Annotated in this window: 21 protein-coding genes (2 of these 21 running past the window's edge); 11 read left to right on the top strand and 10 right to left on the bottom strand. The window is 72.2% G+C overall.

Features of this window, described 5'->3' with window-relative positions; all coding sequences use genetic code 11:
• The 5 genes from ACH4S7_RS29995 to ACH4S7_RS29975 all read right to left on the bottom strand — a co-directional run.
• Window positions 1-531 carry the beginning of a type I polyketide synthase gene (locus ACH4S7_RS29995; RefSeq protein WP_398524483.1) on the bottom strand. 13,653 nt of this gene lie to the left of the window's left edge, so 531 of the gene's 14,184 nt are visible here — the first part of the coding sequence; its start codon is at window positions 529-531; its stop codon lies beyond the left edge, outside the window.
• A gap of 93 nt (window positions 532-624) precedes the next feature.
• Complete coding sequence (locus tag ACH4S7_RS29990) at window positions 625-11,028, bottom strand: SDR family NAD(P)-dependent oxidoreductase (protein WP_398524474.1); 10,404 nt, start codon at window positions 11,026-11,028, stop codon at window positions 625-627.
• A 68-nt stretch (window positions 11,029-11,096) separates the two neighbouring features.
• Window positions 11,097-26,384 (bottom strand): type I polyketide synthase, encoded by a 15,288-nt coding sequence (locus tag ACH4S7_RS29985; protein WP_398524473.1) that lies wholly within the window; start codon window positions 26,382-26,384, stop codon window positions 11,097-11,099.
• On the bottom strand, window positions 26,384-38,752 hold the full coding sequence (locus ACH4S7_RS29980) for an SDR family NAD(P)-dependent oxidoreductase (RefSeq protein ID WP_398524472.1): 12,369 nt from the start codon (window positions 38,750-38,752) through the stop codon (window positions 26,384-26,386). Before ACH4S7_RS29980 ends, ACH4S7_RS29985 begins: the two co-directional genes overlap by 1 nt.
• Before the next feature lie 374 nt (window positions 38,753-39,126).
• A complete protein-coding gene (locus tag ACH4S7_RS29975; protein ID WP_398524471.1) occupies window positions 39,127-40,521 on the bottom strand; it encodes an NDP-hexose 2,3-dehydratase family protein in 1,395 nt (464 codons plus the stop codon).
• 298 nt (window positions 40,522-40,819) lie between these two features.
• Between ACH4S7_RS29975 and ACH4S7_RS29970 the strand changes: the two genes are divergently transcribed.
• The 4 genes from ACH4S7_RS29970 (at window position 40,820) to ACH4S7_RS29955 (ending at window position 44,729) form a co-directional block, all read left to right on the top strand.
• Complete coding sequence (locus ACH4S7_RS29970) at window positions 40,820-41,575, top strand: thioesterase II family protein (protein WP_398524470.1); 756 nt, start codon at window positions 40,820-40,822, stop codon at window positions 41,573-41,575.
• A 79-nt stretch (window positions 41,576-41,654) separates the two neighbouring features.
• Entirely contained in the window at window positions 41,655-42,899 is a 1,245-nt protein-coding gene (locus tag ACH4S7_RS29965; RefSeq protein ID WP_398524469.1) for a macrolide family glycosyltransferase, read from the top strand.
• A gap of 4 nt (window positions 42,900-42,903) precedes the next feature.
• Window positions 42,904-43,905 carry an ATP-binding cassette domain-containing protein gene (locus ACH4S7_RS29960; RefSeq protein ID WP_398524468.1) on the top strand — a complete coding sequence of 334 codons (1,002 nt, stop codon included), beginning with the start codon at window positions 42,904-42,906 and terminating at the stop codon, window positions 43,903-43,905.
• Entirely contained in the window at window positions 43,902-44,729 is an 828-nt protein-coding gene (locus ACH4S7_RS29955; protein WP_398524467.1) for an ABC transporter permease, read from the top strand. The genes ACH4S7_RS29960 and ACH4S7_RS29955 overlap by 4 nt, the downstream gene beginning before the upstream one ends.
• 123 nt (window positions 44,730-44,852) lie before the next feature.
• Here ACH4S7_RS29955 and ACH4S7_RS29950 read toward each other — a convergent pair whose 3' ends face one another.
• Complete coding sequence (locus ACH4S7_RS29950; protein WP_398524466.1) at window positions 44,853-46,511, bottom strand: beta-N-acetylhexosaminidase; 1,659 nt, start codon at window positions 46,509-46,511, stop codon at window positions 44,853-44,855.
• Between the two features lie 138 nt (window positions 46,512-46,649).
• On the opposite strand from ACH4S7_RS29950, the gene ACH4S7_RS29945 reads away from it, so the two are divergent.
• Genes ACH4S7_RS29945 through ACH4S7_RS29925 form a run of 5 tightly spaced genes read left to right on the top strand, consistent with a single transcriptional unit; the run spans window position 46,650 to window position 52,623 of the window.
• On the top strand, window positions 46,650-47,942 hold the full coding sequence (locus ACH4S7_RS29945) for a macrolide family glycosyltransferase (protein ID WP_398524465.1): 1,293 nt from the start codon (window positions 46,650-46,652) through the stop codon (window positions 47,940-47,942).
• Window positions 47,943-47,949: 7 nt separating this feature from the next.
• Window positions 47,950-48,831 carry a glucose-1-phosphate thymidylyltransferase RfbA gene (gene rfbA / locus ACH4S7_RS29940; RefSeq protein ID WP_398524464.1) on the top strand — a complete coding sequence of 294 codons (882 nt, stop codon included), beginning with the start codon at window positions 47,950-47,952 and terminating at the stop codon, window positions 48,829-48,831.
• Window positions 48,828-50,048: a macrolide family glycosyltransferase gene (locus tag ACH4S7_RS29935; RefSeq protein ID WP_398524463.1), complete on the top strand. Its 1,221-nt coding sequence runs from the start codon at window positions 48,828-48,830 to the stop codon at window positions 50,046-50,048. Before rfbA ends, ACH4S7_RS29935 begins: the two co-directional genes overlap by 4 nt.
• Entirely contained in the window at window positions 50,045-51,265 is a 1,221-nt protein-coding gene (locus ACH4S7_RS29930) for a macrolide family glycosyltransferase (protein ID WP_398524462.1), read from the top strand. Before ACH4S7_RS29935 ends, ACH4S7_RS29930 begins: the two co-directional genes overlap by 4 nt.
• The gene (locus ACH4S7_RS29925; protein WP_398524461.1) at window positions 51,262-52,623 is read left to right on the top strand and encodes a cytochrome P450; all 1,362 of its coding nucleotides are present in this window, start codon (window positions 51,262-51,264) and stop codon (window positions 52,621-52,623) included. Before ACH4S7_RS29930 ends, ACH4S7_RS29925 begins: the two co-directional genes overlap by 4 nt.
• Window positions 52,624-52,647: 24 nt before the next feature.
• Here the strand turns inward: ACH4S7_RS29925 and rfbB are convergent, their stop codons facing one another.
• The 3 genes from rfbB to ACH4S7_RS29910 all read right to left on the bottom strand — a co-directional run bounded on the left by rfbB (window position 52,648) and on the right by ACH4S7_RS29910 (window position 55,286).
• Window positions 52,648-53,610 (bottom strand): dTDP-glucose 4,6-dehydratase, encoded by a 963-nt coding sequence (gene rfbB / locus ACH4S7_RS29920; protein ID WP_398524460.1) that lies wholly within the window; start codon window positions 53,608-53,610, stop codon window positions 52,648-52,650.
• 94 nt (window positions 53,611-53,704) lie between these two features.
• Complete coding sequence (locus tag ACH4S7_RS29915) at window positions 53,705-54,442, bottom strand: 4'-phosphopantetheinyl transferase (protein ID WP_398524459.1); 738 nt, start codon at window positions 54,440-54,442, stop codon at window positions 53,705-53,707.
• A 13-nt stretch (window positions 54,443-54,455) separates the two neighbouring features.
• The gene (locus ACH4S7_RS29910) at window positions 54,456-55,286 is read right to left on the bottom strand and encodes a metallophosphoesterase family protein (RefSeq protein WP_398524458.1); all 831 of its coding nucleotides are present in this window, start codon (window positions 55,284-55,286) and stop codon (window positions 54,456-54,458) included.
• A 530-nt stretch (window positions 55,287-55,816) separates the two neighbouring features.
• Here ACH4S7_RS29910 and ACH4S7_RS29905 point away from each other — a divergent pair.
• Together ACH4S7_RS29905 and ACH4S7_RS29900 are read left to right on the top strand one after the other, a co-directional pair.
• Entirely contained in the window at window positions 55,817-56,026 is a 210-nt protein-coding gene (locus ACH4S7_RS29905; RefSeq protein ID WP_398524457.1) for a DUF5988 family protein, read from the top strand.
• A 670-nt stretch (window positions 56,027-56,696) separates the two neighbouring features.
• Complete coding sequence (locus tag ACH4S7_RS29900) at window positions 56,697-57,386, top strand: HAD family hydrolase (RefSeq protein WP_398524456.1); 690 nt, start codon at window positions 56,697-56,699, stop codon at window positions 57,384-57,386.
• A gap of 280 nt (window positions 57,387-57,666) precedes the next feature.
• On the opposite strand, the gene ACH4S7_RS29895 is transcribed toward ACH4S7_RS29900, so the two are convergent.
• Window positions 57,667-57,671, bottom strand: the end of a protein-coding gene (locus ACH4S7_RS29895) for a DEAD/DEAH box helicase (RefSeq protein ID WP_398524455.1). 1,552 nt of this gene lie beyond the right edge of the window; the window shows 5 of its 1,557 coding nt (coding positions 1,553-1,557); its start codon lies beyond the right edge, outside the window; it ends in the stop codon at window positions 57,667-57,669.

Here is a 57,671-nt window from a genome sequence, read left to right as displayed (position 1 = left end):
GCCGGACGCGACGCTCGCATGGGTGCCGGTCGCGAGATACCCCTCCGTCTCGACGCCGGACTGGTGCACCAGCGGGCCGTAATCCTGGCCGGTGGCGCCGACGAACACACCGGTCGCCGTGGAGCGGAGCGAGGTCGCGGAGATCCGGGCCCGCTCGAAGGTCTCCCAGGCGACTTCGAGGAGCAGCCGCTGCTGGGGCTCCATTGCCAGCGCCTCACGCGGCGAGATCCCGAAGAAGCCCGCGTCGAACCGGTCGGCGTCGTGGAGGAAGCCACCCTGGCTGACGTAGGTGGTGCCGCGCCGGTCGGGATCGGGGTCGACCAGGGTGTCGACGTCCCAGCCGGGCCGGTCGGGGAAGTCGGTGATGCCGTCCTCGCCGTCGGTGAGGAGTCGCCACAGTTGGTCGGGGGTGTCGACGCCACCGGGGAGCCGGCAGGCCATACCGACGATCGCGATGGGTTCGTGCGCGGTCTCTTCGAGCCGCTGGTTGTGCTGCTTGAGCCGCTCGTTGTCCCGGAGCGCCGCACGCAGCGCGTCGACGATTTTGTCGGAAGGTGCCGTCATCTCAGCTTTCCCGTGAGTGTTGGTCGGTGCCGAGTGCCAGCTCGACGAGGTCGGCCACGTTCATGTCCTCGAACCGGTCGACGCCGTCGCTCTCCTCGGTGGTCCGTTCCGGCGCGGTGGCCAGTTCGAGGAGTGCGTCGAGGAGTCCGGTCTCGCGCATCCGGCTGAGCGGGATGGTGCGCAGGGTGGCCCAGGTGGCGGCTTCCTCCGCGCTCTGCGGCGGGGGCTCGGCGCCCGCGCCGAAGAGCCGGGTCGCCAGATAGCGGGCGAGTGCGGCGAAGTGGGATGGTCGAAGACGAGGGTGGTCGGGAGCTTGAGGCCGGTGAGGGCGGAGAGGCGGTTGCGCAGGGTGATCACGGTGAGGGAGTCGAAGCCGAGGTCCTTGAACGGCCGGTCCAGGTGCATCTCGGCGGCCGATCCATGGCCGAGTGCCACGGCGGCCTCGCGCTGCACCCGGTCGACGAGGAGCCGCTGCCGCTCGGTGTCGTCGGCGGCGCCGAGCCGTCGTACGAGTTCGGTGTCGGCGCCGTCGTCGGCCGCCTTGTCCGAACCGGCCAGCGCCTGGCGGGCCTCGGCGACGCCGAGGATGAGCGGCCGTTCCCGCAGGGCGGTGTAGGCCGGGGCGAACGCCTGCCAGCCGATATCGGCGACGATCAGATCGCCGTCCTGGCGGGTGACCGTGTCGGCGAGCGCGCCGATGGCGATCTCGGGGTCCATCCGGTGGAATCCGAGCTGTCGCAGGACCGCGCCGGAGTTCTCGTCCACCATGCCGCCACCGCCCCAGGAACCCCAGGCGATCGACATCACGGGCACGCCGGCGGCGCGCCGTTCGGCGGCGAAGGAGTCGAGGAAGGCATTGGCCGCGGCGTAGGGGACCCGGCCGGTGTCGCCGAGGGTGCCGGTGATCGAGGAGAAGAGGACGAACGCGTCGAGTGCCGGCCGCCGGTCCTCGACCAGCGCGGCGAGATGGCGCGCGCCGTCGACCTTGGATCCGAGGACGGCGGCGAGTTCATCGGCGGTCAGCTCTTCGCAGGAGACCTCCCGGCCGTTGGTGCCGGCCGCGTGCAGGATGGCGCGGACCGGGGGGCCATCGGCGGTGATCTTCGCGTAGAGGGTGGTGAGCGCCTCCCGGTCGGTGAGGTCGCAGGCGGCGATGACGGCCTCGGCGCCGAGGTCGAAGAGTTCGTCGCGGAGTTCGGCCATGCCGTCGGCGGCGTCACCGCGCCTGCTGATCAGCACGATCCGTTCGGCGCCGGACCGGGCGGCCCAGCGGGCGAGATGGCCGCCGAGTGCTCCGGTGCCCCCGGTGATCATCACGGTGTCCCGGGGCTGCCAGGGGGTCGCCGGGCCGTCCGCGGGAGCGCGAACCAGTCGCCGGGCCGCCATCCCGCTCGGCCTGATGGCGATCTGTTCCTCGCCGGTCGTGCCGGTGAGAGCAGCGCAGAGCAGTTCGGCTCCCTGTCGGTCGAGTTCGGCGGGCAGGTCGATCAGCCCGCCGCGCCCGCTGGGCTGTTCCAGTCCGAGGACCGCTCCCGCGCCCCAGATCAGTGCCTGTGTGGGGTGGCGCGGCGGGTCATCGGGCCCGGTGCCGACCGCGCCCGATGTGACGACCCAGAGCGGGGCCTCGCTCCGTAGCCCGGTCAGTGCCCGGACGGTGTCCAGCCACTGTCCGAGTCCGGTGGCTATCACCCCGTGTACGGGGTCGGGGGTCTCATCGAGGCCGGTGAGGCAGACCACGCCCGCCAGTGGTTCCGCGCCCACGGCGGCCCGGAGGAGTTCGGCCAGCGGGGTGGAGCCGGGGCCGCCGACCGGCAGGTCGACCACGGCGGCACCGGCCGCCGTCAGGGCCCGTGCCGTATCGGCGATCAGGCCGTGGCCGTGGGACTCGGGGCGCACCAGCAGCCATCTGCCGTCGAGTGCGGGGGTGTTCGCGGGGCGCAGCGGTACCCAGTCGGTGCGGTACCGCCAGCCGTCGAGGGTGGAGCGGGCCTGGCGTTCGCCGTGCCAGCGGGAGAGCGCGGGCAGCACCGGTGCCAGTTCCTGGCGGTCAAGACCGATCCTGGTGGCGAGGGCGTCGATGTCCTGCCGCTGGACCGCGTTCCAGAACTCGGTCTCCTGGGGATCGGCCACCGCCGTCCTCGCCAGTTCGTCCAGTTCGGGCCAGAACCGCTGGCGCTGGAAGGCGTACGAAGGGAGTTCGACGGGGCGCGCCGTGGTGCCGTCGAAGGCGCGCGGCCAGTCGACGGCGGCACCGGCCGCGTACGCCTCGCCGACGGAGCGGAGGAAGCGGCCGAGCCCGCCGTCGCCTCGGCGCAGGGAGCCGACGGCGACGACGTCGTCCCGGTCGGCGAGGGTCTCCTCGATCGCTCCGGTGAGCACCGGGTGCGCGCTGACCTCGATCATCGGTCCGAAGCCCTGTTCCGCGAGGGCTTGGACGGAGTCGGCGAACCGGACCGGTCGGCGCAGGTTCTGGAACCAGTACCCGGCGTCGAGCGGGAGGGTGTCGTCGGCCCAGTCGGCGGTGACGGTGGAGAGGAACGGCACGGCGGGCGCGGTGGGGACGATCGGTCCGAGGACGTCGGCCAGCCGGTCTTCCAGTTCGTCGGCGTGTGGGGAGTGCGAGGCGTAGTTGATCGGCACCCATTTGGTACGGATGCCCTGGGCGCGGCACTCGCTGATCAGCTCTTCCAGCGCGTCCCGGTCGCCGGAGACCACGACGGCCCGGGGGCTGTTCACGGCGCCGGTGTGGAGGCGGCCCGGATAGCGGCGGAGCATCTCCTCGATGTTTTCGGGCGAGGATTCGACGGAGACCAGTCCGCCGCGTCCGGCCAGTGCGGTGACCTCCCGGCCGCGCAGGCAGACGACACGGGCGGCGTCGCGGAGCGAGAGTGCGCCCGCGAAGCAGGCCGCGGCCATCTCGCCCTGCGAGTGGCCGACGACGGCGGCCGGTTCGACTCCGTACGACCGCCAGAGCGCGGCGAGCGAGAGGGTGACGGCGAAGGTGGCGGGCTGGACGACATCGTCGCCTTCGAGGCCGGGTGCGCCGGGTGCGCGGCGCAGCACATCGGTGATCGACCAGTCGACGAACTCGGCGAGTGCGGTTTCGCAGCGGGCGATCTCGGCGGCGAAGACCGGTGCGGAGTCGATGAGTTCGGCCGCCATGCCGGCCCACTGGGAGCCTTGGCCGGGGAAGACGAACACGCTCTTGCTCACTGGCTGGGCGACGCCTTCGACCAGGTTGCCGGCCGGTTCGCCGGTGGCGAGGGCGCGGAGTCCGGCGAGCAGTTCGGCCCGGTCGGAGCCGACGGTGACCGCGCGGTGGTCGAAGGTGGACCGGGTGGTGACGAGGGAGAGACCGATATCGGCCGGGTCGTGGGTCTCCGCGGTCGGGAGGAGGCGCGCGGCCTGGGCGCGGAGGGCGGGGACGGTCGGGGCGGACAGGGCCCAGGCGAGCGTGGTGGTGGGCGTGGCGGTGGCGGTGGCGGGGGTGGCCGGCTCGGGAGTGGCGGGCGTGGCGGCCTCGGTCTCGGTCTCGGTCTCGGTCTCGGTCGGGACTTCAACGGCTGTCGACGCGGGCGGGACGGCCGGTGTGCCGGAGGTGGCCGGTGTGCCGGAGGTCGCGGGCGCGTCGGGGCCGGTCGGCGCCTCGGGGGTCGTGGGCGCGTCGGGGCCGGTCGGCTGTTCCAGCACCACATGCGCGTTGGTGCCGCTGATGCCGAACGACGATACGGCCGCCCGGCGTGGCCGCCCGGTGGCCGGCCACTCCTGGTTCTCCGCGAGCAGCCGGACCGCGCCCGCCTCCCAGTCCACCCGGGACGAGGGGGCGTCCAGATGCAGGATGCCCGGCAGTACGCCGTGGCGCATCGCCATGACGGTCTTGATGACGCCGGCGACACCGGCCGCCGCCTGGGTGTGGCCGATGTTCGACTTGAGCGCGCCGACCAGCAGCGGTACGTCGTCCCGGCGGTTCTGCCCGTAGGTCTCGATCAGCGCCTGTGCCTCGATCGGGTCGCCCAGCGGTGTGCCCGTGCCGTGGGCCTCCACCGTGTCGACCTCGGCGGCGTCGAGTCCGGCGCTCGCCAGGGCCTGGCGGATCACCCGCTGCTGCGAAGGACCGTTGGGCGCGGTCAGACCGTTGGACGCGCCGTCGGAGTTGACCGCCGATCCTCGGATGACACCCAGCACCCGGTGCCCGTTGCGCCGGGCGTCCGACAACCGCTCCAGGAGCAGCAGGCCGACCCCCTCGCCCCAACCGGTGCCGTCGGCAGCCTCCGCGAACGGCTTGCAGCGGCCGTCGGCCGCGAGCCCGCGCTGACGGCTGAACTCCTGGAAGACGGTGGGGGTGGACATCACGGTCGCACCGCCGGCGACGGCCAGGGTGCACTCGCCGGAGCGGAGCGCGTTGGTCGCCCAGTGCACGGCCACGAGGGAGGAGGAGCAGGCGGTGTCGACGGTGACGGCCGGGCCCTCAAGTCCGTAGGTGTAGGCGATCCGGCCGGACGCGATGCTGGCGGCCGTGCCGTTGCCGAGATGGCCTTCGAGGTCGTGCTCCCGGCCTTGCAGCAGGATCGGGTAGTCGGTGTACATCAGACCGACGAACACACCGGTCCTGCTGCCCTTCAGCGAGCGCGCGGGGATACCGGCGCGCTCGAACAGCTCCCAGGACGACTCCAGGAGCAGCCGCTGCTGGGGGTCCATGGCGAGCGCCTCGCGCGGCGAGACGCCGAAGAGGGTGGGGTCGAAGAGATCGGCGCCGTCGAGGAAGCCGCCCTCGTCGACATAGCTGGTGCCGGGGCGTTCCGGGTCCGGGTGGAGGAGCGCGCCGAGGTCCCAGCCCCGGTCGTGGGGCATCGGCACGACGGCGTCGTCGCCACGGGTCACCAGGTCCCAGAGCTGTTCCGGCGATTCGACACCACCGGGCAGCCGGCAGGCCATGCCGACGATCGCGATCGGCTCGTCGGACGCGGCGGGGGCGGCCGGTACGAGGGCGTTCCGGGCGCCGCGTAAGGCCGAGGTCCCGTCGGTGGAGAGCGACTCCAGATGGCGGGCGAGCGCGGCGGGGGTGGGATGGTCGAAGATCACTGAGGCGGGCAGCCGTACCGCGGTCTCCTCGCTGAGCCGGTTGCGCAGTTCGACCGCCATCAGCGAGTCGAAGCCCAGTTCGGAGAACGCCTTGTCGGCGTCGACCGCGTTGCCCGACGCGTACCGCAGGACGGCCGCGACCCGGGCGCGGACCAGGTCGATCATCGTGCCCCGCCGGGCGGTGGCCGGCGGCCGGGACGACCGCTTCCGGACGAGTCCGCGCAGCAGTGCGGGCAGCAGGTGGTCGGCCTGCTTGCGCAGGGTGGCGAGGTCGAGCGCGGTGGCTACCAGGTTGGCCTCGGGTCGCCGCAGCGCGGTGTCGAAGAGCGCGAGCCCGTCCGGGCCGCTCAGGCTGAGCACGCCGATGCTGCCCGCACGCGCCAGATCGGCGTCGGTCAGACCGCCGATCATTCCGTCGTCGCCCTCCCACAGACCCCATGCCAGGGAGAGTCCCGGGAGTCCGGCCCGGCGGCGGCGCTCGGCGAGGGCGTCGAGATAGGCGTTGGCGGCGGCGTAGTTGCCCTGCCCGGGGCCGCCGAAGGTGCCGGCCGCCGAGGCGAAGAGGATGAAGGCGGACAGCTCCGCTCCGCTGGTCAGCTCGTGCAGATTGACCGCGCCGGCGACCTTGGGGGCCAGTACGGTGTCGATCCGGCCGGGTGTCAGGGACTGGATGATGCCGTCGTCGATGGTGCCGGCCAGATGGATGACGGCGGTCAGCGGGTGTTCCGGGGCGACCGAGGCGAGCGCGGCGGCCAGGGCTGTGCGGTCGGCCGCGTCGCAGGCGATGAGGGAGACATCGGCGTCGAGTCCGAGGAGTTCACCGGCTGCGTCGGCGTCCGGGCCCGACCGGCTGAGCAGCAGCAGGTGGCGGACGCCGTGTTCGGCGACCAGATGCCGGCAGAGGGCGCGGCCGAGCTGCCCGGTGGCACCGGTGACCAGAACGGTGCCCTCGGGGTCGAAGGCGGTTGCCGTCTCCGAGTCCGTGCCGGTGCCGGTGTCAGTTTCCGTGCCGGTATCGGTGTCCGTGCCGGTGTCGGTGCCGGTATCGGTGTCCCTGCCGGTGTCAGTGGCGTCGGTGACCGTGGTTGCCGGGGGTACGAGAGTTCCCGAGCCGGTGGTTCCGGTCGAGCGACCGGTGTCGGTCGGGCCGGTGATGGTAGCCGGGCCAGCGGTGCCGGTCGGGCCGCTGGTCGCGTCGGTCGCGGGGACGCGTACCAGCCGGGGCCCGTACCAGCGCCCGTCCCTGACCGTGAGCTGCCGCTCGTCGTACGCGACGATCCGCGCGGGCACATCCGCCAGCGCCTCGCTGTCCGGGGCGTCCGGGGCGACGTCCAGCAGGACGAACCGGTCGGGGTTCTCCGACTGCGCCGACCGGACCAGCCCCTGGACGGCGGCGGCGACCGGATCGAGGTCTCCGCTCTCCCCCGGCAGCCGTACCGCGCCGCGGGTGCGCAGGACGAGCCGGGTGTCCTCGTCCATCGGTTCGGCGAGCCGGGTGTGGAGCACGGCGAGGGTACGGTGCAGCGCCTCCCGCACCGCGTCGTGCGGGTCCTCCGGGAGGGGCCCGCCGCCCGGCAGGTCCACCACCTCCAGGGGCGGTTCCGGCTCCGCGCCGGCGTCGGCGGCCAGGCCGGAGACCTCCTGCCACTCGACCCGGAACAGCGTGTCGCGCAGCCGTGCGGGCCGGCGCCCGGCGGCCGGCGCGCCGTCCGTCGCGAGGGGGCGCAGCAGCAGCGAGTCCACGGAGACCACGGGGTTGCCGTCGCCGTCGGTGGCGGTCAGGCTCAGGGTCCGCTCGGAGGGCCGCCCGATGGTGACCCGCAGTGCGGTGGCGCCCGGGGCGTGCACGGCGACACCGGACCAGGTGAAGGGCACCGAGCCGGCCGCGGCCTCCTCGTCCAGGGCGGCCGCGTGCAGCGCGGCGTCGAGGAGCGCGGGGTGCAGTTGGAAGCGCTCGGCGTCCACGTGGTGCGTCTCGGGCAGTTCGATCTCGGCGTGGATCTCGTCGTCCAGCCGCCAGGCGGCGCGCAGTCCGCGGAAGAGCGGCCCGTACCGCAGTCCGGCGGCGGCGAGGTCGTCGTAGAGGTGCTCGGTGTCGAGGGGGGCGGCGCCCGGCGGGGGCCATTCGATGGGCCCGTACGCCTCGTCCCCGGTCGGCTCGGCGGCGGTCAGGGTGCCGGTGAAGTGCCGGGTCCAGGGCAGGTCAGCGCCGTCGGCCGCGGCGGGCCGGGAGTAGCCGGTGACGGGCCGTTCGCCGAGGTCGTCGGCGGCGCCGATGACGACCTGGAGGGTGACCCGGTCGGGTTCGGCGAGGGTGAGCGGTTCGGCCAGCACCAGTTCGTCGACCCGGGGGCAGCCGATCTGCGCGCCGGCGCGGAGCGCGAGTTCCAGGAAGGCCGTACCGGGGACGAGGACACGGTCCCCGACCCGGTGGTCGGTGAGCCAGGTGTGTGTACGGGTGGCCAGTTCGCCGCCGAAGACGAATCCGTCCGCGTCGGCGCGCTCCATCCGGACGCCGAGGATCGAGTGCCCGGCCGCCATGTCGTACCGGGAGACGGGTGCGTCGAGCCAGAACCTGCGGTGCTGGAAGGCGAAGGTGGGGAGTTCGACGGGGCGGGCGCCGGTGCCGTCGTAGAAGGCCGGCCAGTCCACGTCGACGCCGCCGGTCCAGAGGCGGGCGAGCGACCGTACCAGCGTCTCGGTCTCGGGGGCGCTCCGGCGCGACAGGGGCTGGACGAGGCAGTGGCCGGGGACCTCGTCGGCGACGGCGGCGGAGAGCGGCCCGTCGGGTCCGATCTCGACGAAGCGGGCCGTGCCGAGGGCCCGAAGCGTGCCGATGCCGTCGGCGAAGCGGACGGTGTCGCGGACGTGCCGCACCCAGTGGTCGGCGGTGAACTCCTCGACGAACCGGCCGGTCAGATTGGACACCACGGGAATCCGGGGCTTGTGGTAGTCGATCGAGTCGGCGACGGCGCGGAAGTCGCGCAGCATCGGGTCCATGTGGTGGGAGTGGAAGGCGTGGCTGACGGTGAGCCGTCGGGAGCCCGCGTCGGTGAACCGGGCCGCGACCCGGAGCACCGCGTCCTCGTCGCCGGAGAGGACCACGGAGCCCGCCGCGTTGATCGCGGCGATCGAGACCCCGTCCCCGAGCAGCGGTCCGACCTCGTCCTCGGTGGCGCGCACGGCGACCATGGCGCCGTGGTCCGGCAGTGACTGCATCAGCCGGCCACGGGCCGCGACCAGTCGGCAGGCGTCCGGCAGGGTGAGCACCCCGGCCGCGTGGGCTGCGGCGAGTTCGCCGATGGAGTGGCCGATGAGGTGGTCGGGGGTGACGCCCCACGATTCGAGCAGCCGGAAGAGCGCGACCTCGAAGGCGAAGAGCGCGGGCTGGGTGTACTCGGTGCGGTCGAGCAGTCCGGTGTCCTCGAACATGACGGTACGGAGCGAGGGTCCCGGGCCGGTGCCGAACCGTTCGCAGATCTCGTCCAGGGCGCGCGCGAACACCGGGAAGGCGGCGTACAGTTCCCGGCCCATACCGGCGCGCTGGGCGCCCTGGCCGGTGAACATGAAGGCGAGCGGCCCGCCGATGACGCGTCCGCGCACGGGGCCCGTACCGTCCACGGCCAAGGCGGCGCCGTCGCCGGCGCCGATCGCCGTGAGCTGGGCGAGCAGTTCGTCGGAGGTGGTGCCGACGGCCACCGCGCGCTGTTCCAGCGGGGCGCGGGTGGTGGCCAGGGAGAGGCCGATGTCCACCGCCGGACGGCCGGAGACACCGGTGCGGAGCCGCCGCGCCTGGGCTGCGACCCCGTCCGGGGTCCGCGCGGAGACGGGCCAGGGCACGGCGGGCAGCGTACGGACCGTCGCGGCCGTTGGCGTCGGTGCCGTTGTCGTCGGGGCCGTCGCGGCCGTCGCGGCCGTTGGCGTCGCAGCCGTCGGAGCTGTTGCGGGGGCCGTTGTCGGGGCTGTTGTGGGGCCGCCCGGTTCGGTCTCCTCGGCGACCGGGGGCGCCTCTTCCAGGATCACATGTGCGTTGGTCCCGCTGACGCCGAACGCCGACACGCCCGCGCGCCTCGCCCGCCCCCGGTCGGGCCAGGGCTGAGCCGTCGTCAGCAGTTCCACGCCCCCCTCCGACCAGTCGACGTGCCGGGAGGGCCGGTCGATGTGGAGGGTCTTCGGCAGCGTCCCGTGTCGGATCGCCTGCACCATCTTGATCATTCCGGCGACGCCGGCGGCGGCCTGCGCATGGCCGATGTTCGACTTGAGCGAGCCGAGCCGGAGCGGCTCGCCGTCCGGGCGGTCCTGACCGTAGGTGGCGAGCAGCGCCTGCGCCTCGATCGGGTCACCGAGGGTCGTCCCCGTACCGTGCGCCTCGACCGCGTCCACATCGGACGGGGTCAGGCCCGCGTTGGCCAGCGCCTGTCGGATGACCCGCTGCTGGGCGGGGCCGTTCGGCGCGGTGAGGCCGCTGCTCGCGCCGTCCTGGTTGACGGCGGTGCCCCGGACCACGGCGAGCACCCGGTGGCCGTTGCGGCGGGCCTCCGAGAGCCGTTCCAGGACCAGCAGCCCGACGCCCTCGGACCAGCCGGTGCCGTCCGCGCCGTCGGCGAAGGACTTGCAGCGGCCGTCCGCCGAGAGTCCGCGGTGGCGGCTGAACTGGACGAAGGTGACCGGTGTGGACATCACCGTCACTCCGCCGGCGAGGGCCAGGGTGCACTCCCCCGCCCGCAGCGCCTGGCAGGCGAGGTGGACGGAGACCAGGGACGAGGAGCAGGCGGTGTCCAGGGTGACCGCCGGGCCCTCAAGGCCGAGGGTGTAGGCGACGCGGCCGGAGGCGATGCTCGGCGCGCTGCCGTTGCCGATATGGCCCTCCATACCGCGCGGGGGCTGGGGGATCCTGGTGGCGTAGTCGTTGTACATGACGCCGACGTACACACCGGTGCGGCTGCCCCGGACCGATGTCGGGCTGATACCGCTCCGCTCCAGCGCCTCCCAGGACGCCTCCAGCAGCAGCCGCTGCTGGGGGTCGGTGGCGAGCGCCTCGCGCGGGCTCATCCCGAACAGCTCCGGGTCGAACCGGCTCGCGTTGTGCAGGAAGCCGCCCTGGGTGGTGTAGCAGGTGCCGGGCTGGTCGGGGTCCGGGTCGTAGAGGGACTCCAGGTCCCAGCCCCGGTCGGTGGGGAAGCCGGAGACGGCGTCGCCGCCGTCCTCCAGCAGCCGCCACAGCTCTTCGGGAGACTCGATGTCACCGGGCAGCCGGCAGCTCATGCCGACGATCGCGATCGGCTCCGAACTCCTCGTCTCCAGATCCGACAGCTTCTGCCGGGTCCGGTGCAGGTCGGCACTGGCCCGCTTCAGATACTCGCGGAGCCGCTCCTCATTCATCGCTTCGCCCCTCGTCCGGACCTCGTCGCCTCTGGCACGACTCGCTCCCATTCCTCATGTCTGTGCACTCAGGTGTCCAGCTCGCTGTCGAGGAACTGGAAGATCTCGTCGTCTGTGGCCGACTCGAAGTGATCGATCGCCGAGGTCGTCGCGTCTGTGGTAGTTGTCGTTCCGCCGGTGTCCCCCGTGAGCTTGGACAGCAGGTCCCGCAACCGGTTCTCGACCCGGCCGCGCAAGGTGTCATCCGCAGCGGCGTCCGGCAGGTTGGCGCCCAGTTTGTCCAGTTCCACGAGGATCGGATTGAGGACGCGTTCGCCGTCGGACGGGAAGATCTCCCCGAGCCTGCCGGCGAGCGCGACGGGTGTCGGATAGTCGAACAGGACGGTCGCGGGCAGGGTCAGTCCGGTCTCCTTGCTGAGCCGGTTCCGCAGCTCGACGGCGCTGAGCGAGTCGAAACCCATGGCCAGGAAGCCCCGCTCGACATCGATCAGTTCGGCCGACTCGTAGGCGAGCACCAGCGCCGCCTGGTGGCGGACCAGCTCCAGCAGGGACCGCCCGCGCTCGGCGGCGGACATCGCGCCGAGCCGGTCGGCCGTGCCGGTGGTCCCACCGGAGGCCGACGCGGTGGCGGCGGCGGGCCGGGCCCGGCCACGGACCAGACCCCGCAGCAGGAAGGGCACTTCGTCGGCCCCGGCGAACTCGGCGAGCGACAGCCGCACCGGCACGAGGACCGCCTCGTCCAGGGTATGGGCGAGATCGAGCAGGTCGAGCCCCTCGGCCGAGGGCAGCGGGACGACCCCGCCGCGCGCGATCCGCGCCTGGTCCGCGGCGCCCAGCTTGCCCGTCATGGCGCTGAGGTCGGCCCACGGGCCCCAGTTGAGGGAGAGCGCCGCCAGTCCCTGGGCGCGGCGGTGGCTCGCGAGCGCGTCGAGGAAGGCGTTCCCGGCCGCGTACCCGGCCTGCCCGGCACCGCCGAACGTCGCCGCGAGGGACGAGAACAGCACGAACGCCGTCAACTCCCGTGAGCTGGTGAGCTCATGCAGGTGGTACGCGGCGTCGACCTTCGCGGCGAACACTCCGTCGATCCGCTCGGGGGTCAGCGAGGTGACGACGCCGTCGTCGACGATGCCCGCCGCGTGGAAGACGGCGGTCAGCGGATGTTCATCGGGTACGGAGTCGATGAGCCGGGCCAGCGCGGCGCGGTCGGCGACGTCGCAGGCGGCGAGGGTCACCTCCGCGGCGCCCAGGGCGAGGAGTTCGTCCCGCAGCGGACCCGCGCCGTCGGCGGCGGCCCCCCGGCGGCTCACCAGCAGCAGGCGCCGAACGCCGTGCTCGCCGACGAGATGGCGGGCGACGAGCCGGCCGAGGGTGCCGGTGGCGCCGGTGATGAGGGTGGTACCGGCCGGGTTCCAGCCGGCTGCGGCACGGGCGGGGCCGGTGGGGTGGTCGAGGTCGGTACGGGTGAGGTCGGTGGCGTGGTCGGTGTCTGTACGGGCGGGGTCGGCGGCCCCGGGTTCGGTACCGGCGCCTGGTTCCGTACGGACGGGATCGGCAGCACCGGCCCCGATACCGGCTGCATCGGCAGCCCCGGCCCCGGTACCGGCGGGATCGGCGGCCCCGGACAGGTCCAGGACCGTCTGGACCCGGGAGAGCCGGGCCAGCCGGACCACTCCGCCCCGTACCACCGTCTGCGGTTCGTCGTGCGCCACGGCCAGCGGTAGCGCGGCCAGGGACTCGGGGTCCGCGTCGAGGTCGATCAGGCCGAAGCGGCCCGGATTCTCCGAACTGGCCGCCCGGACCAGTCCGTGCACCGGGGCCCCGGCGAGGTCCGTCAGCTCCGTGTCTGCGTCGACCGCCAGCGCGCCCCGGGTGACGAAGACCAGCCGGGACTGGGCCAACCGCTCGTCGGAGAGCCAGCCCTGCACCCGTTCGAGCGCCCGGTGGGACGCCTCCCGGGCGGCGCGGGCCGGATCGCCCGACGGGGGCGGGTCGGCGACGATCACCCGGTCCGGTACGGGCGCGCCCGTCGTGATCGCGGCCAGGAGGTCGGGGAGCGCCGGGTACGTTTCGAGGCGCGCGGCGTCCGCGAGGGCCCGCGTCAGCCCGCCCGCCCCGCCCGGCTCGGCCAGCCCGTCCGGCCCGATGAGCGCCCAGTTCCGGCCGGCCGGCAGCGGCGCGGGCACGGCGGGCGTCCACTCCGTACGGAAGAGGGATTCGTGCGCCGTGCGGGCAGCGGGGCGGGTTCCCGGACCGCCGATCGGGCGGATCGCCAACGATTCGACGGAGGCGACCGGCTGGCCGGTGGCATCCCAGACCCGTACGGCCACGGCGTTCTCGCCGAGGTCGTCGAGCCTGACCCGCAGCCGGGACGCGCCGGCGCTGTGCAGGACCACGCCGCTCCAGGAGAACGGCATCACCCCCTGGCCGCCCGCGCTGCCGGGGGAGAGCGCGATGGTGTGCAGCGCCGCGTCCAGCAGGGCCGGGTGCAGACCGTACGCCGGTCCGTCCGCCCCCTCCGGCAGCGCCACCTCGGCGAAGACCTCGGTGCCGCGCAGCCAGGCGGCGGTCAGTCCCTGGAAGCCGGGGCCGTAGTCGGCGCCCGCCGCGGCGAGCCGTGGGTAGAAGCCGTCGAGGTCGACCGGTGTCGCGTCGGCCGGCGGCCACGCGCCCGGTTCCGCGGCCCCGGGCAGCCCGTCGGGGAGGAGGGTGCCGTCGGCGTGCCGCTGCCAGGGCTCGTCGTCCGGGGCGTTCGCGGGCCGGGAGTACATCTCCAGCGTGCGCGCTCCCGTACCGTCGTCGGCGCCCACCCGCACCTGGACCCGGACCGCGCCCCGCTCCGGCAGGACCAGCGGGGCCTGGAGGGTCAGTTCCTCGACCCGGGCGCAGCCGACCTGGTCGGCCGCCCGGACCGCGAGTTCGAGGAAGGCGGTACCGGGCAGCACAACGGCCCCGCCGATGGCGTGGTCGGCGAGCCACGGGTGCCGCTGGAGCGAGAGCTGGGCGGTGAAGAGGCAGCCGCCGTCAGCGAGTGCCAGCGCGGCGCCGAGCAGTGGATGGTCGGCCGGTTCGAGTCCGGCCGAGCGTACGTCGCCCTCCGGGGCCGGTGAGTCCAGCCAGTACCGCTGTCGTTCGAACGGGTAGGTGGGCAGCGGGGCGAGCCCGGCGCCGGGGTGGAACGCCGTCCAGTCGCAGGGCACGCCGTGGACGTGGAGCCGGGCCGCCGCGGTGAGGACCGACTCGGTCTCCCCGCGCCCGCGCCGCAGCGCGGGGACGATGACACCGGGCGCGCCGTCCTCCCGGCAGTCGGCGGCCGATGCGGCGAGGACCGCGTCGGGTCCCACTTCGAGGAAGCGGGTCACGCCGTCGGCGACGAGGGAGGCGATGCCGTCGGCGAACCGCACCGGCTCGCGGAGCTGTGCCACCCAGTAGGCGGGGGTGCGCAGTTCGTCGGCGGTCGCCCGGCGTCCGGTCACCCCGGACACCAGCGGGATCGTGGGAGGTGACAGTTCCACGGCGCCGACCGCCGCCGCGAACCGGTCCAACATCGGGTCCATATGCGGCGAGTGGAAGGCGTGGCTGACCCGCAGCCGCCGGGTCTTCCTGCCGAGTGCGGTGAAGTGGGCGGCGACCCGGTCGGCCTCGTCCTCGTCTCCGGAGACCACGGTCGCGCCCGGCGCGTTGACCGCGGCGACGCCGATCCGGTCCTCCCGGCCCGCGAGGAGGGGCCGTACCTCGTCCTCGGTGGCGGCGACGGCGACCATGGCGCCGCCGGGCGGCAGTTCCCGCATCAGCCGGCCCCGGATCACGACCAGTCGGCAGGCGTCGGCGAGGGTGAAGACCCCGGCCAGATGGGCGGCGGTGAGTTCGCCGATGGAGTGGCCGATCAGATGGTCGGGGGTGATGCCCCAGGATGCGAAGAGCCGGAAGAGCGCGACCTCGACCGCGAAGAGCGCGGGTTGGGTGTAGTCCGTACGGTCGAGGAGGGCGGCCTTCGGATCGTCTTCGGCGGCGAACACGAGATCGCGCAGGGGCAGGTCCAGTTCGAGGTCCAACCGGGCGCAGACGGCGTCGAACGCGTCCGCGTAGGCCGGGAAGGTCTGGTACAGCTCCCGGCCCATACCGAGGCGCTGGGCGCCCTGCCCGGAGAACATGAAGGCCGTCCGGCCGCCGCTGGCGACGCCGGTCGCGGATCGCGGCCCCTCGTGGCCCGCCAGCCAGTCGGTGAGCCGCTGGCGGAGTTCGTCGCGATCGGCGCCCCAGTGCACGGCGCGGTGGTCGAAGCGGGCGCGGTTGGCCAGGGTGTGGCCGATATCGGCGGGGTCGAGGGCGGGGCGGGCGTCGAGCGCGGCGAGCAGGTTACGGGTCTGCTCGGCGAGGGCGGCGGCGCTGCGGGCGGACAGGGTCCAGGGGAGCGGCGGCTGGGCGGCCGCCGGTTCGCCGTGGAACCGGCCGCCCCGGGTGAGGGAGTCGCCCGGGGCGGCCGGAGTCGGGGAGTTGGCGGAGCTGGGGGAGCTGGGGGAGCTGGGGGAGTCAAAGGAACCAGTGGAAGCGAAGGAGGCGAAGGAAGCGGTGGCGGCGGACGCGACGGTGGGTGCCAGGAGGGCCGGGTGCGCCGGGAGGGGCTGCTCGGCCGGCGCCTGTTCGATGATCATGTGGACGTTGGTGCCGCTCACCCCGAACGACGACACGCCCACCCGGTGCGGTGCGCCGTCGCCCGGCCAGGGCCGCTCCTCGGTGAGGAGTCGGACGGCCCCCGACGACCAGTCGATGTGCGGCGACGGCTCGGCGGCGTGCAGGGTGCGCGGCATGGTGTCGTTCCCCAGTGCCAGCAGCGCCTTGATCACACCGGCCATGCCGGACGCGGCCTGCGTATGGCCGATGTTCGACTTCACCGAACCCAGCCAGAGCGGCCGGTCGGCCGGTCGGTCCTGGCCGTAGGTCGCGAGCAGCGCCTCGGCCTCGATCGGGTCGCCCAGCGAGGTGCCGGTGCCGTGCGCCTCCACCATGTCGACGTCGGCGGTGGTCAGTCCCCCGTTGGCGAGGGCCTGGCGGATCAGCCGCTGCTGGGCCAGTCCGTTGGGCGCGGTCAGACCGTTGGACGCACCGTCCTGGTTGACGGCCGCGCCCCGGAGGATCCCGAGCACCGGGTGCCCCCGGCGGCGCGCCTCGGAGAGCCGCTCGACCAGCACCATGCCGATGCCCTCGGCCCAGCCGGTGCCGTCGGCGTCGGCGGAGAACGCCTTGCACCGCCCGTCCGGCGAGAGCGCGCCCTGCCGGCTGAACTCGACGAACATATCGGGCTTGGAGATGACGGTGACGCCACCCGCGAGCGCCATGGAGCACTCGCCGGAGCGCAGTGCCTGAGCGGCCAGGTTCAGCGCGACGAGCGCGGACGAGCAGGCGGTGTCCACGGTGACCGCCGGACCCTCAAGGCCGAAGGTGTAGGCCACCCGGCCGGAGGCGATGCTGCCCGCGCTGCCGGTGGCGAGCTGTCCCTCGAACTCTCCCGGCGCCCCGTCGGCCCGTGAGCCGTAGTCGGTGTAGTTGGCGCCGACGAAGACACCGACCGGGGTGCCCTTCACCGTCTCCGGGTCGATACCGGCGCGCTCGAACGCCTCCCACGACGTCTCCAGGAGCAGCCGGTGCTGGGGGTCGATGGCGGGTGCGACCCGGGGGGAGATGCCGAAGAAGACCGGGTCGAATTGGTCGGCGTCGGCGAGGAAGCCGCCTCCGGTGGTGTAGAAGGTGCCGCGGCGGTCCGGGTCGGGGTCGTACAGCCGGTCGAGGTCCCAGCCCCGGTCGGTGGGGAGGGGTGCGACGGCGTCGCCGCCGGTCGCCAGCAGCTCCCAGAACTCCTCGGGGGTGCTGACCCCGCCGGGGAACCGGCAGCTCATCGCGGTGATGGCGATGGGGTCGTCGGCTTCGGCCGGATCGCCGGCCGGGGTCTCGGGGACGGTGGCGGCCGTGGGCGTGTCGCCGAGGAGTTCACGGCCCAGATGCCGGGCGAGTCGGGTGGCGGTGGCATGGTCGAAGATCACGGTGACCGGCAGCCGCAGCCCGGTGATGTCGTTGAGCCGGTTCCGCAGTTCGACGGCGGTGAGCGAGTCGAAGCCGAGATCGCGCAGCGCCCGGTCCAGGTCGACCGCGTCGGGGCCCGGCAGTCCGAGGACGGCCGCCGCCTCGGTGCGTACGAGGGTCAGCAGGGCCTGTTCGCGCTCCAGCGGCGAGCGCGCGGCCAGGGTGGCGGCGAAGCCTTCCGCCGCCGGGGCCGTGGCGGCTTCGGCCGATGCCGCCGCCGCGATCTCGGGGAGTCCGTCGAGTACGCGTCCGGACCGGCCCGGGGTGCAGGTCGGTGCGAACAGCAGCCAGTCGACGTCCGCGACCGCGAGGCAGGTGAGTTCGTGGTCGAGGGCGTGCCGCAGGGCGGAGAGGGCCGTCGCCGGGTCCATCCGGCCCATGCCGGACCGGCGCAGCCGCTCGGTCATCGCGTCCCCGGCGAGCCCGCTGGCGAGTCCGTCGCCGTCCCAGGCGCCCCACGCCACCGAGGTGGCGGGGAGCCCCAGGGTGCGCCGTTCCTCGGCCAGGGCGTCGAGATAGGCGTTGCCCGCCGCGTAGCTGGCCTGTCCCGCGCCGCCGAGCGTCCCGGCGAGCGAGGAGAAGAGGACGAAGGCGTCGAGGTCGGCGCCGACGGTCAGTTCGTGCAGATGGCGGGCGGCGTCCACCTTGGCGCGCAGCACCGTCTCGGCCCGCTCCGGGGTGAGCGCGTCGATCAGGCAGTCGTCCAGCGCGGCCGCCGCGTGGACGACGGCGGTGAGCGGGCGTTCCTCGGGCACCGAGTCCAGCAGCCGGGCCAGGGCGTCCCGGTCGGCGACGTCGCAGGCGGCGATGGTGACGGTGGCGCCGAGCGCGGTGAGCCGAGCCGCCAGTTCACCGGCGCCGGGGGCACGCTCGCCGCGCCTGCCGGCGAGCAGCAGATGGGCGGCGCCGTTCTCGGCGAGCCAGGTGGCGACCCGCGCTCCGACCCCGCCGGTGCCGCCGGTGACGAGCACGGTGCCACTGGGCCGCCAGGCCCGTACGGGCACGGCGTCGGCCATCGGACGGCGGATCAGCCGGCGGGTGTGGAGACCGCTGGCGCGGACCGCCGTCTGGTCCTCACCGTCGGTTCCGGTCAGCGCGGAGACGAGCCGGTCGGCGGCGCGCGCGTCCGGGGCGACCGGCAGATCGACCAGGCCCCCGAACCGCCCCGGGTACTCCAGGGCGGCGATCCGGCCCAGGCCCCACAGCAGTGCGTGATCCGGGTCGATGGCGTGGTCGGACGGTCCGGTGGAGACGGCGCCCCGGGTCGCGCACCACAGGGGGGCGGTGATCCCGGTGTCGCCGAGCGCCTGGACGACGGCGACCGTGCCGTCGAAGGAGGCCCGGCCGTCGAGCGATCCGGTGGGGTCGAGCGCGAGGAGGGAGAGGACGCCCGTGTGCCCGGTCGCGGTGTGGCGCAGGAGTTCGGTGAGTTCGGCGCGGTCGGCCCCGTACACCTCGACCCGGTGCACCTCGGCGCCGCGCCCGGTGAGTGCCCGTTCGGCGAGGTCGGCCCATTCGTGGGTGGCGCTGGGGACGAGCAGCAGCCAGCGGTGGCCGTCGAGGCGGGCGGGGGCGCTCGGGGTGAGCGGCTGCCAGGTGATGCCGTACCGCCAGGAGTCGATCTCCCTGGTCTGGCGGCGCCGGCGCCGCCAGTCGGCGAGTACCGGTAGTAGCGACTGGATCGGCAACCGGAGGGGGAAGTCGTCGGCCGTGTCGAGGCCGAGGGTGGCGGCGAGGGCCGTCGTGTCGTCGTCCTCGACGGCCGCCCAGAAGTCGGCGTCGACGGCGTCGGTCGCCTCCTGGATCCCGTCGGCGGGGCGCTCGGCCAACCAGTAGCGCTCGCGCTGGAAGGCGTAGGTGGGGAGGTCCACGAGTCCGGTGTCGGGTCCCGGGAAGGCGGCGGTCCAGTCGACCTCCACTCCCCCGACCCAGAGTTCGGCCACCCCGGTCAGGAACCGGTCCAGACCGCCGTCGCGCCTGCGCAGCGAGCCGGTGACCGGTCCGGTTTCGGCACCGGACCGTTCCACGGTCTCCGCCACGGCCGTGGTGAGTACGGGGTGGGTGGAGGCTTCCACGAAGACGCCGTAGCCGTCGGCGGCGAGCCGTTCCACCGCGTCGGCGAAGCGGACCGGTTCCCGTAGGTTCCGGAACCAGTAGTCGGCGTCCATGGTCAGCGGATCGGCGAAGTCACCGGTCACGGTGGAGAGGATGGCCGTTCCGGCGGCCCGGGGTTCGATCCCGGCCAGTTCCGCCGTCAGCCGTTCGCGCAGTTCGTCCATGGCGGCCGAGTGGGAGGCGAAGTCCATGGCGACCCGGCGGGCCCTGACACCCGTGCGCTCGCACTCGGCGAGCACCTCATCGACCAGGGGCGCACTGCCCGAGACTGCCACCTGGGTGGGGCTGTTGACGGCGGCGACGGTCACCCGTCCCGCCCATGGCTCCAGGAGTGTGGTGGCGCGGTCGGCGGGGAGACTGACCGAAGCGGTCGCACCGGTACCGCCGAGGGAAGCGATGGCCGCCGACCGTGCCACCACCACGCGCAGGGCGTCGGCCAGCGTCAGCGCGCCGGCCACATGGGCGGCGGCCACCTCGCCCTGTGAATGGCCGACGACGGCGGCCGGTTCGACTCCGTACGACGCCCAGAGCGCGGTCAGTGCCACCATCGCGACGAAGGACGCGGGCTGCACCACGTCCGCCCGGTCCAGCGCGGGCGCGGCGGGGTCGCCGCGCAGGACGCCGGTCACCGACCAGTCGACCAGACCGGCCAGCAGCTCTTCGCACTCGGCGACCTTGCGCGCGAACACCGGTGCGGTGGCGAGCAGTTCGGCGCCCATCGCGGTCCACTGCGCGCCCTGGCCCGGGAAGACGAACACGGTCCGGCCGGGGGCGCCCGTCGCGCCGGTCACCACATTCCGGGCGCGCTCGCCGGCGGCCAGGGCGGTGAGGCCCGGACCGTACGGGCCCAGCACCACGGCGCGGTGCTCGAACCGTGCCCGGGTGGTGGCCAGGGACCTGCCGATGTCCACCGGGGACGCCGTTTCGGCCAGCGGGGTCAGTGCGGCGGCCTGGGCGCGCAGCGCCTCGGGGCCACGGGCCGAGAGCATCCACGGCACCGCCCCGGCCTCGTGCACCGCCGCGACCTCGTGCGCCGTCTCGGTCTCATGCGCCGTCTCGGTCTCGTGCACCGCCGCGGCTTTGACCATCACTCCGGCTTCGTGCGCCGACCCGGCCGGGTCCACCGCGCCGGCTTCGTGCGGCTCGTCGGCCGCCGCCGGGTCGCGTGGTGCCTCCTCCAGGATGATGTGCGCGTTGGTGCCGCTGACGCCGAAGGACGAGACACCCGCCCGGCGCGGCCGGTCGCCCTGCGGCCAGGCCCGTGCCTCCGCCAGCAGTTCGACCGCCCCCGCCGACCAGTCGACGTGCGAGGTCGGGTTCCCGGCGTGCAGCGATTTGGGCAGCGTCCCGTGCCGCATCGCCAGCACCATCTTCATCAGCCCGGCGACACCCGCCGCCGACTGGGTGTGGCCGATATTGGACTTGATCGAGCCGAGCCAGAGCGGATCGGACCGGTCCTGCCCATAGGTGGCGAGGAGCGCCTGCGCCTCGATGGGGTCGCCGAGCGGTGTCCCCGTGCCGTGCGCCTCCACCGCGTCCACCTCGGCGGCGGACACACCCGCGTCGGCCAGCGCCTCCCGGATCACCCGCTGCTGCGAGGGACCGTTGGGAGCGGTCAGACCGTTCGATGCGCCGTCCTGGTTCACCGCGGAGCCCCGTACCACCGCGAGCACCCGATGACCGTTCCGCCGCGCGTCCGACAACCGCTCCAGGAGCACCATCCCGGCGCCCTCGGCGAAGCCCATGCCGTCCGCGTCGTCCGAGAACGCCTTGCACCGGCCGTCGATGGAAAGCCCGCGCTGTCGGGCGAAGCCGATGAGCCCGATGGGTACGGAGATGACGGAGGCCGCGCCGGCCAGTGCCAGCGAGCATTCACCGTTCCGCAGCGCCCGCACCGCGAGGTGCAGCGCCACCAGTGCCGATGAGCATCCGGTGTCCAGGGTGACGGCGGGCCCTTCAAGGCCCAGCGTGTAGGAGATGCGGCCGGAGGCGATGCTGGTCACGGTGCCGGTGAGCAGATGGCCCTCGACGCCCTCGGGCAGCTTCCGCAGGCTGGTGCCGTAGCCGCCGTGCGCGGCGCCGACGAACACCCCGCAGTCGCCGCCGCGCAGTGTGTGCGGATCGATGCGGCCCTGCTCGATCGCCTCCCACGACGTCTCAAGGAGCAGTCGTTGCTGCGGATCCATGGCGAGTGCCTCGCGCGGTGAGATCCCGAAGAAGCCCGCGTCGAAGTGGCCGGCGCCGGTGAGGAAGCCACCGGTGCGGGCATAGGAGCGGCCCTCATCGTCCGGGTCGGGGCTGTACAACTGGTCGAGATCCCAGCCACGGTCGTCGGGGAGGTCGCCGATGGCCTCCTCGCCCGCCGACAGCAGCCGCCACAGCTCCGCGGGGTCGTCCACGCCACCGGGGAAGCGGCATCCCATGCCGACGATCGCGATCGGTTCGTCGTCGGCCGCCGCCCGGACGGTGGCGACGGGCGCGGCCGGGGCGGGCCGGCCGTCGCCGAAGAGGGTGGTGTCCAGGTGCCGGGCGAGCTTGACGACGGTCGGGTAGTCGAAGACGAGGGTGGTGGAGAGCTTGAGGCCGGTCGCGGTGTTGAGGGCGTTCCGCAGGGCGACGGCGAGCAGGGAGTCGAAGCCGAGGTCACGGAAGGGCCGCCCGTCCTCGATCCCGTCGGGGACCTCGTGGCCCAGGACGGCGGCGACGTGCAGACGGACCAGCTCGCGCAGGGCGAGGTCGCGGTCGGCCGCCGGGAGCGGGCGGAGTCGCTCGCTCAGCGCGCCGTCGACGGGCCCCGGACCGTGGCCGTCGACCGGTGCGTCGCGGTCGAGAATGGCCCGGATCTCGGGGATCTCACCGAGCAGAGGCCGCTGGCGCGCGGCCGTGAAGACCGGGACGAACCGCTCCCAGTCGACGTCCCCGACGGCGAGGAACGCGTCGTCGGCGTCGAGCGCCTGCCGCAGTCCGCCGATCGCGATCCCCGGGTCCATGAACGGAATGCCCCGCCACTTCAACTGGGTCGCGATGATGTCGTTGGCCATGCCACCGCCGTCGGCGGCCGACCAGATGCCCCACGCGATCGTGGTTCCGACGAGCCCACGGGCCCGCCGGCTCCGGGCGACCGCTTCGAGATAGGCGTTGCCGGACGAGTACGAGGCGTGGTCGCCCGCGCCCCACACGGCGGCCACCGACGAGTAGAGGACGAAGGCGTCGAGACCGGCGCGGTCGAAGATCCGGTCGAGGTTGGCCGTGCCGGCCAGCTTCACGTCCGCGCCTGCGGTGAATTCGTCCAGGTCCGTCGCGGCCAGCGGGGCGAGCAGGCCGATGCCCGCGCTGTGCACCACGGTTCTGATCGGCGGCCCGTCGGACTCCACATCGGCGACCAGGCGGGCGAGTGCGTCGTAGTCACTGACATCGCAGGCTGCGACGGTGACCCGGGGGCCCAACTCCGCCAGCTCGCGGGCAAGTTCGGCGGCGCCGGGGGCATCAGTACCGCGCCGGCCGATGAGTACGAGGTGTTCGGCGCCCGCGTCGGCCAGCCAGCGGGCGGTGTGCGCCCCGAGGCCGCCGGTGCCCCCGGTGATCAGGGCGGTGCCGCTGGTCCGCCAGGGCGGCACGGTGGCGGCCGGTGCCGGGGCCCGGCGGAGCCGCCGCAGCAGGGCCTGGCCGGCGCGGATCGCCGTCTGGTCCTCGGCGTCGGTGGGGGCGGTGGCCAGGACGGCGGCGAGCCGGGCCGCGTCGGGGGCTTCGACGGACTCCGGCAGATCGATGAGGCCGCCCCAGCGGTCGGGGTGCTCCAGACCGAAGACCAGCCCGAGGCCCCAGGAACCGCTCTGCACGGGGTGGCGCAGCGGGTCGCCGTCGCCCGTGGAGACGGCGTCCTGGGTGCAGAGCCAGATCGGGGTGGGGGTGTCCTGGTCGGTGAGTGCCTGGGTGAGAAGGAGGTTGAGGGCAAGACCGGTGGTGAGCACGGGGTGGGTGGGGCTGGGGGTCTCGTCCAGGGCCAGCAGGGAGACCACACCGGCCGCTCCGGGGTGGTCGGCGAGGAGCGAGCCGATACCGGCGCGATCGATACCGGCGTCGAGCACCACTTCGACCACATCGGCGCCGTATCCGCCGAGGCCGCTCCGCAGCAGCTCGACGGCGGGGGTACCGGACTCCCGTGCGGTGGTCACCAGCAGCCAACGGCCGCTCAGTGCCGCGGCACCGGGCGGCGCGGCCGGGGTCCACTCGACCCGGTAGCGCCACGATTCGAGCGTGGAGCGGTCCCGCTGCCGGGCCCGCCAGTCGTTGAGGGCGGGGAGTACGGCGCTGAGGGGCGCGTCCTCGGCGAGGCGCAGCGTATCGGCGAACGCCCGGGGATCGCCGCCAGCCGCCGTCCAGAACTCGGCGTCGATGGGATCGCGCTCGTGGGCGCTGTCGCCGCCCTGATCCTCCAGCCAGTAGCGCTGACGCTGGAAGGCGTACGTGGGGAGGTCGATGGTGCGTGCCGTCGTACCGGGGAAGGCGGCGGTCCAGTCGACGTCCACTCCCCTGACCCAGAGCTCGGCCGCATTCGCCAGGAAGCGGTCCAGTCCACCGTCGTCGCGGCGCAGCGAACCAGTCACCACACCGGGCTCACCATCGGCCTGTTCGAGGGTCTCTTCGACGGCGGAGGTCAGGACCGGGTGCGAGGAGGCTTCGACGAAGACTCCGTACCCGTCTCCTGCCAGCCGCGCCACCGCGTCGGCGAAACGGACCGGCTCCCGCAGATTCCGGAACCAGTACTCCGCGTCCATCGTCAACGGATCAATGAACTCGGCCGTGACCGTCGAGAACAAGGGGATGCGACCCGCCTGCGGAGTCACCCCCGCCAGCTCGGCGATCAACTCATCACGCAGGACATCCATCGCCGCCGAATGAGACGCATAGTCCACCGCGATCCTGCGCGCCCGAATCTCCAACCGCCCACACTCGGCGACCAGTTCATTGACCGCGGCCACCTCACCCGAGACCACCACCTGCGAGGGACCATTCACCGCCGCCACCGACACCCGACCCACGAACGGCTCCAACAATGCCTCGGCACGCTCCGCCGACACCCGCACCGACGCCATCGTCCCCACACCACTCGCCACCGCCGCAATCGCCGACGACCGAGCCACCACCACCCGCAACGCATCCTCCAACGAGAGGACACCCGCCACATAAGCCGCCGCGATCTCCCCCTGCGAATGACCCACCACCGCCGACGGCACCACCCCGTACGACTCCCACAACGCAGCCAACGACACCATCACCGCGAACGACGCCGGCTGCACCACATCCACCCGATCCAACGACGGCGCACCCCCAACACCCCGCAACACATCCATCACCGACCAATCAACCAACCCACCCAACACCCCCTCACACGCCGCGACCGACCGCGCGAACACCGGAGCCGTGTCCAACAACTCCGCACCCATCGCCACCCACTGCGCACCCTGACCCGGAAACACCAACACCGACCGACCCACCGCACCCGCCACACCCCGCACCACACCACCCACAGGCTCATCCGCCACCACAGCCCCAAGACCCACCCCATACGACCCCAACACCACCGCACGATGCTCAAACACCACACGCGACGACAACAACGACCAACCCACATCGACCGGAGCCCCATCCACCACGGAGCTCAACGCCGCCGCCTGACCCCTCAGACCCGCCGCACTACGACCCGACACCAACCACGGCACCACACCAACCGGGCTCTCCACATCCGGCACCTCGGGCTCCGCGCCCGCGGGGGCCTGCTCCAGAACCACGTGGGCGTTGGTCCCGCTGCCGCCGAACGACGAAACGCCCGCCCGGCGCGGCCGGTCGGCCGCCGGCCACTCCCGCGCCTCCGACAGCAACTCCACCGCACCCGCCGACCAGTCCACGTGCGACGACGGCGTCCCCACATGCAGCGACTTCGGCAGCACCCCGTGCTCCAGCGCGAGCACCATCTTGATGACGCCGGCGATCCCGGAGGCCGCCTGGGTGTGGCCGATGTTCGACTTGACGGAGCCCAGCCAGAGCGGCCGGTCCGGCTCGCGCCCCTGGCCGTAGGTGGCCAGCAGCGCCTGTGCCTCGATCGGATCGCCCAGCGCGGTGCCCGTGCCGTGCGCCTCCACCGCGTCCACGTCCGATGTGCCCAGGCCCGCGTTGGCCAGCGCCTGCCGGATGACCCGCTGCTGGGAAGGGCCGTTGGGGGCGGTCAGACCGTTCGACGCGCCGTCCTGGTTCACCGCGGAGCCCCGTACCACCGCCAGCACCCGGTGACCGTTCCGCCGCGCGTCCGACAGCCGCTCCAGGAGCAGGACGCCGATGCCCTCGCCCCAGCCGGTGCCGTCCGCGTCCTCCGAGAACGCCTTGCAGCGGCCGTCCACCGCGAGCCCGGACTGCCGGCTGAACTCGGTGAAGTTCCGGGTCGAGCCCATCACGGTGGCGCCCGCCGCGAGCGCGAGCGAGCATTCGTCGGCCCGGAGCGCCTGGACGGCGAGGTGCAGTGCGACCAGGGACGACGAGCACATGGTGTCAACGGTGACGGCGGGGCCCTCCAGGCCCAGGGTGTAGGCGATCCGGCCGGAGAGCACGGCGCCCGAGTCGCCAGTCAGCAGATGGCCCTCGACCCCCTCCGGCGCGGTCCGCACCTGGGCCCCGTACCCCTGATTGCTCGCGCCGACGAACACGCCGGCGCGTTCGCCGCGCAGGGTCTCCACATCGATGCCGGCACGCTCGAAGACCTCCCACGAGGTCTCCAGCAGCAGCCGCTGCTGGGGGTCCATCGCCACGGCCTCGCGCGGTGAGATACCGAAGAAGCCGGGGTCGAACTCGGCGGCGTTCCGCAGGAACGCGCCGCTGCGGGTGTAGCTGGTGCCCGGGTGGTCGGGGTCCGGGTGGTAGAGCCGCTCCACGTCCCAGCCGCGGTCGTCGGGGAAGTCCCCGACGAGGTCGGTGCCGTTCGCGACCAGCTCCCAGTACGCCTCGGGTGTCTGCGCGCCCCCCGGGTAGCGGCAGCTCATCGCGACGATGGCGATGGGCTCGTACCGCTTCTCCTCCAGATCGCGCAGCCGCTTGCGGGTCACCCGCAGGTCCGCCGTGACCCGGTTCAGATAGTCGCGAAGCCGCTCTTCGTTCGCGCCGACGCTCATCAGATGCCCAACTCCCGGTCGATCAGATCGAAGATCTCGTCATTGCTCGCTTCCGCGAGGTCACCGTTCACCGCCGCGAGCACGTCGCCCGGTTCGTCGGTGGTGGTGCTCGCCCCGGCCGGTTCCACCCGGCGCAGCAGGGCGCGCAGGCGGTCGGCGATATCGAGGCGGGTGCGGTCGTCCGTGGTGAGGGCCGCGAAGCCGGCTTCCAGCCGGGTGAGTTCGTCCAGTGCGTCGCCGGGGCCGCCGCCGATCTCGCCCCGTAGGTGCTGGGCGAGTGCCGCCGGGTTGGGGTGGTCGAAGACGGTGGTGGGCGGCAGTCGTAGTCCGGTGGCGGCGTTCAGCCGGTTACGGAATTCAAGCGCCGTCAGAGAGTCGAAGCCGATCTCCTTGAACGCCCGGCGGGGCTGGATCTCCTCGGCCCGGCCGGTCTTGAGCACGGCGGCGGCCTCGCGGCGGATGACGTCGATGAGCATGGTCTCCTGTTCGTCGCCGGGGAGTCCGGCGAGCCGTTCGGCGAGGGCCGTGCCGCGCGTCGGTTCGCCCGGCTCGGGCGGTGCGCCGCCGTCACCCGGGGCCCGGTCCTGGGCGGCGGTGAGTTCGGCGACCAGCCTGCGGGGGCGGTTCATGGTGTAGAGGGGCAGGAAGCGGGCCAGGTCGAAGGAGGCGATGGCGATGGTGGTGTCTCCGGCGCCGACCGCGACCGCGAGGGCCTCAACGGCGAGTTCGGGCCGCATCAGGCGGACTCCGCGCCGGTTGAGCAGTTCGGCGATCTCGCCCTCGACCATGCCGCCGCCGTCCCAGGCGCCCCAGGCGACGGCGGTGGCCACCGCGCCCCGGGCCCGGCGTTCCTGGGCGAGCGCGTCCAGGTGGGCGTTGGCGGCGGCGTAGCCGCCCTTGCCGCTGTCGCCCCAGGTACCGGCGCCGGAGGAGAAGAGGACGAAGGCGTCCAGTTCCAGGCCGGCGGTGAGGGTGTCGAGATGGCGGGCGCCGTCGACCTTGGCCCGGATGACCCGGGCGAGTTCGTCGGTGGTCAGTTCGGCGACGGGGATCTCCGCCTGGGTGAGTCCGGCCGCGTGGACGACGGCGGTCAGCGGTTCGGTGGCGGGGATCGCGGCGATGACGGCGGCGAGTGCGTCGGCGTCGGCGACGTCGCAGGCCGCGAGGGTCACCGTGGCGCCGAGTTCGGTGAGTTCGTCGTACAGCTCCTTGGCGCCGGGTGCCTCCGCGCCGCGCCGGCTGGTCAGCACCAGCCGTTCGGCGCCGGACCGGGCGGCCCAGCGGGCGAGGTGCGCGCCGAGGGCGCCGGTGCCTCCGGTGATGAGGACGGTGCCGCGCGGTCGCCAGGGGTCGGCTGCCCCCGCGGGCGCGGGGACGAGTCGGCGGCCGAGTGCCGCGCCGTCGCGCAGGGCGATCTCGTTCTCGCCGCTGGTGCCGGTGATGACTTCGGCGAGCCGGGCGATCGTACGGTCGTCCGGTTCGGCCGGGAGGTCGATCTGTCCGCACGCGCGGTGGGGTTCGTCCAGGCCGAGTACGACGCCGAGCCCCCAGATCTGTGCCTGGGCCGGATCGCCCACGGGGTCGGTACCGGCGGTGCCGACGGCGGTCCGGGTGGCCAGCCACAGAGGTGCGTCGGGGGCGATGTCGGCGAGGGCTCGTACGATCGCGACGGTGTCGGCGAGGCCGGTGGTGAGCGAGGATTCACCGGCTTCGGTGGCGGGGCGGGTGTCGAGGGCGGCCAGCGACAGCACTCCGGCGATGTCCCGGGGCAGCCGGGCGCGGCCGGTGGTCAGTTCCCGGGTGGTGACGGGGTGGACGGTGACACCGTGCCGGGCGAGTCCGTCGAGGACGGTGCGCACCAGGCCGGGGTGGACGTCGGCGGCGGGGGTGACCACGATCCAGTCGCCGGACCCGGGCCCCGGAGTGCCGGTCGTCGGTACAGGGGTGCCTGCCGTCGGTACGGAGGTGCCTGCCGTCGGTACAGGGGTGCCTGCCGTCGGTACAGGGGTCCACGCCACCCGGTACCGCCAGCCGTCGATCACGGCCGATCTGCGGCGGGCGGCCGTCTCGGCGGGGGCCTCGATCCAGTGGCGGGTGCGGCGGAAGGGGTAGGTCGGCAGTTCGACGCGGCCGGCCACCAACGCCCCCGTACCGCCGGTGCCCGTACCCGTACCCGTACCACTGCCGGTGAAGAACCGGTTCCAGTCGACCGGCGCGCCATGGGTCCACGCCTCGCCCAGGCTGAGCAAGAACCGCTCCGCGCCGCCGTCGTCGCGGCGCAGTGAACCCACCGCACGCACCGACTCCAGGTGACCGGTGGTCTCCTCGACCGCCGCCAGCAGGACGGGGTGCGGGCTGCACTCCACGAAGAGTCCGTATCCCCGCTCGCCCAGTTCCCCGACCGCCTCGGCGAAACGCACCGGCTGCCGGAGGTTGACGCACCAGTAGGCGGCGTCCAGTGCCGCGGTGTCGATCCAGTCGCCGGCGACGGTGGAGTACATCGGCACTTCCGGACGGCGCGGTGTGATCGGCGCGAGGAGTTCGGCGAGTTCGCCGAGGATCGGCTCGACGTGTCCGGAGTGCGAGGCGTAGTCGACGGGGATCATCCGGGCCCGGACGCGCTGCTCCCGCTGGCAGGTGTGGACCAGTTCCTCCAGCGCGGCGCGGTCTCCCGAGAGGACGACCGAGCGGGGGCTGTTGACGGCGGCGACGGACAGGACGCCGTCGTACGGGCTGAGCAGTTCGGCGATATCGGCCACCGGTAGCGCGATCATCGCCATCGCGCCCTGTCCCGCGACCGCGGTGATGGCCCGGCTGCGCAGGCAGACCACCCGGGCCGCGTCCCGCAGGCTCAGCGCCCCGGCGACACAGGCCGCGGCGATCTCCCCCTGCGAATGACCGACGACGGCGGCGGGCTCGACACCGTACGACCGCCAGAGCGCGGCCAACGACACCATCACGGCGAAGGACGCGGGCTGGACGACATCGACCCGCTCCAGGGTGGGCGCGCCTTCCGCGCCCCGCAGTACGTCAGCCAGCGACCAGTCGACGAACTCGGCGAGCGCCGTCTCGCACTCGGCGAGCCTGGCCGCGAACACGGGCGACTCCGCGGCGAGCCGGACCGCCATCCCGTCCCACTGGGATCCCTGTCCCGGGAAGACGAACACGGTCCGGCCGAGCGGTCCCACGACGCCCGTGACGGTGTTCGCCTCGGGTGCCCCGGCGGCGAGGGCGGTAAGGGCAGCGGGCCCGGAGGTCCCTGAGGCGTCGGAGCTGGGTGCGCCGACGATGACAGCGCGATGGTCGAACCGGGCGCGGGTGGTGGCGAGGGCGCGGCCGACCTCGTACGGATCGGCCGCCCGGTCGGTGGGTTCCGCGAGCGCGACCAGCGAGGTCGCCTGGTCGCGCAGCGCCTCGGGGGTACGGGCGGTGAGCAGCCAGGGCACGGCCCCCGGGACGGCGGGTCCGGCGGCCGGGGTCGGGGGCTCGTCGGGGGCCTGTTCCAGGATGGGGGACTGTTCGAAGATGGGGGCCTGTTCGAGGATGACGTGGGCGTTGGTGCCGCTGATACCGAAGGCGGAGACCCCGGCGCGGTGGGGCCGCCCGGTCTCGGGCCACGGTCGGGCCTCGGTGAGCAGTCGGATCCCGCCGGACTCCCAGTCAACGCGTGAGGTGGGCTCGTCGGCGTGCAGGGTGCTCGGGAGGGTCCCGTACCGCATCGACTGCACCATTTTGATCACCCCGACGACACCGGCGGCGGCCTGGGTGTGACCGAGGTTGGACTTGGCGGAGCCCAGCCAGAGGGGGCGGTCGGCGGGCCGGTCGGCGCCGTAGGTCGCCAGCAGGGCCTGGGCCTCGATGGGGTCGCCGAGCCGAGTGCCGGTGCCGTGCGCCTCGACGGCGTCGATGTCGGTGGCGGCGAGTCCGGCGTTGGCGAGCGCCTTGCGGATCACGCGCTGCTGGGACGGTCCGTTGGGGGCGGTCAGGCCGTTGGACGCGCCGTCGGAGTTGACGGCCGAGCCGCGGACGACGGCCAGTACCCGGTGACCGTCGCGGCGGGCCGTCGAGAGCCGTTCCACCAACAGCACGCCCACGCCCTCGGCCATGCCGAAGCCGTCCGCGTCCTCGGCGAACGACCGGCACCTGCCGTCCGTGGACAGGGCCCGCTGTCGGCTGAAGCTGATCATCGGGGTGGGGGTGGACATCACGGACGCGCCGGCGACCAGGGCGCGTTCGCATTCGCCGGAGCGCAGTGCCTGGGCGGCGAGGTGGAGGGCGACCAGCGACGAGGAGCAGGCCGTGTCGACGGTGACGGCGGGACCGACGAGGCCGAAGGTGTACGCGAGCCGGCCGGAGGCCACGCTCGGGGCGCCGCCGGTGACGTGGTAACCCTCCAGTTCACCGGGCATCCCGTGCGGCTGGCCGTAGTCCGGGGCGAGGACCCCGGCGAAGACCCCGGTGTCGCTGCCCTTCAGCTCGGCGGGTACGAGTCCCGCGCTCTCGAACGCCTCCCATGTCGTCTCCAGGAGGAGCCGCTGCTGCGGGTCCATCGCCAGTGCCTCGCGCGCCGAGATCCCGAAGAAGTCGTGGTCGAACTCGGCGGCCCGGTGCAGGAATCCGCCCGCGCGGGTGTAGCTGGTGCCGTGTCGGTCCGGGTCCGGGTCGTAGAGGGCGTCGATGTCCCAGCCGCGGTCGGTGGGCAGGCCGCCGATGGCGTCGCCGGCGGCGGCGAGGAGGCGCCAGAGCTGTTCGGGTCCGCCGATGTCGCCGGGGAGCCGGCAGGCCATGCCGACGATCGCGAGCGGTTCGTCGGTGGCGGTGGCCGTGCCCGCCGTCACCGTCTCCGGGGCGTCGCCGACGGCCTCGCGCCAGAGGTGTTCGGCGAGGGCGGCGGGGCTGGGATGGTCGAAGATCAGGGTGGTGGGCAGCCGGCTCCCGGTGGCCGCCGCGAGGCGGTCGCGGAGTCCGACCGCGGTGAGGGAGTCGAAGCCGATCTCCTTGAAGGCGCGGTCGCCCGCGATGGTCTCGGGCCTGGTGTGGCCGAGGACCTTCGCCGTGTGCTCCCGGACCAGACCGAGCACCAACTCCCGCTGTTCGTCCTGCTGGAGCCCCTCCAGGAGGGTGTGCAGGGCGCCGACCGGCTGGGGGCCCGTGGTGGACGCGGGGGTGTCAGTGGGGGTGTCGACCAGCTCGCGGAGGAGAGGGCTCGGGCGTGCCGTGGTGAAGACCGGGACGAACCGGTCCCAGTCGACATCGGCGACGGCGACGGTGGTCTCGTCGTGGTCGAGGACGGTGCGCAGCGCGTCGAGCGCCGGCTCGGGGTCCAGTACGGGGACGCCGGACGCGGCCAGGGTGTCCCAGAGGCCAGGGTCGATCATGCCGCCGCCGCCCCAGGGGCCCCAGGCGATCGAGGTGGCCCGCGCTCCCCGGGCGCGGCGGCGGGCGGCCAGCGCGTCCAGGCAGGCGTTGGCGGCCCCGTAGACACCGTGGTCGGTCACTCCCCAGGTGCCGGAGATCGAGGAGAAGACGACGAAGGCGTCCAGTTCGAGGTCGGCGGTGAGGGCGTCCAACTGGACCGCGCCCAGGACCTTGGCGTCCAGGACGGCCGAGAGTCGTTCGGGGGTGGTCTCGGTCAGCGGGCCGAGTTCGCAGACACCGGCCGCGTGGTGGACGGCGGTCAGCGGGCGGTCGGGGCCGATGCCGGCGAGGAGACTCTCCAGCGCGGCCCGGTCGGTGACATCGCAGGCCACGGCGGTGAGTTCGAATGCGGTTCCGCGCTCCGCCGCCCGCTCCAGGACCTCGGCCGACTCGCGCAGTTCGGTGGCGAGTGCCTCGACCGCGGCGGGGTCGCCGCCGCTCCGGCTGACCAGCAGAACGCGTTCCGCGCCGCCCTCGGCGAGTCGGCGGGCGAGCCGGATGCCGAGCGAGCCGGTGCCGCCGGTGATGAGCACGGTGCCGCGCGGCGGCCGGGCGGGTGCGGGGGATGCGGTACGGGCGGCGCGTACGAGCCGTCGGGCGAGTAGACCGGCCGGCCGGATCGCGATCTGGTCCTCGCCCCCGTGCTGTACGGCTCCGGCGAGTACGGCGGCCAGCCGTTCCCGGGCGCGGCCGTCCCAGCGTGCGGGCAGATCGACCAGCCCGCCCCACTCGCGGGGGTGTTCGAGCGCCGCGGCGCGGCCGGCGGCCCAGAGGGCGGCTCCGGCCAGACCGGGCGGCGGGTCGGACGGTCCGGTGACGACCGCGCCACGGGTGGCGCACCAGATCGGCGCGGTGGCGCCGGCGGCACCGGACGCCCGCAGCAGGGCGACGAGACCGGCCACCCCGGCGGCGGGCCCGGCGCCCTCGTCAAGGGCGAGCAGCGACAGGACGCCACCGATCGCGTCCCCCGTGGTGAGGGCGGTGACGAGGGTGTCGTGGTCCGGTGTTCCGGCGGGGGCGGGGATCGCCACGGGGTCCGCTCCGGCGGCTCGGAGCGCGGCGGCGACCTCCGCGTACGTCTCGTCGTCGGCGGTGGGTGTCACGACCAGCCAGCGGCCGGCGAGCGTACCGGCCGCGGTGTCCCGGACCGGCCGCCAGGCGATGTCGTAACGCCACCGCTCGGCGGGCCCGTGCGCCGCTTCCGCGCGGCCGGGTGCCTCCGCCCCGGGGGGCGGTGTCCACCAGTAGCGCTCACGGGCGAAGGGGTAGGTCGGCAGATCGACCGTACGGGGGTCGAGTCCGGCGAAGACCGTCGCCCACTCCGGCTCCACGCCGTGGGTGTGCGCCTCGGCGAGCGAGGCGAGGAAGCGGTCGACGCCGCCGTCGTCGCGCCGCAGGGAGCCGATGGCGACACCGTCGGTGGCGCCCGTGCTCTCCACCGTCTCCCGTACCGCCATGGTCAGGGTCGGATGCGGGCTGGCCTCCACGAAGACGCGGTGGCCGGACTCCGCGAGCTGGCGGGCGACCTCGTCGAACCGTACGGTGCTCCGCAGATTGCGGTACCAGTAGTCGGCGGTCAGTTCGGTGCCGTCGAGCACGGTCGCGGTGACCGTCGAGTGGAACGGCACCTCGGACGGCCGGGGTCGGATCGGGGCGAGCAGGGTGGCGAGTTCGTCCTGGAGGAACTCGACCTGCGCCGAGTGCGAGGCGTAGTCGACCGGGATGTTCCTGGCGTGGATGTCCGAATCGGCACACTTGGCGAGTAGTTCGGCGACGGCGGCGCGCTCGCCGGAGACGACCACGGCACGCGGCCCGTTGGTCGCGGCGATCGAGATCCGGCTCCCCCAGGGCCGCAGCAGTTCGGTGACCCGGTCGACGGGCTGGAAGACGGAGGCCATCGCGCCGTGTCCGGCGAGCGTGGTCGACAGCGCCCGGCTGCGCAGGCTGACCACCCGGGCCGCGTCCGGCAGGCTCAGCGCCCCGGCGACACAGGCCGCGGCGATCTCCCCCTGCGAATGACCGACGACGGCGGCGGGCTCGACACCGTACGACCGCCAGAGCGCGGCCAACGACACCATCGTGGCGAAGAGGGCGGGCTGGACGACATCGACCCGGTCGAGCGAGGGGGCGCCGGGCGCGTCCCGGAGGACATCGGTGAGCGACCAGTCGACGAATTCGGCGAGCGCCGCGTCGCACTCGGCGATCCGGGCGGCGAAGACGGGCGAGGCATCGAGCAGGCCGGTCGCCATGCCGCGCCACTGGCCGCCCTGGCCGGGGAAGACGAAGACGATCCGGCCGTCGCCGACGGGGACGCCACGCACCACGTCGGCGGCCTCGCCGTCCTCGGCCAGCGCCGTCAGTGCCCGGTCCAGCTCGGCGTGTCCGGGCGCGAGGACCACGGCCCGCTCCGCGAACCGTGCCCGGCCGGTGGCCAGGGTGTGGGCGAGGTCGGCGGGCCGCCAGGTGTTCTGGGCGCGCAGTGCGCCGCGCAGCCGGATGGCCTGTTCGCGCAGGGCCTCGGGGGTACGGGCGGAGAGCACGTAGGGGAGCACCCGAGGTGATTCCGTGGCCGGGTGTGGGGGGTGGACCGGGCCGATGGCCCCGATCGGCCCGGCCACGGTGGTCTGTTCGGCGATGATCACATGGGCATTGGTGCCGCTCACACCGAACGCGGAGACCCCGGCCCGGCGCGGGCCGCCCGTCTCCGGCCAGGGCACCGGTTCGGTCAGCAGCCGGACCGTCCCCGCCGACCAGTCCACATGGGACGACGGCGGGTCCGCGTGGAGCGTCCGGGGCAGCAGCCCGTACCGGATCGACTGCACGGTCTTGATGACGCCGGCCAGCCCGGCCGCCGCCTGCGTGTGGCCGATGTTGGTCTTCGCCGACCCCAGCCAGAGCGGCCGGTCGGGCGCCCGGTCCCGGCCGTAGACATCGATGATCGCGGCGGCCTCGATCGGATCGCCGAGCACGGTTCCGGTGCCGTGTGCCTCGACGGCGTCCACATCGGACGGCTGGAGCCCGGCGTTCGCCAGGGCCTGCCGGATCACCCGCTGCTGGGACGGTCCGTTGGGGGCGGTCAGACCGTTCGACGCGCCATCGGAGTTGACCGCCGTACCCGCCAGGACCGCGAGCACCCGGTGCCCGTTGCGGCGCGCGTCGGAGAGACGTTCCAGCACGATGGTGCCGACGCCCTCGCCCCATCCGGTGCCGTCGGCGCGGTCCGAGAACGCCTTGACCCGGCCGTCCGGGGAGAGCCCGCGCTGTCTGCTGAACTCCACGAAGATCCCGGGCCGTGCCATCACGGTCGCCGCGCCGGCCAGCGCGAGCGAGCACTCGCCCGCCCGCAGGGACTGCGCGGCGAGGTGGATCGCGACCAGGGACGCCGAGCACGCCGTGTCCACGGTCAGCGCTGGCCCCTCCAGGCCCAGCACATAGGCGATCCGCCCGGACATCGTGCTGGTGGTGGTGCCGGTCAGGGCGTAGCCCTCGACACCGCCGGCGGCCTCGTGCAGCCGTGGCCCGTACTCCTGCGCCATCGCGCCGACGAAGACACCGGTCTCGGTGCCGCCGAGCCGCGACGGGTCGATCCCGGCGCGCTCCAGCGCCTCCCACGACGTCTCCAGGAGCAGCCGTTGTTGCGGGTCCATGGCGAGCGCCTCGCGCGGGCTGATGCCGAAGAACTCGGGGTCGAAGTCGCCCGCGTCGTAGAGGAATCCGCCCTGCCGCACCAGGGAGCCGCCGGGCTCACCGGGGTCGGTCAGCAGCCGTTCGAGGTCCCAGCCCCGGTCGGCGGGGAAATCCGAGATCGCGTCGGTCTCCGAACGCAGCAGTTCCCAGAGGTCTTCGGGCGAGCGGACCCCACCGGGGAAGCGGCAGCCCATGCCGACGATCGCGATGGGATCGCCGGACGGGGCCCGGTTCGCGACCACCGGCGTCGCCGGGCCGTCGGCTCCGGCCACGTCCTGGAGGTGCTCGGCCAGCCGGGCCGCTGTCGGGTGGTCGAAGAGCACGGTGGTGGGCAGTCTGAGGCTCAGCGCCTCACAGATCCGGTTGCGCAGGCGTACGGAGGACTGTGAGTCGAACCCGAGGTCCCGGAACGACGTCCGGGGCGGAACCGAAGCGGCGTCGCTGTGCCCGAGCACCACGGCCGCATGGGTCCGCACCAGCTCCAGCAGAATCCGCCGCCGCTCCGCACCGTCCGCACGGGCGAGCCGTGCCGTGGCACTGCCGATGGCCGCTTCGTGCTCGTCGCCCTCCGGGGCCACGGTGTCGAACCAGTGGCGCCGGCGTTGGAAGGCGTACGTGGGGAGGTCGATGGTCCGTGCCGTCGTACCGGGGAAGGCGGCGGTCCAGTCGACGTCCACTCCCCTGACCCAGAGCTCGGCCGCATTCGCGAGGAAACGGTCCAGACCACCGTCGTCGCGGCGCAGCGAACCCGTCACCACACCCGGGGCGTCGTCGCCGAAGCTTTCGAGGGTCTCCTCGACGGCAGCCGTCAACACCGGGTGCGAGGAGGCTTCGACGAAGACCCCGTACCCGTCCCGCGCCAGCCGCGCCACCGCGTCGGCGAAACGGACCGGCTCCCGCAGATTCCGGAACCAGTACTCCGCATCCATCGTCAACGGATCAATGAACTCGGCCGTGACCGTCGACATCAGCGGGATACGACCCACCCGCGGAGTCACCCCCGCCAGCTCCGCCACCAACTCATCGCGCAGGACATCCATCGCCGCCGAATGAGAGGCGTAATCCACCGCGATCCTGCGCGCCCGAATCTCCAACCGCCCGCACTCGGCGACCAGTTCATCGACCGCGGCCACCTCACCCGAGACCACCACCTGCGACGGGCCATTGACCACGGCGACCGACACCCGACCCGCGAAGGGCGCGAGCAGGTCACCGATCTCAGCGGCCGAGAGCCCGATGGAGGCCATGGTGCCCCGGCCTGCCACGGCGGCGATGGCGCGGCTGCGCAGGCATACGATCCGTGCCGCGTCCTCCAACGAGAGGACCCCCGCCACACACGCCGCCGCAATCTCCCCCTGCGAATGACCCACCACCGCCGACGGCACCACCCCATACGACTCCCACAACGCCGCCAACGACACCATCACCGCGAACGAAACCGGCTGCACCACATCCACCCGATCCAACGACGGCGCACCCTCAACACCCCGCAACACATCCATCAACGACCACCCCACCCACCCCGACAACGCCACCCCACACTCAGCCAAACGCCCCGCAAACACCGACGACACCGCCGCCAACTCCACCGCCATCCCCGCCCACTGCGCACCCTGACCCGGAAACACCAACACCGACCGACCCACCACACCCACCACACCCCGCACCACACCACCCACAGGCTCATCCGCCACCACAGCCCCAAGACCCACCCCATACGACCCCAACACCACCGCACGATGCTCAAACACCACACGGGAGGAGAGCAACGACCAACCCACATCCACAGCGGACGCCTCGGTCAGCGAACCCAACGCCGCCGCCTGACCCCTCAGACCCGCCGCACTACGACCCGACACCAACCACGGCACCACACCAACCGGATCCACCACATCCCGCGCCTCGGACTCAGCGGGCGGCGCGTCGGAGAGCACCAGATGGCAGTTGGTGCCGCCCATCCCGAAGGCGCTGACGCCCGCGACCCGTGTCCCGTCCGTCCCGGGCCATTCGGTCAGTTCCCGCGCCACCCTCAGATTCAGCTCGGACAGCGGCAGCCGTTCGCCACTCTCCTCGAAGTTCAGACTCGCCGGGATGCGTCCGTGGGCCATCGCCAGCACCACTTTGAGCAGACCGGCGATCCCGGCCGCGCTCTCCAGGTGGCCGATGTTCGTCTTCGCCGAGCCGACCAGCAGGGGCCGGCCGCTGTCCCGCGCGCCGCCGAGCACATCGCCCAGGGCGCCGGCCTCGACCGGGTCGCCCACCGGCGTACCGGTGCCGTGGAGTTCGACGTACTGGGGGGCCGCGGGCGACAGCCCGGCGGACTCGTACGCACGCCGGAGCACCTCGGCCTGTGCCTGACGGCTCGGGACGGTGAGCCCGTCCGTGGCACCGTCGTTGTTGACCGCGCCGCCGCGGACGACTCCGTACACCCGGTCACCGGAGGCGACGGCGTCCGACAGCGTCTTCAGCACGACGGCGCCGCCGCCCTCGCCCCGGACGAACCCGTTCGCACGCGAGTCGAAGGTGTAGCAGCGGCCGTCCGGGGAGAGGCCGCCGAACTCCTCCGCGATGACCCCGGTCTCGGCGGCGAGGTTGAGGTTCACCGCGCCGGCGATGGCGAGCGTCGTCTCCCCGCGCCGCAGGCTCTGCACCGCCGTGTGGACGGCGACCAGCGCGGACGCCTGACCGGAGTCGATCACCAGGCTCGGCCCGCGCAGGCCGAGGAAGTGGGAGATCCGGTTGGCTATGACACCACGGCTGACACCGGTCATCGTGTGGTGGTTGGCCACGGCGTTACCGGCGCGGTTGAGCAGCAGGGCGTAGTCGTCGCGCATGGCGCCGACGAAGACCCCGGTGGCCGTCTCGCGCAACTCGCCGGGGACGATGCGGGCGTTCTCCAGGGCCTCCCAGGCGAGTTCGAGCATCAGCCGCTGCTGGGGGTCGAGCAGGGCGGCTTCGCGGGGGCTGATCCCGAAGAAGGCGGTGTCGAAGCGGTCGACTCCGTCGATGAACCCGCCCCAGCCGCCGCCGACCGGTTCACGGCCGTCGGGCACCTCCGTGACGGCGCTCCGCCCGTCGCACAGCAGTCGCCAGTACGCGTCGGGGTCGGGGGCGCCGGGGAGCCGGCAGGAGAGGCCGACGATCGCTATCGGCTCGTCCCGGCCGCCGTACCCGTCCACCCCACCACGGGCATCGGCATCGGGCCGGGCGTCCGGCTCGTCATGTGCACCGGTTTCGACGTCACCGTCTGGAGAAGTCCCCATGGGCCCTACCACTCCCGCTTACTCCCTCACTCGTGCCGTCTCCCGGCACCGCGTAGCGGCACCGCGTACCGATGCCGAGAGTCGACGCAGGCCGCCGATGCCGTCCGTGTACCGATGCCGCTCAGCGGCCGGTCCGGCCGGCCGCGCGATACCGATGCCGCTCGCTGATCGCTGGTCGATCCGGCCGGCCGGCCCGCGCGATCCGGCGCCCGTCGGCCCGCCCCCGGACCAGCCGTCGTCCAGCCGTCCAGCCGGACCGGCCACAAGCCCGAATCGGCTCACCGGGCCCGACCGACTCGATTCACCCGATTCACCCGATCAACCCGGGCCCGATCGACCCGCCCGAATCAACCGACCCGATCGGCTCGCCCGCATCAGCTCGCGCAAGTCCGCAGACAGGCGATCAGGCTGCGGGCCTGCACATTCAGGTAGTGCCGGTGCTGCAACAACCAGGTGATCTGCGGCATGGTCATCCAGCGGAACCCCTGCGGCTCCTGGTCCGGATAGTCATCGCCGACCTCGACGATCACGTAGCGGCTGCGGGAGTGGTAGAAACGGCCGCCCTCCTCCGACATCTCCGCGTCGAAGAGCACCCGCCCCTCCTGGCGCCGAACCGCGAAGTCCACCAACTGCTCATGGACCGACCCGCGTAGATACTCGTGGTTCTCCGGCGTGCCCTGCACGGTCGGCGCCAGCTCCACGGTGTCGATGTAGCCGGGTTCGACACGGGCGTGGAGCAATGCGTGCAGCACCCCGTCGATCCGCTTGACCAGCAGCGCGGCCATGCCGATGCCATGGGGCTCGATCAGGGGCTGGGTCCAGCCGGCGACCTCACGGCTGTTGGCGACGACCTCCACGGCCTTGACGCTGAAGAAGAGTCCCCGGTCGTGGGAGATGTCCCAGTCCGACCGCTGCCAGCCGGGCAGCCCGGTCAGCCCGACGACGGTGGTACCGAGGTCGTAGGTGGCCTGACTGTTGGTGATCCAGTTGAGGATTTCAGCGCCGGTGTGCAGACCGCTGCCCCGGTCGGTGGCGGTCCCGGTGCCGATGCCCGGCAGGCAGGAGAGCACCGTCCGGGCGTCCATGTTCACCCGGTGGTCGATGCGCAACTGTTCCTGCACCTGTCCGAGCGTCAGCCAGCAGAAGTCGTCACCCGCCTCGACGTCGGGCCCCACCTCGACCAGCATGTTCCGGTTGCGCTTGCGGTAGAACCAGGAGCCGTGCTCGGACTGGAGGACGTCGGCGATCACCCGGTGCGGTTCGACGTCCACGAAGTGTTCGAGGTAGACGACCTTCCGGCCCCGGTGCACACCGGTGTAATTGCTCTTGGTGGCCTGCACGGTGGGCGAAAGCTGCACCCCATTGGGATTTCCGGGTTCGGCCTTCGCCTGCATCAGGAAGTGGAGTACGCCGTTGATCTCGCGCACCGCGATGCCGAGTACGCCTATCTCCCGCTGGAGGATGATCGGCTGCGACCAATTCCGTACCGGCCCGTCGCCGACCTCGACATCCAGACCCGCTACCGAGAAGAAGTGGCCACTGTCGTGCACCAGATTTCCGCTGCCCTCGGCGAAGGACCAGTTGCGCATCGAAGCGAACGGAATGGGGGTGACGTCATGGACCTGCGTCGCGCAGCGCTCCGAGAACCATTTCTCGAACCGCTCCGGGCTGGTGACGGCACCATCGATGACACTCGCGGACTCCCGCAGTCGCTCCAGTAGTCGGGGGTCTTCATGACGGAGAACGCCGAGTCCGGTGGTTGGAGGCATGGGGTCTCTCTCCGGTTGGTGAGTGAGTCGGCGGATCGCTCCGCTTCCGGTCGGGAGTGACCGGATTTCAGCCTGTGAGCCCGTGGCCCGCATTCCAGGTGAACACGGTCCTCGGGACCACACCTAGGGGAGGCAGCGGCACACTAGGGGTTCACTCAGTCCCACCGGCCCGGGACACCGGCGAGGGATAGTCGGCGACTTTCCCTAGATTCCCTACGGGGGCCACACCGCCCGGTCGACCCCGCCGACATGCTGGCGGTGCTCGCGATCTGACGTACTCGCGAGAAGAGAGGGCAGCATGACCGACACCGAAACCTGGATCCGGCGGTTCTTTCCGAGTCCGGACGCCGCCGTCCAATTGATCTGTCTTCCGCACGCGGGTGGTTCGGCACCCTTCTACCGCCCGGTCGCCCAGGCGCTGAGTCCTCGAATAGAGGTGCTCGCGGTGCAGTATCCGGGGCGGCAGGACCGCCGTCACGAGCCGATGGTCGACAACCTCGGTGAGCTGGCGGACCAGGTGAGCGCGGCGGTCCTGGACAGCGTCGATCGGCCGTACGCCCTGTTCGGGCACAGCATGGGCGCGACGCTGGCGTTCGAGACCGCCGTCCGGCTGGAGCGGGCCGGGCGCGGCCCGCAGCGGGTCTTCGCCTCCGGCCGGCGAGCACCGTCCCGACACCGGGACGAGCGGGTGCACACCCTGGACGACGACGGCGTGGTGGCCGAGCTGCGCGGCCTCAGCGGTACGGACCAGCGCATCTTCGGGGACGAGGAGTTGTTGCGCATGGTGCTGCCGGCCATCCGCAACGACTACTACGCGGCCGAGACCTATGTGTATGCGCCGGGGCCGCGGCTGCGCAGCCCGATAACGGCACTGGCCGGCGACAGCGATCCCAAGGCGAGCCACGACGAGGTGCGGGCCTGGAGCGCGCACACCGACGGCGATTTCGACCTTCAGATGTACTCCGGTGGCCATTTCTATCTGCTCGACCACTCGGCCGCCGTACTGCGGATCATCAACGAGCGATTGAGCGAGCCCGCCTCCGCACTGCGGTGAACGGCCGGCCGGACGGCCACTCACCGAAATCTCTGTCTCGCGGGGCTGATTCGCTCACCCTGCCGTGGATGTAGGAGTGATGACGTTGAAGCACATCGCGATCTTTCTCTTTCCGGGATACGGGCATGTGAATCCGACGCTGGAAATGACCCGCTGCCTCATAGCGGCGGGACATCGGGTCACCTATGTCGTGGACGAGCGATTCGCGGACCGTACCGGAGCCGTGGGTGCCGAGGTGGTCACCTATGTCTCGCAGCGCAATCGATTTCCGCGCGGAAATGTGTCCGGTGACGAGATACAGGCGCTCGGCCTCGATTTCCTGCGGGAGTCGATGGATGTGATACTGCCTCGGTCGCTGGACGCCTTCGCGGACGATGTTCCGGATCTGGTCCTCTACGACCTGGAGAGCTTCTTCTCCGCGCGGATCGCCGCCCGTCGGTGGAACAGACCGACTGCGCAGCTCTTCCCGTACTTCGCCAGCAACGAGAAGTTCTCGCTGGCGCTGGAGATGTTCGACGGTGCGGTGGACTCGGTCCAGGAGTGCATACGCATGGTGGGGGACTTCCTCGTCGCGGAGGGCGAGGAGCCGGACGCCGTCTGGCCGTTCATGGTCAACTACGACGAGCGCAATATCGTGCTGCTGCCCCGGGAGCTCCAGCCGATGGGTGAGACCTTCGACGAGCGGTACACGTTCGCGGGGCACAGCATGGCGGCGAACCAGCACGGCACCGGCGGTTGGCCGGGCGCGGACGGTGAGCGCCGGGTCGTGCTGATAACGCTGGGCACCGAGATGAACGACCGCTCGGACTTCTTCGAGACCTGCGAGCGCGCCTTCGCCGACGGTGGTTGGCACGTGATAATGACGGTCGGTCCGGGAAATCTGCCCACGGACCGGCCGGTAGCGGACCATGTGGAGACCCACGAGTGGCTCTCCTTCGGCACGGTGCTCCCCCATGTGGACGCCGTGGTGTGCCATGCGGGCATCGGCACCATGCTGGAGACGGTCTCCTTCGGAAAGCCGATGGTGGTCGTCACCTACACGCCGGGCGACCGGTTCGACGGCAAGCAGGCCGAGGAGCACGGACTCGGTGTGGCGCTGCCGGGCGACGAGGTCACCGCCGAGCGGCTGCGGGAGAGCGTGGAGCGGGTCTCGAACGATCCGGAGATGCGGCAGAGCATCGCCCGGATGCGGATCAACATGCTGGCCGCGGGGGGCCCTTACCGGGCCGCCCAGGCGGTCGAGGGCTGGCTGAACGAGCCAGCGGCACCGGAGCCCGCCGTCGGGGCGGGATCCTTCCACAGCGACGAACGGGACCGGCCATAACACCATGACGTATGCGATCGAGACCGAAGGTCTCATCAAACGGTTCGGTAAGGTCACCGCGCTCAACGGACTCGATCTGACGGCACGCGCCGGTACGGTCCTCGGCGTTCTGGGTCCCAACGGGGCCGGGAAGACGACGGCGGTACGCATTCTGGCTTCGCTGTTACGGCCGGACGCGGGCGTCGCCCGGGTCTGCGGTTACGACGTCGCCCGCGATCCGCACGAGGTCCGGCGCATCATAGGGCTCACGGGACAGTACGCCTCGGTCGACCAGGAGTTGACCGGGGTGCAGAACCTCGTCATGGTCGCCCGGCTGCTGGGACTGTCCAGGCCGGCCTCGAAGCAGCGCGCGGCGGAGCTGCTGGAGCGGTTCGGGCTCGCGCACGCGGGGGACCGCAAGGCACAGACGTACTCCGGTGGGATGCGCCGCCGACTGGACCTCGCGGTCAGTCTGGTCGGTGATCCCGCGGTGCTGTATCTCGACGAGCCGACCACCGGTCTCGATCCGCAGAGCCGGTACGAGCTGTGGGACATCGTGCGCGATCTGGTCGCGGGCGGTTCGACGGTGCTGCTCACCACCCAGTACATGGACGAGGCCGACCGGCTCGCCGACGACATCGTGGTCATCGACGGCGGGGTGGCCATCGCGAGCGGGACCTCCGAGGAGCTGAAGGCGAAGACGGACCGGCAGACCCTGGAGATCCAGCCGGCCGACCCGGACCGGCTGGCGGACACCATCCGGATCGTGACGGAGCTGAGCGGGTCACAGCCGGTCGTGTCGGGGAACCGGCTGCGGATCCAGGTCAATGACACGGCGCTGCCGGGCACGGTGCTGCGGCTGCTGGACGGGGCGGGTATCGAGGTGACCGAGCTGGCGCTGCGCAGGCCGAGTCTGGACGAGGTGTTCCTGTCGCTTACCGGCCGTACGGCCCGGGACGCGTCCGGCCCCGTGTCCGGCGAGGCGGCGACGGCCGGCGCCGGTCCGATGGAAGGGGGAAGGCCGTGAGCACCGCTCAGGTCTCGCTGGTACCGCAGGTACCTCAGGCGCGGGAGAAGCATCGGCTGGGGCTGCGGCTGACGGTCCGGCACTGTCTGATCCTGACCGGCCGCAATCTGCTCCATCTCAAGGCGCATCCGGGGCAGTTGATCGGTTTCGCCGTGGTGCAGCCGCTGATGGTGATCGCGCTGCTGGTCTATGTCTTCGGCGGCGCGATCTCGGGCAGTACGGAGAGCTATCTCCAGTACGCCCTGCCGGGTCTGATCGTGCAGATGACGGTGTTCTCGGTGCTCGCGTTCGGCGCCGGCCTCAACGAGGACATCAGCAACGGCGTGTTCGACCGGCTGCGCTCGCTGCCGATCGCGCGGATAGCGCCGCTGATGGGTCATCTGATCGGCAACACCCTCCAGATCATGATCGGGATGGTGATGCTGCTGCTCGTCGGCATGGTGCAGGGCTTCGACGTGCGCACCGGTCCGCTCCAGGCGCTGGGCGGGCTCGCGCTCGCCACGGTGTTCGCCACGGGGCTGGCGTGGATGTCGATGCTGGTGGGGCTGGTGGCCAAGTCGGCGACCACCGTGCACCTCTTCAGCGGGGTGCTGATGTTCCCGCTCACCTTCGGCAGCAATGTGTTCGTCAAGACGGACACCATGCCGGGCTGGCTCGCCGCCTGGGCGGACGTCAATCCGATCTCCCATGTCACCACCGCGCTCCGGGGTCTGCTGTCCACGGGTTCGGTGGGGACGTCGGTGTGGTGGTCGCTGGGGTGGACGGTGCTGCTGACGGCCGTCCTCGCCCCGCTGGCGATCCAGGCGTACCGCCGCAGGATCTGACCGCACGCGAGCACCACGGAGTCACCACGGGAGCCACTGCCGAGGGGCACGGGAACGACGGAAGGCGGCACCACCGCACATCGCGGTGGTGCCGCCTTCTCGTCTCGTCAGCCCGTCAGCCCGTCAGCTTCCGAAGGGCCAGGAGACCTCCGGCGCCTGGTAGTAGATCACCTGCGCCTGCCGCAGCCGCGGCCCCTGCGCCGCGACCCGCTTCTTGAACGCGTTCCAACTGTGGTGGGCGGCCGGTGCCCAGCCGATGTCCGCGATGGCGAGGAGGCGGGGGAACGCGAGGTTCTCGACCGTGTCGTACCCGAAGACCGTGTCCGTGAAGAGCGGCGCCTCCACCCCGGCGATGGCGGACGCGGGCAGCCCCTTGAGCACCCGGTCCGGCTGCCACTCGTAGGAGTCCCTGAGCGTGGTGGTGCCGGCCCAGGTGTTGCCGGTCGGGTAGTCGGGCTTCTCGGGCGTGTACTTCATATCGAGGTAGGCGTTGGTCGCCGGTGCCATGACGACCTTCGCGCCGGCCTTCGCCGCCGAGACGACCTCCTCGTTGTTGACCCCGACGACCCAGAACTCGGTCAGCGTGTCGGCCGGCTTCAGCGCGGGCATGGACTCCTGCCAGCCGAACACCTTCTTGCCGTACTTCTGGACGATCGGCGCGACCTTGGCGTAGTACGCGGCGATCTGCTCCGGTGTCCGGCCCTGCGTCTCGTCACCGCCGATGTGGATGTACGGGCCGGGCGTCATCGCCGCGATCTCACCGATCACCTGGTCCATGAAGGTGTAGGTGACCGGCTTCTCCACACAGAGGCGTCCGTCGGGGCTCTTGATGAAGCCGGTGTAGACCGGGGGCGCCTTGCCGTCGCAGTTCAGTTCCGGGTACGAGGCGAGGGCGGCGTGCTGGTGGTCCGGCCCCTCGATCTCCGGGATCACGGTGATCCCGCGCGCCCAGGCGTACTGGACGATGGCCTTGTACTGGGCCTGCGTGTAGAAACCCTTCGTCACACCGGCGAGACCGCTGCTGCCGCCGATCCTGGTCAGCTCGGGGCGGGACTTGATCTCGACGCGCCAGCCCTGGTCGTCGGTGAGGTGCAGATGGAAGTAGTTGATCTTGTACCGGGCGAGGGTGTCGATGTACCGCTTCACCGCCGTGTCGGGCAGGAAGGTCCGCGCCACATCGAGCATCGCGCCCCGGTAGGCGTACCGCGGCTGGTCGAGGATCTGGCCGCCCCGCACCGGCCAGGGGCCGCGCGCTTCCGTCCGGCTGTCCAGCTTCACCGGCAGGAGCTGGCGCAGGGTGCCGATGCCGTGGAAGAGGCCCGCCCGCCGGTCCGCCCGGATGGTCACGGACCGCTGGGTGATGTCGAGCTGATACCCCTCGGGGTGGGTCACCGCATTGGCACCGCCCAGCTCCAGGACCACACCGCGTGGTTGCGCGGCGGGTTCGAGGCCCTTCACCGGCAGGGCGTAGCCGGTCGGCTTCCGCAGCACCCCGGCGAGGAAGTCGGCCGCGGCCCTCGCATCGGCCGACCCCGCCGTCGCGTGGATCGCGTCGCGCGCGGTGAGGTTGAAGACGACGCCGGGGCTGGGCCGCACGCTCACCGGCGCCGGGACCACCTGGGTCAGCGGCGGAGCGCCCGCCGACGCCAGGGACGCCACCGACGCGCTGTCCGACGCCACCGCCGTGGACAGCGTTCCCGTGACGGCGAGGAGGGTCGCCACGCCGGTCATCTTGAGCCGTCGGCCGAGGCGGCCCCCCGGCGGTTTCACTCTCTGATTCATCCGGACCGCTTCTCCTTCGCGAAGGTGGCTGGGAAGTGACTCCGTGCACGATCAGCTTCGCTGTTGCGATCTAGCGAGAGACCTAGTCTTGGCCGCCGGGGGCCGATGGGGTCAGCCCCGCATGTACATACTCACGCCGTGAACGGACGATCGGGACAGAACCGAGCGCCGCACCGGCGCGGACATGTCGGCGTATTCACCTTCCCCGCGTACGCGCACATCGCGCCCGCGCTGCCGACGCTGGCCGAACTGGTCCGGCGCGGGCACCGGGTGACCTGCTGCGTCGCGGAGCGCTTCGCCGACATGGTCCGGGCCGTCGGCGCGGACCCTGTGGTGTACGAGTCCACCTTCCCCTGGGCCGCGGGACCCACCGGGTCCGCACTGGAGGGGATGCTGCACTTCTTCGAGGAGGGACACGCCCCCCTGCGGGCCGCCGTGGCGGCGTTCGCCGATGACCGGCCCGATGTGCTGGCCCACGATCTGGCGGCGTCCGAGAGCGCCCGCCTGCTGGCCCGCTCCTGGGACATACCCGTGGTGCAGATGTGCTGCACCATCGCCTCCAGCCCGAAGTTCTCGATGACCGAGCGCCAGGCCCGGGAGGCGCCGGAACCACCGCCCGGCGAGGAGACGATCGACGCGGCGCATCCGGCGATCACCCGGTTCGTGGCCAGCCGCGACCGGCTGCTCGCCGAATGCGGTCTGACGGACGTGTCGATCGACGGCTTTGGCGCGGAACACGGCGACAACATCGTGTTCCTGCCGAAGGAGTTCCAGATCGCGCCGGAGACGTTCGACGACCGGTTCGCCTTCATCGGGCCCTGCCCGGAGGCGGTCGCGGAACCGGCGCCGGGCACCGGGTGGAGCCCGCCGGCCAGCGGCCGTCCGGTGCTGCTGCTGTCGCTCGGCAGCTCGTACACCCCGGACCAGGGCGCGTTCCTGCGCTCCTGCGTGGCGGCGCTCGCCGACTCCCCCTGGCATGTGGTGACGACCCTCAGCCACCGGGTGCGGCCGGAGGAGTTGGGGCCGCTGCCGCCCAATGTCGAGGCCCATCAGTGGCTGCGCCACCCAGAAGTGCTGCGGCACGCCGCGGCGTTCGTCACCCACTCCGGGATGGGGAGCGTCATGGAGGCCCTCGCCTTCGGGGTCCCGATGGTGCTGGTGCCGTACCACATCGAACAGCGGGTTATCGCCGCGCGGGCCACGGAACTGGACCTCGGGCGCGTCCTGCACCGGGAGGCGATCACCCCGACCGCGCTGCGGACGGCGGTGCACGAGGTCTCCACCAGTCCTCGCATCCACGCGGCGGTGGCGACCATGCGCCGCCATGTGCACGAGGCCGGTGGGGCCGCGCGCGGCGCGGACGTCGTGGAGTCGCTGCTGCGCACCGGCCCGGCCACTCACCCACCCACCACCCGCGACCTACGGAAGTGACACACGCATGAAGGGCATCATCCTCGCCGGAGGCGCCGGAACGCGCCTGCATCCCGTGACGCTCGCGGTCTCCAAACAGCTTCTGCCCGTCTACGACAAGCCGATGATCTACTACCCGCTCTCCGTCCTCATGCTCGCGGACATCCGGGACATCCTGATCATCTCGACCGCCGAGGACCAGCCGCTGTTCCAGCGCCTGCTCGGGGACGGCTCCGATCTCGGACTGCGGCTCAGCTACGCCGTACAGCCGGAGCCCAAGGGACTGCCGGAGGCGTTCATCATCGGCGCCGAACACATCGGCGACGACTCCATCGCGCTGATCCTCGGCGACAACATCTTCTACGGGCCCGGGATGGCCGACTACCTCCGGGAGAGCCGCCGCGACCTCGACGGCTGCGTCCTCTTCGGGTACCACGTCTCCGACCCGGAGCGCTATGGCGTCGGAGAGGTGGACGACGAGGGCCGGCTGATCGCCATAGAGGAGAAACCGGCCGAGCCACGGACCAATCGGGCCATCACCGGGCTGTACCTCTTCGACAACAAGGCCGTGGACATCGCCAAGAACCTGGTGCCGTCGGCCCGTGGCGAACTGGAGATCACCGACGTGATCCGCCCGTACCAACGGGCCGGCCGGGCGCGGGTGGTCGACCTCGGTCAGGGCTTCGCCTGGCTGGACACCGGAACCCATGACTCGCTGCTCGACGCCGGACAGTACGTCCAGGTCCTGGAGCGGCGCCAGGGCGTACGGATCGCCTGCATCGAGGAGATCGCCCTCCGGCAGGGCTTCATCGACGCCGACGCGTGCCACCGGCGCGGGGAGGCGCTGCCCAAGACCGGCTACGGGCAGTACGTGATGGCCATCGCGGACAAGGAACGGGAGCGCCGATGACCAGCGGCAGCCATATCGCCTTCTTCAACTATCCGGCCCACGGCCATGTGAACCCGACCCTGCCGGTGGTCGCCGAACTCGTCGCCCGCGGCCACCGGGTCACCTATGTGGTCGCCTCGCACTTCGCCGACGTGGTGGCCGCCACCGGCGCCGAGGTGATCGGCTACGACTCCCTCGTACCGAAGTCCTGGAACACCGTGGCCATCCCGGCGAAGATCACCGGTGACCATCTGGCCGAGGCGGGCATCGCGCACCTCTCGGAGGCGTTCGAACCACTCCCCGAGGTCCGTCGCCGGCTGGAGCACGACCGGCCCGACCTGATGGTCTACGACGCGTTCGGGTACGCGGCCGGCCGGCTGCTGTCACGCGTGTGGGAGCTGCCGTCCGTGCTCACGGCGACCACCTTCGTCGCCAGCGACACCTTCTCCCCGTACGCGAAACTCGCGGGCACCGTCACCCCGCCGGACCCCGATCATCCGGCGCTCGCGCAATACCAGGAGAAGCTGCGCGGAACACTGGACGCGCACGGCCTCGACGGGATCTCCAACGACGAGTTCGCCGGCGCCGCCGAGGAGCTGACGGTCGTCTTCGTACCGCCGGAGTTCCAGCCGGGCATCGAGACCTTCGACCAGCGGCACGTCTTCGTCGGACCGTGCGTCGGCGACCGGGCGCACCAGGGGAGTTGGCAGCGGCCCGCCGACGGCCGCCCGGTGGTGCTGGTGGCGCTGGGCAGCTTCGGGTACGAGAACCAGGCGGGGTTCTACCGGGACGCGCTCGGCGCCCTCGCAGAGCTGCCGTGGCATGTGGTGATGTCGCTCGGCGGCCTGGTCACCACGGACGACCTCGGCCCGCTGCCGGCGAACGTCGAGGCCCATGCGTGGGTTCCGCAGCTCTCGGTGCTCGAACACGCCTCGGCGTTCGTGTCGCACGCGGGGATGGGCAGCACCATGGAGTCGCTCTACCACGGCGTGCCACCGGTCGTGGTGCCGCGCACCGGTGAACAGGAGTTGGTGGCCGAGCGGGTGGCGGAGCTGGGGCTCGGCCGGTCGATCGCACCGGGCGAGCTGACCGCGGAGCGGCTGCGCTCCGCGGTCCTCGGCCTCTCCGTCGACAGCCGCACCCAGCAGCGGGTGAAGGACCTGGCCGCGAGCGTCGCGGGCCGCCGGGGCCCGGTGCTCGCCGCCGACGCCATCGAAGCCCGGCTGGCGGCCTCATGACCGGCACGCCACGGCACCTGATGTTCCTGCCCTACCCGGCGTACGGACATATGGTGCCGACCCTGCCGGTGGTCGCCGAACTCGTCGCCCGCGGCCACCGGGTGACCTGTTACACGACGGAGGAGTTCGAACCCCGGGTCCGCGCGACGGGCGCGCTGCCGCGCCGTTACGGTGCCCATCTCTCCTCAGCGCCGCCGCCCGACGTCGTGGACGCCGACGAGGCCGCCCAGTCCGCGCTGCGGCTGCTGGACGCCAACACGGCCCTGCTGCCGTCGATCGAGTCGGCCTTCGCCGGCGGGGCCCCCGACGCGGTGGTGTACGACACCACGCTGTGGCTCTCCGGCCGGCTGTTGGCGGCGCGCTGGCGGCGACCGAGCATCCAACTGTCGCCGACGTTCGTCTCCAACGAGCACTTCTCGCTCCCGGACCGGACCCAGAAGTTCAGCGGTCGGGTGGATCCGGCGCATCCGGCGCTCGCCTCCTTCGCGACCCGGCTGACCGAGGCCATCACCGGCAGCGGTCTCCGCGCGGAGCAGCAGTCCGAACTCTTCCACGGCCACCAGGAGTTCACGGTCGCCTTCCTGCCGCGCCGGTTCCAGATCGCGGGCGAGACCTTCGACGGGCGGCACGCCTTCGTCGGTCCGACCGTCGACGGGAGCGCGGAGACCCCGTGGCAGCCGCCCGCGAACGGCGCACCGGTGCTGCTGGTGTCGCTGGGCACCACGGTCAACAACAGGCCGGACTTCTTCCGGCAGTGCGTACGGGCGTTCGCCGATCTGCCCTGGCACACGGTGCTGGCACTGGGGAACCGGGTCGCCGTCGAGGAGCTGGGCCCGCTGCCGCCGAATGTGGAGGCGCACCGCTGGGTCCCGCTGGGCGCGGTGCTCGAACACGCGTCGGTGTTCCTCTGCCAGTCGGGGATGGGCGGGATCATGGCGGGCCTGCGCGCCGGGGTGCCGCTGGTGGTCGTGCCGCACCATCCGGAACAGCACGTCAACGCGGAGCGGCTGGCCGAGCTGGGGCTCGCCGGGGTGGTCCAGCGCGAGGAGGCGTCGCCGGAGGCGCTGCGGGCCGCGGTCACCCGGGTCGCCGGTGACACGGGTATGCGGGAGCGGGTCGGGCGGATGCGCGACGACGTCCGGGCGGCCGGTGGCGCGAGCCGCGCGGCCGAGGTGATCGAGGAGCGGCTGCGAGCCCTGTCCGGGGAGGCGTCATGAATCCGGTTCCCGTCGACCGGGAGGCCGCGGAGACGTCCACCCCTGACACAGCCCCCGACATCGGTCCCGGCACCGGTCCCGACACCGATCGGGTGGCGCCCGGGGTGTCCGCCGACCGTGCCGGGGCGGGCTGTCCGATGCGAGCCGGGGCGATCCCGCTCCCCCGCGACCGTACCTCTCCCTTCGACCCGCCCCCGGAGTACACGGCGCTGCGGGCCGGCTGCCCGGTGGCGCCGCTGGAGCTGACGGTGGGCCCCGGGGACGGCGCGGGCTGGCTCGTCAGCCGGCTCGCGGAGGCGCGGGCGGTCCTCAGCGACCGGCGTTTCAGCCATCGCAACGAGCTGATCGGGCTGCCGCTACCGCCGCCGTTCCCGCTGACCGAGTACACGCCGCCACCCGCGGCTCCGGGCGCCTTCATCAAGATGGACCAGCCGGACCACTCCCGCTACCGACGGTTGATCACCCGCCGGTTCACCATGCGGGGGATCGCCGAACTGACTCCGATGATCACCCGGATCACCGGGGAGTGCCTGGAGGGGATGGCGGACGCCGGGGGGCCGGTGGATCTGGTACGGGCGTTCGCCGAGCCGGTGCCGGTACGGGTGATGTGCGCGATGCTCGGGGTGCCGGAGTCCGATCAGGAGCCGTTGAACGAACACCTGGGGCTGCTCTCGCGGATGTCGTACACGCTGGAGGAGCTGATCACCGCGTGCACCGTCATCGGCGGCCGGCTCCAGGAGCTGGTCGAGGCCAAGCGCGCCGATCCCGGTGACGATCTGCTGAGCGATCTCGCCCGGGGCGACAAGGTCACCGACGAGGAACTGGTGAACATCGCCTGGGCGCTGCTCGGCGGCGGGTTCGACACCACGATGAACATGCTGGCGCTCGGGACGTTCGCGCTGCTGACCCATCCGGAGCAGCTCGCCGCGCTGCGGGCGCGCCCCGATCTGGTGGACAACGCGGTGGAGGAGCTGCTGCGTTATCTGACGATCTCGCACTTCGGGGCGAGTCGGGCGGCGCTGGAGGACGTCGAGCTGAACGGGACCCGGATCAAGGCGGGTGACACCGTCGTGGTGGCGCTGCCCGCCGCCAATCGGGATCCGGAGCACTTCGCGTCGCCCGACCGACTGGACATCACCGCCGTCACGCAGGGGCATGTGGCGTTCGGCCACGGCGAGCACCAGTGCATCGGGCAGCACCTCGCCCGGAGCGTGCTGCGGATCGCCTATCCGGCGCTCTTCGAGCGGTTCCCGTCCCTGCGGCTCGCCACGCCGGTGCGGGATGTCCCGCTCCGCGGCGACATGCTGCACTACGGCGTGCACGAGCTGCTGGTGACCTGGGACGGCGCCCCCGGGTGAGATCCCCCGGTGGTCGCCGGCCGATCAGTCAGTCGCCGGCGACCACCAGGACGGGTTGTCCCGGTACCAGTCGACCGTGGACCGCAGTCCGTCGGTGAACTCGACCGACGGCGTGAACCCGAGTTTGGTGATCTTGCTGATGTCCAGCGCGTACCTGAGGTCGTGGCCCTTGCGGTCGGCGACCCGCTGGATGAGCGAGGTGTCGGCGCCGCAGAGTTCGATGAGCCGGTGGGTGATCTGGGCGTTGGTCACCTCGACGCCGCTGCCGATGTTGTAGATCTCCCCGGCCCTGCCCCGAGTGAGGACGAGCTGGAGCGCCGCGCAGTGGTCGGCGACGTGCAGCCACTCCCGTACGTTCCGGCCGTCGCCGTAGAGCGGTACGGGCCTGCCGCGCAGCAGGTTGGTGATGAAGAGCGGGATGAGCTTCTCGATGTTCTGGTACGGGCCGTAGTTGTTGGAGCAGCGGGTGATCCGCACGTCCAGTCCGTGGGTGCGCCAGGCGGCGCGGGCGACCAGGTCGCTGCCCGCCTTGGAGGCCGAGTAGGGCGAGTTGGGGAGCAGGGGCTCGTTCTCGTCCCAGGAACCGGACTCGATCGACCCGTACACCTCGTCGGTGGAGACATGGAGCACGGTCGCCACATCGGCGGCGACGGCGCTGTCGAGGAGCTGTTGGGTGCCGAGGACGTTGCTGGACATGAACGGCGCCGCGCCGACCAGGGACCGGTCCACGTGGGACTCGGCGGCGAAGTGCACCACCGCGTCGTGGCCGGGCAGGACGGCGGCGAGGGCGTCCGCGTCGCGGATGTCGCCCTGGACGAAGGTGAGCCGTTCATGGCCGATCGGCAGATTGCCGGTGTTGCCCGCATAGGTGAGCAGGTCGAACACGGTGACCTCGGCGTCCTCGTACCCCGCGTACTCGCCGGCCAGCATGGCGCGCACATAGTGCGAGCCGATGAACCCCGCGCCACCTGTGACACATACCTTCACGATGTCTGCCTCTTCTCGACGAGTGGTCGGATGGGCTGTTCCTGCGGTCGTCCGGCCCGGCGAGAGCGACACCGCGGGCGGGCGCGCGGCTCCATCATGGGCGAGACCCCCCTAAGGGGATCCCTACAGGACCGGAGTGCCGCCCGCCGGCGGGGGGCACCACGGCGATGGCGGTGACGAGCAGCCCGTCCTGGATCAGCCAGCGGCCCCGCAGGGTGTCGTAGGGCGTACGGTCCGGGCGTACGGGGCGCGGGGCGCGGAGCCGGGCGGTGAAGGTGCCGATGGCGCGACCGGCCGCGCCGTCCTCGTACGCGAAGGTGATGTCGGCGTCCTCGAACTCCAGCCGCTGGCCGCCGTAGGTGTACCAGGACTTGTAGACGGCCTCCTTGGCGCTGAACAGCAGTCGGTCCGTGTGGAGTCCGGGGCGGGCACGGCGGGCGGCGGCGAGCCGGGCCAGCTCCCCCGGCAGGGCGATGGAGTCGGCGACACCCGCGGGCAACGGTCCATGGGGCTCGGCATCGATGCCGATCATGAGGATGTCACCGGCCCGTGCGAGCGCGGCGGCGCGGTAGCCCGCGCAGTGGGTGAGGCTGCCGACGACGGACGCGGGCCAGCGGGGCGCCCCGTGAGCGTCGGGCAGGACGGGGATCGGGGGCTGTCCCAGTTCCCGGAGCGCCGCCCGTGCGCAGTGTCGTACGGTGGTGAATTCACGCCGCCGCGCATCGACGGCATGGGCGATCAATTCCGCTTCCCCGGGGTGGAGTTCGATTCCGTCCGGATCGTCGAACATCTCATGGACGACCACCCCGGGCGGCAGAATGCGACGCAGCACGGTATGCCTTTCGCTACTGGGGAAGGATACGGCGGGGCCGGAGCGTCGCGGGGTGTCCCGGCCGGCTCCACTCGCGCGGATATCCGACCGACACCTCCTCGAAACGGACTCCGTCGTGCCAGGTCGTCCGGGGAATGTGCAGATGTCCGTAGACCACGGCCGCGACATTGAAGCGGGTATGCCAGTCGGCGGTCTGTTCGGTGCCGCACCAGAGGGCGAATTCGGGATAACGCAAGATGCGGGTGGGCTCACGGACCAGCGGATAGTGGTTGACCAGGACGACGGGTACGTCCGGGTCGAGTTCGGTCAGCCGCGCCTCGGTCTCCTTGAGCCGGGCCCGGCACCAGGCGTCCCGGGTGGGGTACGGATCGGGGTGCAGCAGGAACTCGTCCGTGCAGACCACGCCCTGCTCATGGGCGGCGGCGAGCGCCTGCTCGCGGGTGAGGCCGGGATCGGTGCGGAAGGTGTAGTCGTAGAGCAGGAAGAGCGGGGCGACGGTGACCGGCCCCCCGGGGCCCTCCCAGACCGGCCAGGGGTCCTCGGGGGTGACCACGCCCAGGCTCCGGCAGATCTCCACCAGATGCCGGTAGCGCTCCACACCGCGGAGCCGTACCGAATCCTCGCGCGGTGTCCAGAGTTCGTGATTTCCCGGCGCCCAGATGACTTTCGCGTAGGCGCGGCTGAGAGTCCGCAGCGCCCAGGTGATGTCGTCGGTCATTTCTCCGACATCACCGGCGACGATGAGCCAGTCGTCCGCGGAATCGGGGCGCATATTCGCCACGATGTTGCGATTCTCCTGGTAAGCAACATGGAGATCGCTGATGGCCAACAGTTCTCCCAGCATGGTCCTGCCTGTTCGACGGAGGCTGTGTGAACGAGTACCCGACCGGGCGCCGCGGCGCCGCTGTCGGCGCCGACAGGCAGGTCTAGCACTCTCACCAGTCCTGACGGCTGCTGCAAAGCTGGGTGAGACCCAGCACACACACTTGTCGCATGACATCAGTGGAATCGGCGGGAACACAAGCGGATCGGCCGTGAAACCGGCGTAATAGCCACTGACGTACGGGATCGACGGGCGGACCGACGCATGGGATACGGATTTCCCCTCGCCACGGCGACGGACCGGGATCGGGTACATCGCGCCGCGGGGCGCGACGGGTTTCGGGTTGGAGGCACACGAACCGCGCACGGGCGGCGCGGTGACCGGCCGGCAGCCGGATCGCACCGGCGCGGACCGTCGCGCGGAGCCGCGCGTCCGGACCGGCCGGGGGCACGGTTCCCGGCCGGGCGGCCGGCCCTCCCGGTGGGATATCGATCCCGCGCGGACATCGACCCCGCACAGAGATTCATCCCTGCGAAGAGAGGCAGAGAGTCGTGACGAACCCTCCCAACGTCCTGCTCGTCGGCGGGCCCTCGGAACTCGACAGTCAACGCGTGCGGTACGTGGCCAACACGGACGAGAAGGTGAAGGTGTTCCGGGGCCACCGCTACGACCACTTCGAACCCACGACGGAGGTGCGGGTCGAGGACGGTCGGGAGTTCCGCGTCTTCGTCTGGACGCAGTGCACCTACGTCGCCGAGTGACCAGGCCGACCGCCCCCTTGTGCGGCGCGGGCGCGGTGTCCCCCGGCCGGGTGGGGTCAGCGGACCTCCCCGGCCGGGGGCTCGCGCTCCGGACCTGACCGCCCCGACACCCCCACCCCCGATCACCCCTGAACGCCGCTGAACGCTGCTGAACGCCGCTGAACGCCTGTACGAAGGACGCGCCATGAGCCGCGCCCGTACACGCGTTCCCCGCCACCGTGTGCAATGACACCGCGCGGGAGCACGCCTCCGGAGCCGACCCGGGAACGGCGCCGCCCGGACCGAAGTGACCGCCGCCCCAAGGGTGTTGCGCGCCGGGATTCCGGTATGCCACTCGGGAAAACGTGCCGAATTCTCAACCGGGGAACCAGAATTCGCGAACGTATAAGCATACGCATAATCCATGCATCTCGTATCGCTTAATCCGGATTCATTGACTGCCATCCCTGACCAAAATTAGCGTTGGTCTCGCTATCCCCGTCCGACCCGGTTGTGTCGTGCAATGCACCAACACGCGGTCGACCCTGGCAAATGGTCGGCCCGCCGCATTGCCACACATGGATACCTCTCTGCGCGCACGAGTCTTCTCGCCGTGCCCGCAGCGCACTCACACAGCCCGTGCGGAATCCGCGGGTCGGTCGCGCCTCATCACCAAACGAAGGGCACAGGCATGTCAGAAATCTTCCCATGGACACCGGCGGCGATCGTCTTCGACTGCGACGGCACTCTGATGGACAGCGAACGGCATTGGGTGGGTGCCCGGGATCTCGTACTCCGTGAATTCGGAGTGGTCCCCACGGAAGAGTTCGCCGAACTGTCGAAGGGAGTTCACTACACGGAATGCGGCCAACTCATGGCGGCAACCGCGGGCCGTCCGGATCTCGCGGACGAGATGACCGAGAGACTGCTGCGCGGCTTCCGCGCGCTGGTGGCCGAGAACCCGGTCACCACCCCGGGTGCGCATGAACTCGTGGCCCGCGCGGCCGAGTTCGCTCCGCTGGCGATCGCGAGCAACTGCCCACGGGATGTCGTCGAGGAGGGCCTGGACACCGCCGGCCTGCTGCGGCACTTCGGCCATGTCGTGGTCCCCGAGGAGCATGTGAGGCCCAAACCACACCCCGATGTGTATCTCAGAGCCGCGGCGGCGTGCGGAGCGGAACCGGCGGACTGCCTCGCCGTGGAGGACTCCCTCTGCGGCATCCGCTCCGCCGTCCGCGCCGGACTCCGCGTACTCGGCGTCGGGCTCCGGCCGGACCGGGAGAGCTTCGCCATGGCGGACCACTGGGTGCGCTCGCTGGAGGACCGGGCCCTGCTGGTCTGGGTGGAGAGCCGGGCCCTGTCCGGCGTCGTCGCACGCTGAACCCCGCCGGCTGGGGGGATATCCCCCGCACCGGGAGTCCGTCATCGACGCGAAGGGGTGTGAGTGATCGATTTAGCCGATGAGCCAGGCGCGGCCTCCATGCCCGGTGCCGGCACTCCGTGCCCGCACCGACCGGCCGGGGATACCGCGCCTGAGCCATGTACCGGCCCGTCCGCACGGGAGGAACACGCCGGTGAGCCGGGGCACACGGCCCCGGCTCACGGTGTCGGACGGGCGGACCGAAAGGTCCGCGACCAGGCCCTGTCCGGGCGCTGGAGGATCAGC

Origin of the sequence: Streptomyces sp. NPDC020965, from assembly GCF_044333555.1 — a bacterium.
GTDB lineage: Bacteria > Actinomycetota > Actinomycetes > Streptomycetales > Streptomycetaceae > Streptomyces.
This window is presented reverse-complemented; position numbering and strand designations above follow the sequence as displayed.

Excerpts from the sequence above, each read along its gene's own strand:
- ACH4S7_RS29990 (WP_398524474.1), bottom strand. The coding sequence starts at position 11,028 with ATGAATGAGGAGCGGCTCCGCGAGTATCTGAAGCGGGCCAGTGCCGAC.
- ACH4S7_RS29960 (WP_398524468.1), top strand. The coding sequence starts at position 42,904 with ATGACGTATGCGATCGAGACCGAAGGTCTCATCAAACGGTTCGGTAAG.
- ACH4S7_RS29965 (WP_398524469.1), top strand. The coding sequence starts at position 41,655 with ATGACGTTGAAGCACATCGCGATCTTTCTCTTTCCGGGATACGGGCAT.
- ACH4S7_RS29925 (WP_398524461.1), top strand. The coding sequence starts at position 51,262 with ATGAATCCGGTTCCCGTCGACCGGGAGGCCGCGGAGACGTCCACCCCT.
- ACH4S7_RS29935 (WP_398524463.1), top strand. The coding sequence starts at position 48,828 with ATGACCAGCGGCAGCCATATCGCCTTCTTCAACTATCCGGCCCACGGC.
- ACH4S7_RS29985 (WP_398524473.1), bottom strand. The coding sequence starts at position 26,384 with ATGAGCGTCGGCGCGAACGAAGAGCGGCTTCGCGACTATCTGAACCGG.
- rfbA (WP_398524464.1), top strand. The coding sequence starts at position 47,950 with ATGAAGGGCATCATCCTCGCCGGAGGCGCCGGAACGCGCCTGCATCCC.
- ACH4S7_RS29975 (WP_398524471.1), bottom strand. The coding sequence starts at position 40,521 with ATGCCTCCAACCACCGGACTCGGCGTTCTCCGTCATGAAGACCCCCGA.
- ACH4S7_RS29900 (WP_398524456.1), top strand. The coding sequence starts at position 56,697 with ATGTCAGAAATCTTCCCATGGACACCGGCGGCGATCGTCTTCGACTGC.
- ACH4S7_RS29950 (WP_398524466.1), bottom strand. The coding sequence starts at position 46,511 with ATGAATCAGAGAGTGAAACCGCCGGGGGGCCGCCTCGGCCGACGGCTC.
- ACH4S7_RS29980 (WP_398524472.1), bottom strand. The coding sequence starts at position 38,752 with ATGGGGACTTCTCCAGACGGTGACGTCGAAACCGGTGCACATGACGAG.
- ACH4S7_RS29910 (WP_398524458.1), bottom strand. The coding sequence starts at position 55,286 with ATGCTGGGAGAACTGTTGGCCATCAGCGATCTCCATGTTGCTTACCAG.
- ACH4S7_RS29930 (WP_398524462.1), top strand. The coding sequence starts at position 50,045 with ATGACCGGCACGCCACGGCACCTGATGTTCCTGCCCTACCCGGCGTAC.
- ACH4S7_RS29970 (WP_398524470.1), top strand. The coding sequence starts at position 40,820 with ATGACCGACACCGAAACCTGGATCCGGCGGTTCTTTCCGAGTCCGGAC.